The 57,671-nt window shown below is 63.2% G+C and carries 49 protein-coding genes and 1 riboswitch (1 of these 50 running past the window's edge); of the genes, 21 read left to right on the forward strand and 28 right to left on the reverse strand.

Translation table 11 applies throughout. From position 1 onward, the window contains the following. Both AC1ECK_RS28005 and AC1ECK_RS28010 read right to left on the reverse strand, forming a co-directional pair. Positions 1-2,370, reverse strand: a 2,370-nt coding sequence (locus tag AC1ECK_RS28005) for a calcium-binding protein (protein WP_480324993.1), incomplete at its 3' end; no start/stop codon positions are given. A 76-nt stretch (positions 2,371-2,446) separates the two neighbouring features. Further along, positions 2,447-3,355, reverse strand: coding sequence for a hypothetical protein (locus tag AC1ECK_RS28010; RefSeq protein ID WP_480324995.1), 909 nt, complete (start codon positions 3,353-3,355; stop codon positions 2,447-2,449). Between the two features lie 1,657 nt (positions 3,356-5,012). Between AC1ECK_RS28010 and AC1ECK_RS28015 the strand changes: the two genes are divergently transcribed. Continuing rightward, positions 5,013-5,816, forward strand: a complete 804-nt coding sequence (locus AC1ECK_RS28015; protein WP_480324997.1) for an IS630 family transposase — start codon at positions 5,013-5,015, stop codon at positions 5,814-5,816. Positions 5,817-6,082: 266 nt separating this feature from the next. Then, positions 6,083-6,628 (forward strand): phosphatase PAP2 family protein, encoded by a 546-nt coding sequence (locus tag AC1ECK_RS28020; protein WP_480324999.1) that lies wholly within the window; start codon positions 6,083-6,085, stop codon positions 6,626-6,628. Positions 6,629-6,922: 294 nt separating this feature from the next. Here the strand turns inward: AC1ECK_RS28020 and AC1ECK_RS28025 are convergent, their stop codons facing one another. Further along, positions 6,923-7,756, reverse strand: coding sequence for a class II glutamine amidotransferase (locus AC1ECK_RS28025; protein ID WP_480325001.1), 834 nt, complete (start codon positions 7,754-7,756; stop codon positions 6,923-6,925). A 138-nt stretch (positions 7,757-7,894) separates the two neighbouring features. Beyond that, positions 7,895-8,563: a MarC family protein gene (locus AC1ECK_RS28030; RefSeq protein WP_480325002.1), complete on the reverse strand. Its 669-nt coding sequence runs from the start codon at positions 8,561-8,563 to the stop codon at positions 7,895-7,897. Between the two features lie 274 nt (positions 8,564-8,837). Here AC1ECK_RS28030 and AC1ECK_RS28035 point away from each other — a divergent pair, with 274 nt between their 5' ends. After that, positions 8,838-9,053 (forward strand): DUF3311 domain-containing protein, encoded by a 216-nt coding sequence (locus AC1ECK_RS28035; RefSeq protein ID WP_480325004.1) that lies wholly within the window; start codon positions 8,838-8,840, stop codon positions 9,051-9,053. Beyond that, on the forward strand, positions 9,050-10,531 hold the full coding sequence (locus tag AC1ECK_RS28040; RefSeq protein ID WP_480325006.1) for a sodium:solute symporter family protein: 1,482 nt from the start codon (positions 9,050-9,052) through the stop codon (positions 10,529-10,531). Before AC1ECK_RS28035 ends, AC1ECK_RS28040 begins: the two co-directional genes overlap by 4 nt. A 62-nt stretch (positions 10,532-10,593) precedes the next feature. On the opposite strand, the gene cobM is transcribed toward AC1ECK_RS28040, so the two are convergent. The 4 genes from cobM to AC1ECK_RS28060 all read right to left on the reverse strand — a co-directional run bounded on the left by cobM (position 10,594) and on the right by AC1ECK_RS28060 (position 13,568). Next, positions 10,594-11,322: a precorrin-4 C(11)-methyltransferase gene (gene cobM / locus AC1ECK_RS28045; protein WP_480325008.1), complete on the reverse strand. Its 729-nt coding sequence runs from the start codon at positions 11,320-11,322 to the stop codon at positions 10,594-10,596. A 64-nt stretch (positions 11,323-11,386) separates the two neighbouring features. After that, the gene (locus AC1ECK_RS28050) at positions 11,387-12,112 is read right to left on the reverse strand and encodes a cobalt-precorrin-6A reductase (protein WP_480325010.1); all 726 of its coding nucleotides are present in this window, start codon (positions 12,110-12,112) and stop codon (positions 11,387-11,389) included. Further along, positions 12,109-13,332 carry a precorrin-6y C5,15-methyltransferase (decarboxylating) subunit CbiE gene (gene cbiE, locus AC1ECK_RS28055; RefSeq protein WP_480325201.1) on the reverse strand — a complete coding sequence of 408 codons (1,224 nt, stop codon included), beginning with the start codon at positions 13,330-13,332 and terminating at the stop codon, positions 12,109-12,111. Before cbiE ends, AC1ECK_RS28050 begins: the two co-directional genes overlap by 4 nt. Before the next feature lie 23 nt (positions 13,333-13,355). Then, positions 13,356-13,568 (reverse strand): hypothetical protein, encoded by a 213-nt coding sequence (locus AC1ECK_RS28060; RefSeq protein ID WP_480325012.1) that lies wholly within the window; start codon positions 13,566-13,568, stop codon positions 13,356-13,358. On the opposite strand from AC1ECK_RS28060, the gene cobG reads away from it, so the two are divergent. From cobG to AC1ECK_RS28085, 5 genes are all read left to right on the forward strand, one after another. Further along, the gene (gene cobG / locus AC1ECK_RS28065; RefSeq protein ID WP_480325014.1) at positions 13,560-14,975 is read left to right on the forward strand and encodes a precorrin-3B synthase; all 1,416 of its coding nucleotides are present in this window, start codon (positions 13,560-13,562) and stop codon (positions 14,973-14,975) included. The genes AC1ECK_RS28060 and cobG overlap by 9 nt on opposite strands. Then, positions 14,968-15,594 carry a precorrin-8X methylmutase gene (locus AC1ECK_RS28070; RefSeq protein WP_480325016.1) on the forward strand — a complete coding sequence of 209 codons (627 nt, stop codon included), beginning with the start codon at positions 14,968-14,970 and terminating at the stop codon, positions 15,592-15,594. Before cobG ends, AC1ECK_RS28070 begins: the two co-directional genes overlap by 8 nt. Next, positions 15,595-16,326, forward strand: a complete 732-nt coding sequence (locus tag AC1ECK_RS28075; protein ID WP_480325018.1) for a precorrin-2 C(20)-methyltransferase — start codon at positions 15,595-15,597, stop codon at positions 16,324-16,326. It abuts the gene before it with no gap. Continuing rightward, on the forward strand, positions 16,323-18,038 hold the full coding sequence (gene cobJ / locus AC1ECK_RS28080; RefSeq protein WP_480325020.1) for a precorrin-3B C(17)-methyltransferase: 1,716 nt from the start codon (positions 16,323-16,325) through the stop codon (positions 18,036-18,038). Before AC1ECK_RS28075 ends, cobJ begins: the two co-directional genes overlap by 4 nt. A 188-nt stretch (positions 18,039-18,226) precedes the next feature. Continuing rightward, on the forward strand, positions 18,227-19,156 hold the full coding sequence (locus tag AC1ECK_RS28085; RefSeq protein WP_480325022.1) for a flagellar brake protein: 930 nt from the start codon (positions 18,227-18,229) through the stop codon (positions 19,154-19,156). A gap of 28 nt (positions 19,157-19,184) precedes the next feature. Here AC1ECK_RS28085 and AC1ECK_RS28090 read toward each other — a convergent pair whose 3' ends face one another. From AC1ECK_RS28090 to cobW, 4 genes are read right to left on the reverse strand one after another with little or no spacing between them, the layout of a single operon-like run. Then, on the reverse strand, positions 19,185-19,820 hold the full coding sequence (locus AC1ECK_RS28090) for a vWA domain-containing protein (protein WP_480325203.1): 636 nt from the start codon (positions 19,818-19,820) through the stop codon (positions 19,185-19,187). Positions 19,821-19,846: 26 nt separating this feature from the next. Then, positions 19,847-20,920 carry a magnesium chelatase ATPase subunit I gene (locus tag AC1ECK_RS28095; protein ID WP_480325024.1) on the reverse strand — a complete coding sequence of 358 codons (1,074 nt, stop codon included), beginning with the start codon at positions 20,918-20,920 and terminating at the stop codon, positions 19,847-19,849. Continuing rightward, positions 20,917-24,723 (reverse strand): cobaltochelatase subunit CobN, encoded by a 3,807-nt coding sequence (gene cobN / locus AC1ECK_RS28100; RefSeq protein ID WP_480325026.1) that lies wholly within the window; start codon positions 24,721-24,723, stop codon positions 20,917-20,919. The genes AC1ECK_RS28095 and cobN overlap by 4 nt, the downstream gene beginning before the upstream one ends. Before the next feature lie 6 nt (positions 24,724-24,729). Then, the gene (gene cobW, locus AC1ECK_RS28105) at positions 24,730-25,812 is read right to left on the reverse strand and encodes a cobalamin biosynthesis protein CobW (RefSeq protein ID WP_480325028.1); all 1,083 of its coding nucleotides are present in this window, start codon (positions 25,810-25,812) and stop codon (positions 24,730-24,732) included. A gap of 199 nt (positions 25,813-26,011) precedes the next feature. Continuing rightward, positions 26,012-26,280: riboswitch (cobalamin riboswitch) on the reverse strand. A gap of 134 nt (positions 26,281-26,414) precedes the next feature. On the opposite strand from cobW, the gene AC1ECK_RS28110 reads away from it, so the two are divergent. Genes AC1ECK_RS28110 through bluB form a run of 4 tightly spaced genes read left to right on the forward strand, consistent with a single transcriptional unit; the run spans position 26,415 to position 29,398 of the window. Next, a complete protein-coding gene (locus tag AC1ECK_RS28110) occupies positions 26,415-26,843 on the forward strand; it encodes a cobalamin biosynthesis protein (protein WP_480325030.1) in 429 nt (142 codons plus the stop codon). An 11-nt stretch (positions 26,844-26,854) separates the two neighbouring features. Beyond that, positions 26,855-27,457, forward strand: coding sequence for a cob(I)yrinic acid a,c-diamide adenosyltransferase (gene cobO, locus AC1ECK_RS28115; RefSeq protein ID WP_480325032.1), 603 nt, complete (start codon positions 26,855-26,857; stop codon positions 27,455-27,457). 2 nt (positions 27,458-27,459) lie between these two features. Then, on the forward strand, positions 27,460-28,758 hold the full coding sequence (locus AC1ECK_RS28120) for a cobyrinic acid a,c-diamide synthase CobB (RefSeq protein WP_480325034.1): 1,299 nt from the start codon (positions 27,460-27,462) through the stop codon (positions 28,756-28,758). Then, complete coding sequence (bluB, locus tag AC1ECK_RS28125) at positions 28,742-29,398, forward strand: 5,6-dimethylbenzimidazole synthase (protein WP_480325036.1); 657 nt, start codon at positions 28,742-28,744, stop codon at positions 29,396-29,398. The genes AC1ECK_RS28120 and bluB overlap by 17 nt, the downstream gene beginning before the upstream one ends. 43 nt (positions 29,399-29,441) lie before the next feature. On the opposite strand, the gene AC1ECK_RS28130 is transcribed toward bluB, so the two are convergent. From AC1ECK_RS28130 to AC1ECK_RS28150, 5 genes are all read right to left on the reverse strand, one after another. Next, the gene (locus AC1ECK_RS28130) at positions 29,442-30,275 is read right to left on the reverse strand and encodes a quaternary amine ABC transporter ATP-binding protein (RefSeq protein WP_480325038.1); all 834 of its coding nucleotides are present in this window, start codon (positions 30,273-30,275) and stop codon (positions 29,442-29,444) included. Positions 30,276-30,413: 138 nt separating this feature from the next. Further along, positions 30,414-31,379: an ABC transporter permease gene (locus tag AC1ECK_RS28135; protein ID WP_480325040.1), complete on the reverse strand. Its 966-nt coding sequence runs from the start codon at positions 31,377-31,379 to the stop codon at positions 30,414-30,416. 189 nt (positions 31,380-31,568) lie between these two features. Continuing rightward, complete coding sequence (locus AC1ECK_RS28140; RefSeq protein ID WP_480325042.1) at positions 31,569-32,615, reverse strand: ABC transporter substrate-binding protein; 1,047 nt, start codon at positions 32,613-32,615, stop codon at positions 31,569-31,571. Between the two features lie 68 nt (positions 32,616-32,683). After that, positions 32,684-33,910 (reverse strand): M24 family metallopeptidase, encoded by a 1,227-nt coding sequence (locus AC1ECK_RS28145; RefSeq protein ID WP_480325044.1) that lies wholly within the window; start codon positions 33,908-33,910, stop codon positions 32,684-32,686. An 81-nt stretch (positions 33,911-33,991) separates the two neighbouring features. After that, entirely contained in the window at positions 33,992-34,879 is an 888-nt protein-coding gene (locus AC1ECK_RS28150; protein ID WP_480325046.1) for a HalD/BesD family halogenase, read from the reverse strand. A 136-nt stretch (positions 34,880-35,015) separates the two neighbouring features. On the opposite strand from AC1ECK_RS28150, the gene AC1ECK_RS28155 reads away from it, so the two are divergent. After that, the gene (locus tag AC1ECK_RS28155; RefSeq protein WP_480325048.1) at positions 35,016-35,933 is read left to right on the forward strand and encodes a LysR substrate-binding domain-containing protein; all 918 of its coding nucleotides are present in this window, start codon (positions 35,016-35,018) and stop codon (positions 35,931-35,933) included. A gap of 50 nt (positions 35,934-35,983) precedes the next feature. On the opposite strand, the gene AC1ECK_RS28160 is transcribed toward AC1ECK_RS28155, so the two are convergent. The 5 genes from AC1ECK_RS28160 to AC1ECK_RS28180 all read right to left on the reverse strand — a co-directional run bounded on the left by AC1ECK_RS28160 (position 35,984) and on the right by AC1ECK_RS28180 (position 42,050). Then, positions 35,984-36,589 (reverse strand): DUF4136 domain-containing protein, encoded by a 606-nt coding sequence (locus AC1ECK_RS28160; RefSeq protein ID WP_480325050.1) that lies wholly within the window; start codon positions 36,587-36,589, stop codon positions 35,984-35,986. A 34-nt stretch (positions 36,590-36,623) separates the two neighbouring features. Further along, positions 36,624-39,062: a CHASE2 domain-containing protein gene (locus tag AC1ECK_RS28165; RefSeq protein ID WP_480325052.1), complete on the reverse strand. Its 2,439-nt coding sequence runs from the start codon at positions 39,060-39,062 to the stop codon at positions 36,624-36,626. Positions 39,063-39,080: 18 nt separating this feature from the next. Further along, positions 39,081-40,508, reverse strand: coding sequence for a FecR family protein (locus AC1ECK_RS28170; protein ID WP_480325054.1), 1,428 nt, complete (start codon positions 40,506-40,508; stop codon positions 39,081-39,083). Further along, positions 40,505-41,203, reverse strand: a complete 699-nt coding sequence (locus AC1ECK_RS28175; RefSeq protein ID WP_480325056.1) for a response regulator transcription factor — start codon at positions 41,201-41,203, stop codon at positions 40,505-40,507. The genes AC1ECK_RS28170 and AC1ECK_RS28175 overlap by 4 nt, the downstream gene beginning before the upstream one ends. 436 nt (positions 41,204-41,639) lie before the next feature. Then, the gene (locus AC1ECK_RS28180) at positions 41,640-42,050 is read right to left on the reverse strand and encodes a hypothetical protein (protein ID WP_480325058.1); all 411 of its coding nucleotides are present in this window, start codon (positions 42,048-42,050) and stop codon (positions 41,640-41,642) included. Between the two features lie 397 nt (positions 42,051-42,447). Between AC1ECK_RS28180 and AC1ECK_RS28185 the strand changes: the two genes are divergently transcribed. Continuing rightward, positions 42,448-43,059 carry an NIPSNAP family protein gene (locus tag AC1ECK_RS28185; protein WP_480325060.1) on the forward strand — a complete coding sequence of 204 codons (612 nt, stop codon included), beginning with the start codon at positions 42,448-42,450 and terminating at the stop codon, positions 43,057-43,059. 35 nt (positions 43,060-43,094) lie between these two features. Here AC1ECK_RS28185 and AC1ECK_RS28190 read toward each other — a convergent pair whose 3' ends face one another. Then, positions 43,095-46,415: a DEAD/DEAH box helicase gene (locus AC1ECK_RS28190; protein ID WP_480325062.1), complete on the reverse strand. Its 3,321-nt coding sequence runs from the start codon at positions 46,413-46,415 to the stop codon at positions 43,095-43,097. A 303-nt stretch (positions 46,416-46,718) separates the two neighbouring features. Next, positions 46,719-47,486 (reverse strand): DeoR/GlpR family DNA-binding transcription regulator, encoded by a 768-nt coding sequence (locus tag AC1ECK_RS28195; protein WP_480325064.1) that lies wholly within the window; start codon positions 47,484-47,486, stop codon positions 46,719-46,721. A gap of 273 nt (positions 47,487-47,759) precedes the next feature. Between AC1ECK_RS28195 and AC1ECK_RS28200 the strand changes: the two genes are divergently transcribed. After that, entirely contained in the window at positions 47,760-50,240 is a 2,481-nt protein-coding gene (locus AC1ECK_RS28200) for a GcvT family protein (protein WP_480325066.1), read from the forward strand. Here AC1ECK_RS28200 and AC1ECK_RS28205 read toward each other — a convergent pair whose 3' ends face one another. Next, positions 50,241-50,786, reverse strand: coding sequence for a cytochrome b (locus tag AC1ECK_RS28205; RefSeq protein ID WP_480325068.1), 546 nt, complete (start codon positions 50,784-50,786; stop codon positions 50,241-50,243). Further along, positions 50,783-51,871: a catalase family peroxidase gene (locus AC1ECK_RS28210; protein ID WP_480325070.1), complete on the reverse strand. Its 1,089-nt coding sequence runs from the start codon at positions 51,869-51,871 to the stop codon at positions 50,783-50,785. The genes AC1ECK_RS28205 and AC1ECK_RS28210 overlap by 4 nt, the downstream gene beginning before the upstream one ends. 149 nt (positions 51,872-52,020) lie before the next feature. On the opposite strand from AC1ECK_RS28210, the gene AC1ECK_RS28215 reads away from it, so the two are divergent. The 3 genes from AC1ECK_RS28215 (at position 52,021) to AC1ECK_RS28225 (ending at position 54,458) form a co-directional block, all read left to right on the forward strand. Further along, positions 52,021-52,824 (forward strand): anti-sigma factor family protein, encoded by an 804-nt coding sequence (locus tag AC1ECK_RS28215; protein ID WP_480325072.1) that lies wholly within the window; start codon positions 52,021-52,023, stop codon positions 52,822-52,824. Positions 52,825-53,103: 279 nt separating this feature from the next. Beyond that, positions 53,104-53,622 carry an RNA polymerase sigma factor gene (locus AC1ECK_RS28220; RefSeq protein ID WP_480325074.1) on the forward strand — a complete coding sequence of 173 codons (519 nt, stop codon included), beginning with the start codon at positions 53,104-53,106 and terminating at the stop codon, positions 53,620-53,622. After that, the gene (locus AC1ECK_RS28225) at positions 53,619-54,458 is read left to right on the forward strand and encodes an anti-sigma factor family protein (RefSeq protein WP_480325076.1); all 840 of its coding nucleotides are present in this window, start codon (positions 53,619-53,621) and stop codon (positions 54,456-54,458) included. The genes AC1ECK_RS28220 and AC1ECK_RS28225 overlap by 4 nt, the downstream gene beginning before the upstream one ends. A gap of 68 nt (positions 54,459-54,526) precedes the next feature. Here the strand turns inward: AC1ECK_RS28225 and AC1ECK_RS28230 are convergent, their stop codons facing one another. Beyond that, positions 54,527-55,423, reverse strand: a complete 897-nt coding sequence (locus AC1ECK_RS28230) for a helix-turn-helix domain-containing protein (protein ID WP_480325078.1) — start codon at positions 55,421-55,423, stop codon at positions 54,527-54,529. A gap of 242 nt (positions 55,424-55,665) precedes the next feature. Here AC1ECK_RS28230 and AC1ECK_RS28235 point away from each other — a divergent pair, with 242 nt between their 5' ends. Both AC1ECK_RS28235 and AC1ECK_RS28240 read left to right on the forward strand, forming a co-directional pair. Continuing rightward, the gene (locus AC1ECK_RS28235) at positions 55,666-56,565 is read left to right on the forward strand and encodes an NAD(P)H-binding protein (RefSeq protein ID WP_480325080.1); all 900 of its coding nucleotides are present in this window, start codon (positions 55,666-55,668) and stop codon (positions 56,563-56,565) included. Between the two features lie 255 nt (positions 56,566-56,820). Next, on the forward strand, positions 56,821-57,444 hold the full coding sequence (locus tag AC1ECK_RS28240) for a flavin reductase family protein (RefSeq protein WP_480325082.1): 624 nt from the start codon (positions 56,821-56,823) through the stop codon (positions 57,442-57,444). A 139-nt stretch (positions 57,445-57,583) separates the two neighbouring features. Here AC1ECK_RS28240 and nudC read toward each other — a convergent pair whose 3' ends face one another. Then, on the reverse strand, positions 57,584-57,671 hold the 3' end of the coding sequence (nudC, locus tag AC1ECK_RS28245) for an NAD(+) diphosphatase (protein ID WP_480325084.1). 872 nt of this gene lie beyond the right edge of the window; 88 of the gene's 960 nt are visible here — the last part of the coding sequence; the start codon falls outside the window, past its right edge; the stop codon is at positions 57,584-57,586.

Genomic DNA, 57,671 nt, shown 5'->3' on the forward strand with positions numbered 1-57,671 from the left:
ATCGCCCCCGCCGCCACCGACCTCAAGGTCGTTGCCACCCTTGCCGTCAAACAGGTTCGCACCCGGGGTGCCATACAGGGTGTCGTTGCCGCTGGTCCCCGTCGTCTCCATCTGAACCAGCTGCTGCTCCGTCCACACCGTGCCGTCGGCAAACTGCACCTGCTGCACGCCGTAGTAGCTGCTATCCAGTTCATCATCCAGCGTGACCTGGTCGCCGCTCACGCCGTCGGTGAGCACCAGCGCGCCGCTGCCTGCCCCCTTCACCGTCACCGACGACTCGCTGATCCCCGTACCCAGTTCCAGTACGTTGTCCGGGTTGCTCCCAAAATCGACCTCGTTGATCTCCAGATGCCCATAACCCGCGTTGAAGATCAATACGTCGCCTCCGCCATCGCTCTGTTCATACCTAACGCTGGCCCCGCCATCGAAATAATGCGGCCCCGAACTAGACGAAACAAGTTGGCTCGTGCTTCCGTCCCCCAAGAGGACATTACCCTGTGCCGCTTCGTTGGCGCTAAACGGAAGATTGAGGTTATTGAATACGGTCTGAAGTGCACCCTCGTATGAGCTCGATGTAAGCCCCAAACTACTGCTTAACAAACCCAAGATCGGAGCGACATTTCCCCAATAATGTTCGACACCGGTCGTCGTCGACGGAGCTGCGTTCGCCAGCTGATTCACGAGTGCCGATAGGTCCCCGCTGCCAACTAAGGTGTCCGTGTCGTAATCAAACGCGACTCCTGGGAGGAAAGACGCCAGCGGACCCTGCGCTAGCAATCGGACTTCGACTGCCGCCAACAATTGATTAAACGCAGTTTGCAGAACTCCGCCTTGATGGGAATTTGATGGATTTGAATTATCGCCGAACGTCGATACGAAGCTTTCACCCGCGAATTTTTCAAGTACGCCTAACTCCTGCGCGTCGATATATTGACCACGGCTATCCGGCGCAACTCCTTCCACCCCAGCCCATTGATACAGGATCTCTCTTGTCTCCGACGTGAAACTTGAAGCATCAGCCAAACCTTCATCTGAAAGCGTCTGCACCATTTGCAGAAGCGTAGGATCGAGGCTCATCGCAATATACAGATCTGGAACTGTCCCGTACCCCCGAAGATTCGGAAGAGTCAATACCGCAGGGTTAAGCTGATAGCTCCCTTCAAACTGCGAATCGACCGGGCTGTTGTCAAAATAGGCTTCGGCAATTTCGCCCGTGGTCCCATCGGAGCGCGTATATGTGGCGACCTCTTCGATTACATTTCCACCGCTGTTTTGACTTACGTTTGTAGTTGTCAGGTTGATGGAGATGATGCCAAGTTGGGTCAAGGTATGTAATTCACCTGGATCGACAACGCCATTGCCGTTCGTATCAGTCCAGACCTCAAGGTTGGCGAATTCTGGATCCTGTGCATTAATGACGCCGTCGTGATTTACGTCAAGTGCTTCAAGTGCCGTAAATCCATCCGTGCTTGAGCTTCCGAACAGGTCCGTAATATTGTCAATAGGTCCGTTACCGTTGTTTTCGATCAAAATGCCGGTTTCTGGTCCGACCCATCCTGTATGTACGGCAAAACCGGTATCATAAAGATCAAAATAGGCGTTTGACTGCGCCAATGGAATCAGCTGCACGCCTGTTCCAGATAGATCCAGGACCAAAGGATCTGCCATGCTTTTGTTAAATTCGCCTGTAATGCCGGGCATGTATGGGCCACCGGTTAACGGGCCACCTGTGGGAAAAGGAACTCCGTTGAAACCCATATTCGAAAACATGCCATTAGGTCCGAACAGCGCCGGCAAAAAATCGGAGGGAGTCGGTAGACCAAGAGCTCGTTTTAGCCCGGCTAGAGCAGCATCCGTAGCACCAATGAAATTGTCATAAGACTGCATCGGATCCCCCGCGGGATCTGTAATTGAGGCGTAGGTGTGGCCGAACACAAGGAGGTCACCAAGTGCCCCAGGCCAGGCCGACTCCGGCATACCAGTATCTGAAACAAACGTCGATACGTCGGCAGAGACGTACGAGCTGACATCACTGATGTATCCCTGGTTGGCAATATTGCTCAATACCTGCTGTGCCAAATCGTTCGAAACTGACTGGAACGTCGCATCGTCGAAGTTGTATCCTGCATTGCTGGCGGCCTCTTCGGCTGCACCTCTTACAAAAGCCCCCCAAAAGCCAGTGTTTCCATTTACTTCCTGTGCAATCCCGAACCAATTCGATGCAGCCTGCATCGTGCTATCGCCATCTAGATTTGCACCATCCAGAATGCTCTGTACAAAGCCATATCCATCTGAATAGTCTCCACTGTCAATATATCCCTGCAATGTTGAGACTTGACCTGGGGTTAAAGCGATTAGCGGCGTAGACATAGATTCACCTGTTTTCTAAGGTCTAAGTTGCTTTTTCTCAGTCGCTCGAGGTGATCAAGGTTGGATCAACGGAGCGTTACTTGACAATCATGGTCGATAAAAGCATGAATACCGAATCATCAATATTTCTAAATGATGCACCAATATTTTTATTAAAATGACAATTAAATTGATAAAGATTCGAAACCCCTCTTGTCATCGCGTAGCGAACACTCCATGAACCAGGATCCAATACGATTACATTATCAACTCCATTCTTGTAACCATATATTTTTGTCTGATTAATTTTCCCACCCGGCTTAGTGAATACACGATAACCATCACTCGGAGCAATCTCGCTCGCACCAAAACCCCCGGATAATATTTTATCTGCATTGGTTCCGTATTTTGGGTATGCTTGCACCAAGATCTCTAAAGTATTATCATTCAGCTTGAACTTCCTTGGCCCTGACGTCGGCTTCATCGACGGATAATCGACAAAAATTCTGAAAAATGTCTCGTGAATCTCTGGTTGATAGGCATCACTTATCCTAAAATGCACAACATTCTGATAGGCGGGATAACCCAACAATATTTCATGCACGCCGCCCTCTTTTTTTCCCTGGGTATCGGCGAACGATGCATTGGCGCATCCAAATATAAAAACGAGCATGAAGAGAACATTCATTCCAACATTCTGAATGCGAATGATTTTCGATCGCCCGTTGATTCCAGCACACCTTTTATTTTCAACGAAGATAGCGGCGATTGGCAGTATAATTCCAAGCGCAGCCGCAACGGCGCCGGCGCCGGCCACAAGCCTTGAAGACCTTAAAATTCGGCATATTAAAATCATTTTTCGATTCCCAAATCGCACAAAGGCCCAAAAGATGACGTGCCTGTCTTCACCGTATATAGATGCCTGATCAAACTTCCGACAAGAATGAGGATCGCGAAATCCATAGGAAATCTCGATACACTGCTTTATGATTACCTCTCGCGCCAATCAATTCCTGACAGATCATGCCAACATGCGACGCATCATAAATGCCACTGCATCAGACGACATTTTCAAAATGATCTTTAGGATATTCGGCAAATAGATATAAATTGCCTATCTCGCGAGAACGGCGGATGTATTACCACATCGTGCTCGTGAAAAATGGGCAACAACAAAACTATACTCGAAACAATAAACGACTAGTTGCTGTTGCCATAGCCCACGCCCTCTCGCAGTCATCCAGAGTTGTGCACAAGATTCTTTCGCATATCAAACGTCCGAATACGCCACTAAAAGCGCAAAATTATTGCGCCAAATTTATGTAATGACGGATCGGCTTACAAGATATTTACGAAGACTGGCAGCAATCTGCCACACCAGAATACGCAAGGTCAATGCGTTCGACCCTTTCTGTATAGAAGAGGCTTAATACCCAAATTTTTGAAATTCTCATTATTTTCCCTCGATTCTCTCTGAGTTCCCCGACGACGCACGCAGGGATTTGTGTTTTTTGTAAAAATAATTTGATCGAACCGAGTTGTCAAGCGTTTTATTTTCGCCGAACCGGCTGCGTTGCTGCCCCCTTACCTGTCCCGACAGACAAATCGGTGTCCAATCTCGGGTCGTAGGAAGTTCACGACGGCATATGCAATGGCGAGAGCTCCTGAGCTTCCCTAAAAATGCAAAAAACTCTAACTGTGCTCAGGTGGGTGCAACAGTTTAAAGCGGACCGCCGGGTACGGATAGGCGGGCGACAACGTGGAAACAGGCGCTTCTGCAAGCTGCAGATCGGCGGCACTCTCCTCTGGTCCAGCTGTTACAGATAATCCCCTTTTTTGTTGGTTTATCAGGCTACAGTTGCATCGCCGGATCCTGTTGCTACTGCTGTATATCTTAACAACCACATGATCGTTGCGCATAAGGTTGTCAATGTTGGACACGATCGTTCCCAATTGGCCACGATGGTGACACTGGCGCGAGATGCAATCGGTGGCCTCTCGCCCCAAACCCCGGACGCTGCGAACTTCGTCCCAATTATTCAGAATCCCGACTGAACCGCTTACAGAGCCGGGGGGACATGTTTCGCACCGTGGTAGCACGATGCAAGGCTGTTGAACTCAAACCGTGAGCGTTCGCTGTCAGAATGATCACCGGGAACCCCGGGTCGCGTGCACCTGATCGCAGCCTGGCGAGGTTTGAAGCTGTGCATGCCCATTGCACAAGGCAGCACTCTTCGGCCACATGTAGCCGTTCGCGACTCGTGAACAATCGTCCGTTTCTTCATGAGGTTCGGTCATTCGAAAGCCAGCTTAACATTTGCCACCAGCCGTCCAGTGTTCCGTCCCAGAAATAACTTTGCATAAATTTTTCTTGTTCTATGATCGAATCCTGACGAGCAGGAACAGGAGGCGATCGTGGGGCGCAAGGGAATCGAGGTTGTGGTGCCGGAACTCGAGCGTGAACAATTAGCCGCTCGCATTCGTTGCCTCATTCTCTGGTCCGTCGGTCAAAGATTGCCCTGATGGCCGTTTATGGGCATACAAGCCAGAAAATTGCGATGCAATGCGAAGTAACGCCACCGGCGATTACACCCCGGAAGAAGCGGTTTGTCGCGCAGGGACTTGCCGGTTCTGCATGATGAAGCTCGTCCGGGTGGCCGCGCATGCATGACGATGAGACCGTGGCGGAGCTGCTGGCCAAGGTACTGCATGAGAAGTCGGACGGGGCAACGCACTGGAGCGTGCGTTCTGCTGCGAAACAAACGGGAATTTCGAAGAGTTCGGTGGCCCGGTATCTGTCGCTGTTCGGTGTACAGCCCCATCGTTCCAAGAACTTCAAGCTGTCTACCGATCCGTACTTCGTGGAGAAGGTCCGCGATATTGTCGGGCTGTACCTAAAGCCCGCCGACCAATGCGCTGGCCAGTGCCAGGCACTGCAGCGCATGCAGCCGGTATTGCCGATGGGGCTGGGCTATCTCGAAGGGGTGACGCATGACTACGTCCGGCATGGCACGGCGACCCTGTTCGCCGCGCTCGATGCGGCAATGAATGAAATCATTACCCAATGCCGGCCACTCCATCGGCACCACGAGTTTCTGGCCTTTCTCAATCACATCGCCCAGGCTGTGCCGGCAGACCTCGATGTGTATCTTATCGTCGACAACTATGCCGCGCACAAGCATCTGAAGGTCAAGGCGTGGCTGGCGAAGCATCCGCGGTATCATATGCATTTCACGCCGACCTATTCGAACTGGCTTAATCAGGTGGAGCATTGGTTTGGCCTGATTACGCAGCAGGCTATCCGGCGCGGATCAATCAGGAACGTGCGCCAACTGATTACCTGCATCGAACGCTCTGTCGAGCAGTACAACCAGCACAAGCGGCCGTTCGTATGGACCGCCACAGCAGATTCCATCCTTAAGAACGTGGCTCGACTATGCAAAGTTATTTCTGGGACGGAACACTAGAATATTTCTTTACCTGCCTGCTGATTTTCGTTCGCCCTTGCGGGGACAGCATATAAAATTTATGGTGGTTTATGCCGAAAGAGATACGAAAGATTTATTTGGCCGCGTGGTTAGTAACGATCCTGATGATGCTCATTGACCTGATTTTTAGCAAATTACATCGGATTTCGAGTTGAAAACGACAGTGTAGCGCAAAGCACACGAAGATTTTTTGTATCGCCACTATCACCGGAGTGTTTTGTTTAATATCACGCAGGATGCATAGAATGTCTGCCAGGAAATTATTTTATGAAAGTCTGGCGCATTTATTTATGTGGATCACAATTCTGACCATCTTCACTCACGTTGGCGTCGTATTTCAATATCTCCGCATAACGACCGATTTCCCGCTCGTAAGCAATGCATTCGTATCTGTTGATTCCGCGCTTGGATTTCATTGGCCGGAGACCTATCAATGGGTGAAGGCGCATCATTGGATGCATTCTGCGCTCGAGTTCGCCTATGCGTCTGGTGGAATTCAACTCTTCGTTATCCCGGTTATTCTTGCGCTAACTTCGAACTCACAGGACTACGCCGAATTCGTCGTGCAGTTTATCGTCTCGACCACTCTGGTGATATTGATCGCCACACTTCTTCCGGCAGAGAGTGCATTCGTTCACTTCGGCGTCCATGACCCCAATACCGCCTCGACCGTCTCCGATTTTGCGCTTTTGCGTAGCGGCACCAAACCAGAATTGGTAATCGATTCCGCTCAGGGAATCATTTCTTTTCCATCGCTTCATTGGCATATTGGTAATTTATTTCGTCCGTAGGTTTTTTATTGGGTCAGCGTACTCTGAGTCGTGCGGGATCGAACGCGGGAACATGGCGATGGTCGCAAAGGATTGACGAATTTCCGGAGCTCGCATCTAACGATGCTGAAGATCGCCAGCACGAGGCCAACCTGCACGGCATATCGAAGCGCGGAGATACGTATTTGCGCACGCTACTGGACTCACTGCGCACGCAGCGTGTTGACGCACTCAAAGCATTCACCGGGCGCAGCGGCTTATCAGCAGCACTGAACGATCCCAGGCGAGGCTGCGCGCCGCGCAAACACCTCGCCCTCAGCCTAAACGAGGACTGAACGCGTACTGTTCGATTTCGCCATGACGCGCAACCACCGCCGTACTCTCCGGAATCTCCTCCCACCAGCCAGGCAAATCCACAAGCGGCTCGGACAACACAAGAAACGCATCGTCACCAGCCGCGACGATCCGAGGATCATGCGGATACAACTCATGCAGATGATGAAACGAGGTGCTATGAAACAGCGAACGCGAATCCCGCTCACTGGAATACCGCACGGCAATGATCTGCTCGCCGTCGGTCGCGCAGACCGTCATGTTCAGTGGATGTTCGACGCCATTCTTGCGCCCGGTGGCCTCAACAAAAGCGACCATCCGCTCCAGCGCGGTAACCGGCGTGAGTTCCAGGCCAAAGGTCAACGCGAGAAAGAACAGCACCTCGGAATCGGTCGACCCCTCAATGGACGGGAACAGTTCCGGCTTGATCGCCAGCATCAGTTCGCGCCGCACCGACGGGTAATTGCGTACGAGCCCGTTGTGGACGAACAGCCACCGGCCATAGCGAAACGGGTGACAGTTGGTCTCCTGAGCAGGGGTATTGGTGGCTGCGCGAATGTGGGCGACGAACATCGGCGAGTGGATCGCGCGGGCCGCTTCGCGCAGGTTGCGGTCGCTCCAGGCGGGCTGCATGCAGCGGTAGCGAAACGGGATGTCGGTGGGATGTCCGTACCAGCCGATGCCGAAGCCATCGCCATTGGTGGTGGTTTGGCCAAGGCGCGAGTGCAGGCTTTGATCGATCAGCGAGTGTTTGGCGCGAAACAGCACCGTCTCGAGTTGAACGGGGTTTCCGGTGTAAGCAAGCCAGCGGCACATGAGGGGTCTCCTTCCTGTCGACGCAAGCAAGGGAAGCGAAAAATGTCGGCAGCTTCCTGAAGGTGCGATTTCTCGCATCCTAGCACCAGCAGGCAAACGCGATATGTCAGCTCGCCAAACCCGCGCCGGCCGGCGCCGTTATTTAGGCGGCAACTGCGCAATAGGAATCAGGAACTCGGAAAAGCCGGTCAAGATAATCTGCACACCGATGCACAGCAGCAGAAAGGACGACACCCGCATAGCCACCTTGGTGCCTTCGACGCCAAGATAGCGAGCAAAAACAACGGCACGGCTGTAGGTGATATACACGACGATGGCCACGATGATCGAGATCACGACTGAAGCGATGCTCGACAGCACGAACTCAGACAGCTTATGGGTCCGGTTCGCATTGAGGGCAATGGCCGTGGCGACCGAGCCCGGGCCCGTGGTCAACGGAACCGTAAGCGGGAAAAACGCCCTGGAGGTCGCGCTGTCCGCATCGACGCGCTTGACTCCGGAATCGGCGGGCGGCGTATCCGGTGCGTTGAGCATGTTCCAGCCGGCCACCGCCACGGCGAGTCCGCCGCCAATGCGCAGCGCCTCCATCGAGATGCCGAAGAAGTGCAGCACGGGGGTGCCGAGGAAGAACGCGACAAGCAGCACGCACAGCACGTTGATGGCGATCTTGCGTGCGAGTGTGGTGCGCTCTTCGGTGGTGAGCGATGCAGTCCGGTCGAGGAAGACGAAGGCGATACCGAATGGATTGATGATGCTGATCAATCCGGTAAACCCAAACAGAATGTCCGAGATCAGACTTTCCACCATGTTTGCGATCCGTGTCGAACGACGGCTGATGGATTCCGGCGGGAACCCGATGCCGCATCATAGCGCGATGCGGCATGGCTATGACACTAGCCACGAAGCGAAGCCGTGGCGCAATGCAACATGGCGCGATCGCACGCCCTCGTCTCCCCTTCACAGCTTTCAAGCCACCTACATTTTTTTTGGCGGCCTTTACGTAACAGACCTATCAGGCATAAAGTCCGGACGAAAGACAGGCTTCAGCAGACGCATCCACCCGTTCGAGGAGTCGCCCCCCATGTACCTTCGTTTCCTCGCCGCGCTGCCGTTCATCGGCATCCTGCTCGGCGTGCCGTTTGTCAATCGCGTCGAGCCGCTCGTGCTGGGCATGCCGTTCGTGCTTGCCTGGATCGTCCTGTGGGTGATCCTCATCTCGATCATCATGGGGATCATCTACCGGCTCGACCCGAGCAACCGTCAAACCGCTGCCGATACCGAAGAGGCCAGCTCATGAGCAGCGCCCTGATCATCATCGCCGCGGTGACGGTATTCGCGCTGTTTCTCGGCCTACGTGCGCGGCGCGGCCACGACATGAGTCTCGAACAATGGACGGTGGGCGGGCGCAGCTTCGGCACCGCCTTCGTGTTCCTGCTGATGGCCGGCGAGATCTACACCACCTTCACCTTTCTCGGCGGCAGCGGTTTCGCTTATGGCAAAGGCGCGCCGGTTTACTACATCCTCGCTTATGGGTCGCTCGCCTACATCCTCTCGTACTGGATGCTGCCGCCCATCTGGCGCTATGCGAAAAGCCAGCGGCTGGTTTCGCAGCCGCACTTCTTCTCGCGCAAGTACGATAGCCCGGCCCTGGGCGTGCTGGTCGCGCTGGTCGGCGTAGCCGCACTGATTCCGTATCTGGTGCTGCAACTGAAGGGGCTTGGCATCATCGTGGCGACCGCGTCGTATGGCGCGATTCCGTCCACCTCGGCGATCTGGATCGGCGCCGCGGTGGTGACGTGCTACGTGATCGTGTCGGGCGTGCGCGGCTCGGCATGGAACTCGGTCGTCAAGGACACGCTGATTCTGGCGGTGGTGCTGTTTCTCGGCATCTATCTGCCGATCCACTACTACGGCGGCCTCGGCGAGATGTTCCATGCAATCGAAACAGCCAAGCCCGGCTTTCTCACCTTCCCCGCCAAAGGCTCGAGCGTGACCTGGTTCCAGTCGACCGTGCTGCTCACCGCGCTGGGCTTTTTCATGTGGCCGCATACGTTCGGCTCGGTGTTCACCGCGAAGGACGAACGGATTTTCCGCCGCAACGCGATGGTGCTGCCGCTCTATCAGTTGATCCTGCTGTTCGTGTTCTTCGTCGGTTTTGCGGCCGTGCTGAAAGTGCCGGGCCTGAAAGGCGGCGATATCGATCTGTCGCTGTTCCGCCTGTCGCTGCAGACCTTCGATCCGTGGTTTGTCGGGATCATCGGCGGAGCCGGTGTGCTGACCGCGCTCGTGCCGGGTTCGATGATCCTCAACACGGCCTCGACGCTGCTCGCCAACGACGTCTACCGCGGTTTGCTCAAACGCGACGCCAGCGATGCGAGCGTCACGAGGCTGGCCCGCGTGCTGGTGCCGGTCGTAGCGCTGGTGGCGGTAGCCTTCACGCTGCATGGCGGCGAGACCATCGTCGCGCTGCTGCTGATGGGCTACAGCTTCGTCACGCAGCTTTTTCCGGCCATGATATGCAGCCTCGCGCCGCATAACCGGGCGACCAAACAGGGCGCATTCTGCGGAATTCTGGCCGGTGTGGCGGTGGTGGCGGTCACTACGCTGATGCATCTGAGCATGGGCCAGTTGTTCCCATTCCTGGCCGATGCCGCCAAGGACGTGAACATCGGTTTCGTCGCACTCGCCTTGAACATCATCGTGTTCGTGGTGGTGAGCGCAGTCACGCAACCGCGCGCGAGCAGCGAGTCGCACGCGCATACGCAAGTGCATTGAAGTCGCCGCATCCCGCACTTGCGGTTGTCCGCAAGTGCGGGATGCCTCTCTCACAAGCTTGCTTAAACGCCCTTCGCGTACAGCGTCGAATCCGCAAATCCCTCGGCTGCCAGCACACGCCCCACCAGAATCAGCGCGGTACGCTCGATCTGCGTGGTCTGCACCTTGCCGACAATGTCGGCCAGCGTCCCCGTGACCTTTTCCTCATCCGGCCAGCTCGCCCGGTAGATCACCGCAATCGGACAGGCGTCGCCGTAGTGCGGACGCAGTTCGTCGACGATGCGCGCCAGATGCCGCACGCCCAGATGAATCGCCATGGTCGCGCGATGCCGCGCCAGCTCGCTCAACTGCTCGCCTTCCGGCATGCTTGTCTTGCTGGCGAAGCGCGTGAGGATCAGCGTCTGCGAAACGTCCGGCAGCGTCAGCTCGCAGCCGAGCGTCGCCGCGCATGCGGCCGTCGCGGTGACGCCTGGGACGATCTCGTAAGGAATCCGCAATTCACGCAATCTGCGAATCTGCTCGCCGATGGCGCCGTACAAGGACGGATCGCCGGAATGCACGCGCGCCACGTCTTTGCCTTTGGCGTGCGCATCCTCGAGCAAGGCGACGATCTGGTCGAGATCGAGGTCGGCGGTATTCACCACCTGTTCGGCGGCGTGGCCTTCCAGCACCGCCGCGGGAACCAGCGAGCCGGCGTACAGGATCACTGGGCAACTGCGCACGAGACGCTGCCCTTTTACCGTGATGAGCTCAGGGTCGCCTGGACCTGCGCCGATAAAAAACACTGTCATGCAAACTCCGTGATTCGATAGTGCGAGCCGCGCGGTCATCGGTCGCGCGGCATCGTCTGTACAGTCAGGACAACAAGGTTTGCAGCGCGTCGAGCAGGTCTGCCGGACGGCTGAACTCGCGCTCGACAGCGGGCAAGGCCGGACGCCGCAGCATGATCACCGGCAAGCCGCGCTCGCGGGCGACTTCAAGTTTCGCTTCGGTCGCGGTGCCGCCGCTGTTCTTGCTTATCACGACGTCGATCCGGCCGGCGGTGAAAAGGTTTCGCTCGCCATCCAGGGTGAACGGTCCGCGGACGTCGAGGATGCGTGACCGGGCGGTGCCTGGATGAGCATCGAGACAACGGATTGTCCAGTACTGGTCCGCGGGGATTTCATCGAGATGCGCGAGCGCCTCGCGGCCGAGCGTGAAAAGCGGCCGGGCGAATGGCGCCATTGCGCCGATCAGGCCGCTCCAGCCGTCGACAATGCGCCAGTCGTCGCCGCTCTGCGGCTGCCAAGCGGGACGGCGCAGCGCCCAGCACGGCACGTTGGCGGCGCGGCTTGCGGCGTGGGCGTTGGCGCTGATCTGCGCGGCGTAGGGATGGGTGGCGTCGACCAGCAAGCCGATGCTTTCGTCCTGGAGATAGCGGGCAAGGCCCTGTGCGCCGCCGAAACCGCCGACTCGCACCGCACAGGCGAGATCGGACGGCACCTTGCCGAGTCCGGCGAGACTGTAGACGTGTTCGGGGCCGAGCTGCCGCGCGATGTGCAACGCATCGCCGGTGCCGCCGAGCAGAAGGACGCGGGTCATGCCGGCACCGCCGCAGCAAGCGGTTTGCCGACCTCCAGCAACGTAATCGGCAACGTCTGCCGCCACGTATCGAAGCCGCCCAACGGCTGCGCCTCGGCGAGCGCGATGCGCGTGAGCGTGCCGCCATGCTGCTCGCGCCACGCCATCAGCGCCGTCTCGCCCTGCAGCGTGACGGCATTGGCAATCAACCGGCCGCCCGGGCGCAACTGCGCCCAGCAGGCATCGAGCACGCCCGGCACCGTGACGCCGCCGCCGATAAAAACCGCATCGGGTGTCGCCAGTCCGTGAAGCGCCTCCGGCGCCCTGCCCGCGACCAGTTGCAAACCCGGCACGCCGAGCGCGTCGCGATTGTGTTCGATAAAGCGCTGCCGTTCAGGATGCGCCTCGATTGCGATGGCCCGGCAGGATGGATGCGCACGCATCCATTCGATCCCGATCGAGCCGCTGCCCGCGCCCACGTCCCACAGCAGTTCACCGGGCGCCGGCGCGAGACGCGCCAGCGTGATGGCGCGGACATCGCGCTTGGTCAACTGTCCGTCGTGGCGAAACGCATCGTCGGGCAGGCCAGGCGTCAGCGGCAGACGCGGCGCGCCATCGGCCGCGCGGCACTCCAGCGCGACGAGGTTCAAGGCGGCGACCGCTTCGCCGGACCATGCGTCGGCGCGGCCATCGAGGCGGCGTTCGCGCTCGCCGCCAAGGTGTTCGAGCACGCTCATGCGGGTCGCGCCGAAGCCGCGTGAGGTCAGCAGCGCCGCCAGCGCCGCCGGCGTGGTCCCGTCGGCGCTCAAGACAAAGAGCCGCGTGCCCGCATGCAGATGTGCGCTCACCGTGGCAAGCGAGCGGCCCACCACGGACACCACCGCCACCTCCTGTAAGGGCCAGCCAAGACGCGCCGCCGCGAGCGACAGCGACGACGGCGCAGGCAACACGCGCAGTTCGCCCGCCGGCAACTGACGCGCGAGCGTCGCCCCGACTCCGAACAGCATCGGATCGCCGCTCGCCAGCACGCACACCGGCGTGTCGCGCCGGGCCAGTACCGGCGCGATATCAAACGGGCGCGGCCATGCTTCGCGCCGCGCGGCGAGGCGCGCCGGCAGCATCGCGAGATGCCGCTCGCCGCCGAATATCACGGCCGCATCGAGCAGCGCGCGGCGTGCCGGGCGCCCCAGACCGGCAAAACCGTCATCGCCGATGCCTACCACGGTCAGCCATGCCGGCATGAATCCATCCTCATACTTGATCTTCAATTGAGCCGCTGCGGCACGCCAAGCAAGGCCGCCGCATCGTTGTGCTGTTCGAAAAAAGGCATAATACCGTGTCTGTCGCCGGCGCCCTTCGGGGTCGAACTGTTCGTGCCAGCCATCATCGGGCGGGGCGTAGCGATGCCGCAGCATTTCCCTTCCTGAGCGATGCTCGGGCCGTCGCGCGACGCTAACCCGGTGCCCTCTTGAATCACGCGTCATCTTCCTCCGTCACATCCGTTACCGCCAGGCCCTCGGCTTGCCCAGGCTTGCTGCGCATCGTCGCGGCGCTCGATGGCGGGATCTGCCGCATCAAGCTGCCTGGCGGCGTATTGCGCGCCAACGCGGCAAGCGCGATCGCAGAGGCCGCGGAGCGGCATGCGGCCGGGGTGATCGAACTGACCAATCGGGCCAATCTGCAACTGCGCGGCGTGCGGGCCGGACATGAGCCCGCGTTGATCGAGGCGCTGTTGAGTGCGGGGCTGGGACCGGATGCGGGTTTGCTGCAGGCGTCGCACGCAGCCGCTGCTGACGATGTGCGCAACCTGATGGTCAGCCCGAGCGCCGGGCGCGATCCTCATGCGTTGTTCGACACCACGACGCTCGCCGCGCAGATTCTGACGCTATTGCAAAGCGAGCCGCGTTTCGCTGCGCTTTCGCCGAAATTTGCGCTGTTGCTGGACGGCGGCGAGCGGCTGGCGATGCTCGAGCATCCGCACGATGTCTGGCTGGCGGCGCTGGATCATGCAGACGGTGTGCGCTTCGTGTTCGGACTGGCCGGCTGCCCGCCGCTATCGTCCACGCCTGCGAACCACAGCGACGCGACCGGCACGCCCGCGCTGGGGACAGTGACGCCCTCGCAAGTCCCCGCGCTAGTGAAAGCCCTGCTGCACACGTTCCTCGATCTGGCCGCGCCGGAGCATACCCGGATGCGCCACCTGCTTGCCGCACAGTCTGTTGAAACCGTGTTGCAACGCGTCCAGACGTACCTCGACTTCCCACTCTCGCGCGAACCCGCACTCACCGGCTGGCGGCGCGCCCCTGCCGATGCGTCGCTGCGCTTCGGGGTGCAACCTCAGCGCAAAGCCGGGACGTGCCAGGTGGGCGGCCAACCGCCGCTCGGCCGTCTGGACGGCGCGACCCTGCGCGCGCTCGCCGCGCTTGCCGAAGACTCGGGCAACGCCGCGCTGCACATCACGCCGTGGCAAAGCGTGCTGCTGCCCGACGTCGCTCCAGAGGCCGCGCCGTCCGTGCTCGCCTGCCTCACCGCTCTCGGCCTCGCTTGCGAGCCGGGACACCCGATGGCCCGCCTGATCGCCTGCGCCGGCTCGACTGGCTGCGCGAAAAGCCACGCCGACACCAAGGCCGACGCGTTACACCTCGCCGCCCAGTTGCCCGCAGACGTCGAACAGGTTCACCTGAGCGGCTGCCCGCGCTCGTGCGCGGCCGCCCACTGCGCGCCGTTTACGCTGCTGGCGGTGGAGCCCGGCCGCTACGACCTCTATCGACGCGACGCCCCGCCCGGCTTCGGTCAGTGCGTCGCGCACCATCTGACGATCGAACAGGCCGCCGGCGCACTCGCCCGGCTGGCCCGCAGCCCCCGGAGTTCTTTTGATGCTTGATTACATCCGCGACGGTCAGGAGATCTATCGCCAATCCTTCGCGACGATTCGCGCGGAGGCCGACCTGTCGCACATCCCCGCCGACCTCGAAAAGCTTGCCGTGCGCGTGATTCACGCCTGCGGCATGGTCGACGTGAGCGACGCACTACGCTTTTCCCCCGGCGCAGGCGCGGCGGGCCGCGCGGCGCTCGCCAACGGCGCGCCGATTCTGTGCGACGCCCGCATGGTGGCCGAGGGCATCACGCGAGCGCGTTTGCCTGCGGATAACGAGGTGATCTGCACGCTCGGCGATCCGTCCGTGCCGGCGCTCGCGCGTGAGCTCGGCAATACCCGCTCGGCTGCGGCACTCGAACTGTGGCGCCCGCAACTGGCCGGCAGCGTGGTGGTGATCGGCAACGCGCCCACCGCCCTCTTCTATCTGCTCGATATGCTCGATAACGGTGCGCCGCGTCCTGCGCTGATTCTCGGTTTTCCGGTGGGTTTTGTCGGCGCGGCGGAATCGAAAGCACTGCTCGCCGCAGACAGCCGCGGCGTGCCCTACGTGGCCGTCGAGGGACGGCGCGGCGGCAGCGCGATGGCCGCCGCCGCAGTCAACGCGCTTGCTTCGGAGGCCGAATAAATGACCGCACAGGGACGTCTGTTCGGAATTGGCGTCGGCCCCGGCGATCCGGAGTTGATCACGCTGAAGGCGCTGCGTTTGCTGAAAGCGGCCCCCGTAGTGGCGTATTTTGTCGCCAAGGGCAAGAAAGGCAATGCGTTCGGCATCGTCGAGGCCCACTTGGGCGAGACGCAGCAGCATTTGCCGCTGGTCTATCCGGTGACCACCGAAGCGCTCGAACCGCCGCTTTGCTATGAAGCGATCATCGCCGACTTCTACGACACGGCGGCCGAGGTCGTCGCCGCGCATCTGGATGCGGGACGCGACGTCGCGGTGATCTGCGAAGGCGATCCGTTTTTCTACGGCTCGTATATGTACCTGCACGACCGGCTCGCGGAGCGCTTCGAAGCGCAAGTCGTGCCGGGCGTGTGTTCGATGCTCGGCGGCGCGGCGGTGCTCGGCGCGCCGTTGGTGTATCGCAACCAGAGTCTCTCCGTGCTGTCGGGCGTGTTGCCGGAAGACGAGTTGCGGCGGCGTCTGGCCGACGCGGATGCCGCGGTCGTGATGAAGCTCGGCCGCAATTTCGACAAGGTGCGACGAGTGCTGTGCGACCTCGGGCTCGCGGAGCGCGCGCTCTACGTCGAACGCGCGACGATGGCGAACCAGCGTATCGTGCCGCTCGCCGAAGTCGATCCGATGGCTTCGCCGTACTTCTCACTACTCGTCGTGCCGGGGGAAAAATGGCAAGGATGACGCCGCCCGCGATCGTGATCCTGGGCACGGGGGCGCTCGCCACGGCGAAACGCGTCCAGGCGTGTTATCCCGGTGCACAGGTGCATGGCTTGCGGGGGCGCGTCGAAGCCGACGTCGCTTATACGGAACTCGCCGCACATCTGTGTGAGTTGTATGCACGAGGCACGCCGATCGTCGCGCTGTGCGCGGCAGGCATCGTGATTCGTTGCGTGGCGCCCTTGTTGACCAACAAGGGCGTCGAGCCGCCGGTGCTGGCCGTTGCGGAAGACGGCAGCGCGGTGGTGCCGCTGCTCGGCGGCCTCGCCGGCGTGAACGTGATGGCACGCGAGATTGCGGCGGCGCTGGAGGTCGCACCGGCGATCACGACGAGCGGCGAGTTGCGCTTCGGCGCCTGCGTGTTGAATCCGCCCGAGGGTTATGCGCTCGCGAGTCTCACGCAAGGCAAGCGTTTCGTGTCCGACATGCTCGCGGGCGAAAGCACGCGGATCGAAGGCGATGCGCCGTGGCTCGACGACGTGCAGTTGCCACGCGCGAGTTCCGCGCGGCTGGCGATTCGCGTCACGCCCAAGGCCTGGGACGGCGGTGCGGATGAACTGGTGATTCATCCGCGCAGCGTGGTGGCGGCCGTGTGCGCTTCGGGCGCTCAGATCGCCGAACAGGTCCGTGCTGCACTCGATGCGCACGAACTCGCCCCGCTTTCGCTGGCGGCGCTGCTTGCGCCTGTGGAACGCATCGGCGATGAAGGCTTGAGCGAAGCTGCCGCCGCCTTGGGTGTGCCGCTACGCTTCGCCGTTCTGCCTGAGGCAAGCGCCGGGCAGCCGTCCGCGTCTGCCGCCCAGCGCCTGCTGGAAAGCGCGCTACGCGTGCCCTGCCAGACCCTGCTCCATGATGCCAATGCGGACCTCGCGCTGGCGCTGAGCCGCACACCGATCGCCCCGGAAACGATCGGCCGCGCCCGTGGCCGCCTCACCGTGATCGGCCTCGGCCCCGGCAGCGCGGAGTTGATGGTGCCGGCGGCACGCACAGCGCTGATCGAAGCCACCGATATCCTCGGCTACGAGACTTACGTCAAAATGGCCGGCCCATTTCGCACCGATCAGCAGGTGCACTGCACCGACAACCGCGAAGAAATGCAACGCGCCCGCCACGCGTTCGAACTGGCGAGCATCGGCCGCGCGGTGGTGGTGGTCTCGTCTGGCGATCCCGGGGTGTTTGCGATGGCCGCCGCGGTGCTCGAAGCCCTGGACACTTCCAACGACCCCAGTTGGGGGGCGGTCGAACTCGATATCGTGCCGGGTGTCTCGGCCGCCATGGCCACGGCCGCGCAAGCCGGTGCGCCGCTCGGACACGATTTCTGCATGCTGTCGCTGTCCGATAACCTCAAGCCGTGGTCGATCATCGAAACGCGTCTGCGCCACACCGCCCAGGCCGATCTGGTGATGGCGTTCTATAACCCCATCTCGCGGGCGCGGCCCTGGCAACTCGATAAAGCGCTCGACATCGTGCGCGAGTATCGCGCCGCCGGGACGAAGGTGGTGCTGGGGCGCGATATCGGCCGGCCCGGAGCATCGCTCAGGAGCACCACGCTCGGCGAGTTGCGTTCGGCGGATGTGGATATGCGCACAATGGTCATCATCGGCTCGTCCACGACGCGTGGCTTTACACGCGGTGCGCAGGGGGAATGGGTTTATACGCCGCGCTGGTATCCCTGAGCGGTTGCAGGCCGGGGCACGGTCACGGCGCGGCGCGGCGCCTGCTGGTATGCGATGCGCATCGAATCACGCGCACTGATAAAAATAATCACTCGCCGTTTCAGCGCAACTAAATAGAGAATTAAACTTTTCGGTAACGTTGACGTTAATATCGGCAATATGCCACTTGCTTCGCTACTAAAAAGTCAATGAACGAAGATACCGTGGAATCACCCGTCAAGGGCGTGCCGGCCGCACTGACCCTCGACACCGTACCGGTCGGCACGCCGCTCGACTGGCCCATCGTCGATCGCGACGGAACCCTGCTATTCGATGCCGGCGCCATTCTGGTCGGCGTCGAGGAACGCAAGTTCCTGTTCGACAACTTCATCCCGCATCGCGGCGACCTGTCCGAAGACGCGGCAGTCTCCGGCGAAGCTGCGCCCGGCGCGCCGGACACATCAGATCCGTTGACGGTCAAAGACATGCACCTGACCATCGGTGCGCTGCTCGGCCTGCGCCAGCAGATCGGCAGCGCCGCGCCGATGCATCCGTGCCGCATCATCGGTGTCGCGCCGAACGAAGCGATCTTCGCCACGCCGCCGCTTTTCGAAGGCAAGATCCTGCCGCTCAACGTCGGCGAAAACGTCGAGATTGTCGCGATCGCCAGTCAGGCGGTGTTTCGCTTCGTCTGCACGGTCATGGCGGTATGCCACTTGCCGTTCGACTATATCGTCCTGTCGCAACCCGGCGTGATACGGCGGCTGCGCGAACGCAAATCGATCCGGGTCCGCGCGCATTTCGCCGTACGTTACGGCATTGGCGAAACGGGCGAATCGTACGAAGGGCTCGGCCTCGCGAAGGGTATCAGCGCACTCGGCATGTCGCTCGCGGCGTCGTGGCCGCTCGGTCAGATCGGCGACCGGCTGCGCGTCGCGTTTGCCCTCAAGTCCAAAGAGCTCGATACGCTGATCGAAACCACCGCGGTGATCCGCAACCTGCAAAAGGGCGCGATTGGTGAACCCGCGGTGCATGGTCTCGAGTTCGACCGGCTCGACAAGGCGCAACAAATGGCCATGAAGGTGTTCGTCTTCGACCGCCAGGACGACGTGCTGTATTGGACCAACGGGACCAGGTAGCGGCTACGGCTGGCGTCGCCACGCGCCGCTAGCCGATCAGTTCCTCCGGCGTGACGCATATCGCGCCCCACGCTTCGGCAAGCTGCCGGCAACGCCCCACCCGGATCGCACCGCGCTCGAAATCCACCAGCATAATCTGGTCGGCCCCAGCGGGACGCATCGGGAGGTCGGCGCTGCGTCCGTCGGTCAGCATCCAAAGCCAGCGTTGCTGCAAAGGCTTGCGGCGCGCGGCCCGTTCCAGCAGGTGCGCGGCGCGGCGCATACCGGCGGCGAGAGGCGTGCCGCCACCGCCGCCCACCGGTTGCAGCCAGCGCTCGTTCCACCAGCGCGGCACCGCCGGTCCAAAACGAAGCTCGACGCCCGTACCGCCGAAACAGAGCAGCGCCGCCTCGGCGCGTGCCGAACTGGCGCGGTCGAACAACGCGACGAGCAGCCCTTTGGCGAGCGCGAGCCGCTGCCCCGCCAGCATCGAACCGGAGCAGTCGAGCAGGAAGCAATGCAGGACGCCGCCTTGCGGCGCTGCCGGCATGAAGCGTAGATGTCCGGCGTGCAGACGCTGCCGGCGTTTTGCGGCGAGGGTCGAAGGCCAGGCGATACGCGTGCTTCGCCCGCTGCCGCGCGCCGCTGCACCCGCGCCTTTGCGCCATCGAAAACCGCTGTACAGATCAGCGGCAGCGCCCTCCCGATGGCTCAGCGTTTTTTTGCGTTGAGGGGGATGACGCCTTTTACCTGGGTTGTGCCGGTTGGCTCGGGTGGCAGGTAACCCCACTCGCCGTCGCCGTTCGGTGGCCCGCTGGTGCGCGATGGCTCAGGACTCGGCGCAGTGGAACCCTGCGCTGGCGCCGGCGGCTCGCTCGTTGCGTCCGAACGCGGCGGCGTTTCGCGATCATGCCGACGGTGTTTCAACACTGTTTCCGCAACGCGATCGACATGCTCCATCGTTACCGCATCTGCCTGTTCAAGCGCAGCCAATGCACGCGCCGCGCGCAGCATCACCAGATCGGCGCGCAGGCCATCGACTGCGGCCGCAATGCATAGCGCGCTGACATGCGCATGCACGGTGTCGTCGAAAGCGAGGGCCGGCAATGCAGCACGCGCAGCGTGAATCCGCTGCATCTGCGCTTCCTGCCGTTTCGTGTAGACAGCTCGGAACCCCTGCGGATCGAGATCGAACGCGAGCCGCGCCTTGACGATCTGCTGACGCACCTGCGGATCAAAGCAGTTTTCCAGTTCCACCATCAACCCGAAACGGTCGATCAGTTGCGGCCGCAACTCGCCTTCTTCGGGATTCATCGTGCCGATCAGCACGAAACTCGCTTCATGGCTGTGCGAGATGCCATCGCGCTCGACGGTATTCACGCCGCTCGCGGCAGCGTCGAGCAACGCATCGACGAGCGCATCCGGCAACAGATTGACTTCGTCGACATACAGCACGCCGCGATGTGCCTTCGCCAGCAACCCCGGCGAAAACCTGAGCGCGCTGTCGCGCAACGCGCCTTCGATATCGAGCGTGCCGATCAGCCGGTCCTCGCTGGCGCCGAGCGGCAAGGTCACCAGTTGCCCCTCCGGCAGCAGTTCGGCAAGCGCTCGCGCAGCCGTCGATTTGGCGGTGCCGCGCGGGCCGCTCACCAACACGCCGCCGAGGCCCGGATCGATTGCCGCCAACAGCAGCGCCTGCTGCAACGGCGCTTGCCCGACCAGCGCGGTGAACGGAAAAACGGGCCGCGCCGCGGGCGCGTTGCGAAGCTCGGTCGCTGCGTTCATTGCCGGGTTCCTTCAATGGTCTGCTCGCTCGCGAGCAGATGCTGTTCCACTTGCGCGCGATAGTCGCCTGGCGTCTGCCATAAGCCGCGCTGCATTGCTTCGAGCAACCGCTCGCAGATCGAATGCAAGGCATGCGGATTGTGCTGCTGCAGAAACTCGCACGTAGCAGCGTCGTTCAGATAGGCGTCAGTCACCAACGCATATTGGTGGTCGGCAATCACGCGGGCCGTGGCATCGTAGCCGTACAGATAGTCGACCGTCGCGGCAAGCTCCGCGGCGCCCTTATAGCCATGCCGCTTCACGCCATCGAGCCACTTCGGATTGACCACCCGCGAGCGGATCACGCGGGCGACTTCCTCGTGCAGCGTACGCACGCGCGGCGTCTCCGGATTGCTATGGTCGGCGTGGTAGACGACCGGCTGATTGCCTGCCAGGTGCCGCACGGCTGCGACCATCCCACCCTGGAACTGGTAGTAGTCGTTCGAATCGAGCAAGTCGTGCTCGCGGTTGTCCTGGTTCTGCAGCACCACGTCCAGCGCGGCGAGCCGGGTGCCGAACGCCTGGCGCGCTTCTTCGCCGGCGCTTTTCTGGGTGTAGGCATAGCCGCCCCATGCCTGATATGCGTTTGAGAGATCGGCGTCAGTCTGCCATTGCCGGGTGTCGACGATCTCCTGCAGGCCCGCGCCGTAAGCGCCGGGCCGGGCGCTGAAGACGCGCCAGCCGGCGCGTTTGCGGGCTTCGGCTGCGTCCATGCCGCGTGCGATCAAGGCGTCGCGTTCGCGCAGCACGCGCGCACGGATCGGGTTCAGCGCCTCGGGTTCGTCGAGTTCGGCCACCGCCTGCACCGCGGCGTCGAACAGATGCATCACGTTGGCGAACGCGTCGCGGAAGAAGCCGGATACGCGCAGCGTGACGTCGATGCGCGGCCGGTCGAATACTTCCATCGGCATGATCTCGAAGTCGGTCACCCGGTGGCTGCCGGGCGCCCACTTCGGCCGCACGCCAAGCAGCGCCATCGCCTGGGCGATATCGTCGCCGCCCGTGCGCATGGTCGCGGTGCCCCAGACCGACAGGCCGATCGCCCGCGGATAATCGCCATGCTCCTGCAGATGCCGTTCGAGCAGATGCTGCGCGGACTTCAGTCCCAGCGACCAGGCGGCTTGCGTCGGAATCGCGCGCGTGTCGACCGAGTAAAAGTTGCGTCCGGTCGGCAGCACATCGGGCCGGCCGCGCGAGGGCGAGCCGCTCGGCCCTGCCGGCACGAAGCGGCCTTCGAGCCCGCGCTTCAGGTGCCGCAACTCTTCTGAGCCGCAAGCGTCGAGTCTCGGCAGCACGTCGCCGCGCAGGCGTTCGAGCACGAGTTCGGTTTGCGGCAACGTCCCTGCCGCGGGCAAGGTCACGCCGGAATCGTGGCGGTCGCCGCACATTTCAGCCAGCAACGCGCCGGCGAACAATTCGAGCCGCTCACGCGTATCGCCGTTGTGGCGCCACGGCGCATTGCTGACTTGCTGCAGGACCTCGGGACGCGGACCGTCCCATACCGCGGCCCAATCCGCCGAGAGCGGATCGAACAGATGCGCCATCTGCAGATCGCGCGCCAGCGCGTCGACGAGGCCCGCTTTCGCGCCGCGCCCGTCGCCCACCGGAAAGCGCCCGAGCGCCAGCAGCGTATCGCGCCGCTGCACGCCCTCGGGCGAGCGGCCGAAGATATGCAGGCCGTCGCGAATCTGCGCTTCCTTCAGTTCGCACAACCACGCATCGACGCGCGTCAACAGCGCATCTTCGGCGTCCTGTCCGTCTGGCTCGCTCAGGCTCAGTTCCTCATGCAGACGATGCTCGACGATGGTGGCAAGAATCGTGCGCCGCAAGAGCTTCGAGCGGCGCGGATCGACCATCAGCGCTTCATAGTATTCGTCGACCTGGCGTTCGAGATTCTGCAACGGGCCATAGCTTTCGGCACGGGTGAGCGGTGGCATCAGATGATCGACGATCACCGCCTGGGCGCGGCGCTTCGCCTGGCTGCCCTCGCCCGGGTCGTTGACAATAAACGGATACAGATGCGGCAGCGGCCCCAGGATCAGATCGGGCCAGCACGCGTCGCTCAATGCGACGCTCTTGCCCGGCAGCCATTCGAGGTTGCCGTGCTTGCCGACATGGACGAGCGCGTCGACGCCGAAGCGGTGGCGCAACCAGAAATAGAACGCCAGATACGCATGTGGCGGCACGAGGTCGGCGTCGTGATAGCTGGCGTAATCGCCCTGTTCCCGCGAGCGCGACGGTTGAATCCCCACGAACACGTGGCCGCAGCGCCAACCGGCAATCATGAAGCGGCCGTGCCGCAGCGTCGGATCTTGCTGCGGCGGACCCCAGCGCGCGTTCAAGGCGTCTCTCGCCTGCGCCGGCAATTGCGCGAAGTGCGCCAGATAGTCGTCCAGCGCAAAACTCTGCAAGGCGGGGCGCAGATCGCGCACCACCGGGTCGTTGGTCACACCCTCGGTCAACTGGCGCAGCAGTGCGTCGCCATCCGCGGGCAGTCCGGCCACGCGATAGCCTTCGGTCGCCAGCATCTGGAGAATGCCGACCACCGAGGCCGGCGTATCGAGGCCCACGCCGTTGCCGATCCGTCCTTCGCTCATCGGATAGTTCGCGAGGATCAGCGCGAGCTTCTTGTCCGCGTTATCCAGCGTACGCAAGCGGCACCAGCGACGGCTCAACTCGGCCAGAAAACCGATCCGCTCGTGATCGGGCTGATAGCGCACCACGTCCACCTCGGTATGCGCACAGCGATACGCGAGCCCCTTGAAACTGATGGCACGCGTAATGATGCGGCCATCCACCTCGGGCAGCGCGATATGCATGGCGATATCGCGCGAGTTCAGCCCCTGGTTGTCCTTGACCCAGTCCTCGCGATTGCCGCCGCTCAGGATCACCTGCAACACCGGCGCGTCACCGGCGAGCGCCAGCGGTTCGGGGTCGTCGATCGCCGTGGCGGCAAACGCGGTGGTGTTCAGCACCAGCGCGACGTCATGCTGCGTGCACAACTGCTGCAGCACCTCGCGGCTCATGACATCCTTGAGCGAGGTCAGCGCAAGCGGCAACGCATTCAGCCCTTGCGCTTCGAGTGCCTCGATCAGCGCATCGAATACCGCCGTATTGGCGGCCTGCAGATGCGCCTTATAGAACAGGATCGCCACGACCGGAGCGTCGGCGCGCCAGCGTGCCTGCCAGTCCTCGATTGTCGGCGTGTCGTGTTCGGGGTGATAAAGCGTGGCCGCCGGCAGCACGCGCGGCGCGGCCGGCTCACGCCCCCAGCCGAACGCGCGATGCGCGATACAGCGCAAAAACGCCTCGGCATTCTGCACACCGCCCTCGCGCAAATAGCGCCAAAGCTGATGACAGAGTGCGGCATCCGCCGTGCTGCGAGCAAGCAGGTTCGGATCTTCCTGCAAATCGCCGGAAAACATCGCCAGCGTTTGCTGCTTGCGCGCCGCGAGCGCGACCACCTGCTCGATCCCGTACGGCCAGTACGCCTCGCCGCCGAGGTGATCGACCACCACGACGCGCGCATGCTGCAGGACATCTTCGACGTAGAAATCGACCGAAGCCGGTTGCCGCAAGTACGTCACGTTCGCGAGCCGCACGCTCGGAAAACCGGCGCCGAGGCGCGGCACCACGCTGGCGAGCAACGACAGCGTCGTATCGGCCGAGCTGAGCACCACGATCTCGGCGGGTTGCTGATCGATCCGGATGACACCCTGGGTGTCGTCGACGAAGCCACCCGGCGTGGTGCGCAGCAGATGCATGATCGATTACGCCTGCGGCTGGGCTTCAGTACGCAGCGCGGCGTCGAAAGCCGCTTGCAGCGCAGCCTGATCGAGGTCTTCGCCAATCAGCACGAAACGGCTTTGCGGCGTTTCGCCGGCTTGCCAGCGGCGGTCGAAATAGCTGTCGAAACGCCGGCCCACACCCTGAATGACGAGCCGCATCGGCGCGCCCGGCAAGGCAGCGAAGCCTTTCACGCGGTAAATCGTGTTGCTCTCGACGAGGCTTTCCAACGCGGCAATCACGCCCTCGCGCGACGGCGTTGGTGCCTGCACCACCACCGAATCGAATTCGTCGTGATGATGGTCCGCGTCCTCGGCCGAGCCGTGATGATCGTGGCGCAGATGAATCGTCGCCTCCGAAGCGGCCTCCAGACCGAGCAGCGTGTGCAGATCCAGTTGCCCCCTATGCGCGCGCACCACCTTGACCTGCGCCGGAATCTCTTCGCGGATCAACGCTTCGACCGCGCCTTGCTGCGCCTCGCCGAGCAGATCCGTCTTGTTCAGGATCACGAGGTCCGCAGCCGACAACTGGTCTTCGAACAGTTCATGCAGCGGCGATTCGTGGTCGAGGTTCGGATCGGCCTTGCGTTGTGCGTCCACCGCCACCGGGTTGTCGGCAAACTGGCCGCTGGCCGCCGCCGGGCCGTCCACGACCGTCACTACCGCATCCACCGTGAAGCTGTTCTTGATCGCAGGCCAGTTGAAGGCCTGCACCAGCGGCTTCGGCAAGGCGAGACCGGAAGTTTCGATCAGCACATGATCGATCTGCGCGCGGCGTTCCACCAGTTGTTCCATGACCGGGAAGAATTCTTCCTGCACGGTGCAGCAGAGGCAGCCGTTGGCCAGTTCATACAATTGGCCTTCGGTCTCGTTGCCGTTTTCGTCGCAACCGATGCCGCAGCCCTTGAGGATCTCGCCGTCGATGCCGAGTTCGCCGAACTCGTTGACGATCACCGCAATGCGCTTGCCGCCTGCGTGCTGAAGAATATGCCGCAGCAGCGTGGTCTTGCCGCTGCCGAGAAAGCCTGTCACGACGGTGACGGGGATTTTGCGCATGGAGTTCTGCATGGTCAATCCGTCCAAAGGTGTTTCACATTGGGCATGCCGGCGAAGTCGCGCAACGGGGCTGACAGCGCGAATGCATCGCCGGCGGGTGCGAGAGAGTTTCAGATGAAACGCGGGGACGAATCACGGCGCGCCAGCAGCGCCAGGCAAGCATCGTGAAGTGGTGAACCGAAATGGTGGACAAGACGCCGCATCCCCGCAGCGCCAACCCTCTTCTCTGGCCGGTATCCGGGCTGGCGAAAACGCCGCTTCCCCTTCCCAGGCGAGGGATTTCTCGCCCAGTGGTTGCATGCGTGCGCGACCTTGCGCGCAGGCACTGAAGCCGGCTTTGCACCGCTTGCGCGATGCCTTCGCTTACCGTTGCGGGGGCAGCACAGGTTGGTCCGGTCTGTTGCAGGCGGACACCCTGTTTCCCGTTTAACTGCGCACGCTCAGAACGCGCGCGCGAGCACCAAAGTGCGTGGGAGTTTAGGCCTGCGAGCCCCGCGCGTCAAGGCAGCCGGCCGTGCGACTTCGGCAGTCGCTTGTGATATCGTATGCGCGCGTTTGGTGCCAGCACGTGCGTTCGCACGTCGCGCGCCGTCGCGCATGACATGTGGCACCGCATGACCCAACACTCCGAACACGACGCCAGGACCCTCAGCGTCGGCATAGGCTGCAGACAGCACACCTCCGTGGAGCAGATCGGCGCAGCCGTGCACGCCGCGCTCGGCGCCTATCCGTTCGCGGCGATTCGAACCGTTGCCACCATCGACTCCAAAGCCCTGGAACCCGGCCTGCTCGAATTCTGCGCGCGTCATGCGCTGCCTTTGCGGACCTTCAGCCGCGCTGAGATCGCCACCGTGTCCGGCCTACCGACACCGTCGGCCGCCGCCCGCGCGCATCTCGGCGTCGACGGCGTCTGCGAGCCGTGCGCGCTGCTCGCCGCGCCCGCCGGCCGCCTGCTCGTCGCGAAGACGGTGCTCGACGGCGTGACCGTGGCGATCGCGGTGCAGGCGGCCGCCTCGGCTCCACACTCAACCGAATCCACCTAACCTCATCTTCCATGAAAACCGATCCCGAAGCGCATCTGCGCATGACCCAGCGGCGCCGCGAAGGCCACGAGAAAAAGCAGGCCGAAGCGACCATCGAAAAGGGCCTGCTGATCGTCAACACCGGCACCGGCAAAGGCAAGACCACGGCCGCGTTCGGCATGGCCGTGCGCGTGCTCGGCCACGGCATGCGGCTCGGCGTGGTGCAGTTCATCAAGGGCGCGCTGCACACTTCGGAGCGCGATTTTCTCGGCAAGATCGCCAGCTGCGATTTCGTCACGATGGGCGACGGCTACACGTGGAATACCCAGAACCGCGATGCCGACATCGCCACGGCCCGCAAGGGCTGGGACGAAGCGCGCCGGATGATCGAAAGCGGCGAGTATCAGATGGTGATTCTCGACGAGCTGAACACGGTGCTGAAATACGAATACCTGCCGCTCGACGAAGTGCTGACGGTCGTCAACGCGCGCCCTGCGATGCTGCATGTGGTGATCACCGGACGCCACGCGCCGGATGCGCTGATCGAAGCGGCCGATCTCGTCACCGAGATGCGCATCGTCAAGCATCCGTATCGCGAGCAGCACGTGAAAGCGCAACGCGGCGTGGAATTCTGAGCATGCCGTCCTGTCCCGCCCTGTTCATCAGCGCACCGGCTTCCGGTCAGGGCAAAACCACGATCACAGCCGGTCTTGCCCGCTACCACCAGCGGCAAGGGCGGCGTGTGCGCGTCTTCAAGACCGGTCCGGATTTTCTGGACCCGATGATCCTCGCCCGCGCCAGCGGCGCGCCGGTGCTGTCGCTCGACCTGTGGATGGTCGGCGAGCACGCCTGCCGCGAACTGCTCGCGCAGGCGGCGGCCGAGGCCGACCTGATCCTGATCGAAGGCGTGATGGGGCTTTACGACGGCACGCCCAGCAGCGCCGATCTTGCCACCGCCTTCGGCGTGCCGGTGGTAGCGGTGATTTCAGCCAAAGCGATGGCCCAGACCTTCGGCGCGGTTGCCTTCGGCCTCGCGCAATTCCGGCCTGAAGTGCCGTTTCATGGCGTGTTCGCCAACCGGGTCGGCTCGGCGCGCCATGCGCAGATGCTGCAAGAGGCGTTGCCGGCCGGCATGCGCTGGACCGGACATATCGGCAGCGCGGACGAGATCGAATTGCCCGAGCGGCATCTCGGCCTGCACCAGGCCGGCGAGGTCGACGATCTGGACGCAAGGCTCGATCGCGCTGCGGACGCGCTCGCCGCAACGCCGCTGGCCGAGCTGCCGCCCGCGGTGAAATTCGATGCGCCCGTCAGCGCGCCGTTACCGCGTCGGCTCGCCGGCAAGCACATCGCGATTGCCCGCGATGCGGCGTTCTCCTTCATCTACCCGGCCAACGTGACACTGCTCGAAGCATTGGGCGCGCGGGTCAGCTATTTCTCGCCGCTTGCCGACGAGCCGGTGCCGGACGCCGCCGACGCCCTCTACCTGCCCGGTGGTTATCCCGAACTGCACGCGCACGCGCTGTCACGGCATACTCATACGGCGGACGCGATCCGCGCCCACGCCGCAGCGGAAAAACCGATCGTCGCCGAATGTGGCGGCATGCTTTATCTGCTCGAGAAGCTCACCGACGTCCACGGCACAACCACGCCGATGCTCGGCCTGCTGCCGGGCGAAGCGACGATGCAGCCCCGCCTCGCCGCGCTGGGCATGCAACAGATCGACAGCGTCCACGGAACCATGACCGGCCATACGTTTCACTACTCGAAGCTGACGACACCGCTCGCGCCGCTGCGCACGGCCACCCGTGCGCAAGCCGATGCGCCCGGTGAGGCCGTGTTCCGTGCCGGCCCGATCGTCGCCACCTATATGCACGCCTACTGGCCTTCCAACCCGGCCTTCGCGGCCGCCCTGTTCCATGGCGAACTGTTTTAACGAATCCGATCGCGAGGCCGTCTACCGCGCCATCCATGAACGGCGCGACATGCGGCACTTCGTGCGCGACCCGGTCGATCCGGCCGTGCTGCAACGCCTGCTCGACGCGGCGCACCATGCGCCGAGCGTCGGCTTCATGCAACCGTGGCGGATAGCGCGCATCACCGACCCGGCGCTGCGTGTTGCGCTGCATGAAACCGTCGAGCGCGAACGGCTCGCGACCGCCGATGCGCTCGGCAAGCGGCGCGACGAGTTCATGAAGCTGAAGGTCGAAGGGATGCTCGAATGCGGCGAGCTGCTGGTGATGGCGTTAATGGATGGCCGCGAAAAGCATATCTTCGGACGCCGCACGCTGCCGGAGATGGATCTCGCCTCGGTGGCCTGCGCGATCCAGAACATGTGGCTCGCGGCGCGCGCCGAAGGGCTCGGGATGGGCTGGGTGTCGCTGTTCGACGTCGCTGCGGTGCGCGGCCTGCTGCATATGCCGGAGGGCGCGCGGCCCGTGGCGATTCTGTGCCTCGGCCACGTCGACCGGTTTTATGCGGAACCGATGCTCGAGACCGAACGATGGGCGACCCGCATGCCGCTCGCCGATTGCGTGTTCGAGAATCGCTGGCCCGACGATAGCGCGCCGGAGTGACGCGCCGCTTCCACGCCACCGCTGCTTCACGTCTGCACGCGCTCTAAGCCGCCAACTCCGTCCGCTCGCTGCGCCGCTCCACAAAGCGGCGCACGTAGTCGTTCGCCGGGTTGCGCAGAATCTCCTGCGGACTGCCCTGTTGCACCAGTTCGCCGTCGCGCAGAATCGCGATCTGCGTGCCGAGCCGCAGCGCCTCGTCGAGATCGTGGGTGATGAATACCACCGTCTTGTTGAGCGTCGCCTGCAACTCCAGCAACTGATCCTGCATTTCCGTGCGAATCAAAGGATCCAGCGCAGAGAACGCTTCGTCCATCAGCACCACATCCGTATCCGCGGCGAGCGCGCGCGCCAGGCCCACGCGTTGCCGCATGCCGCCCGAGAGTTCGTCCGGAAACTTCTCCGCGTAACCTTCAAGGCCCACTTTCTTCAACCAGTCACGCGCGGCGGAGAAGGCCGCCTCGCGCGCTTCGCCACGCGTGCGCAAGGCATACGCCGCGTTTTCCAATACCGTCGAATGCGGCAGCAGCCCGAAGTTCTGAAACACCATGCTGATGCGGTAGCGGCGCAATTCGCGCAGGCCGCTCGCGTTGAGCTTCAGGATATCCTTGCCGTCCACCAGAATCTCGCCCGCGCTCGGATCGATCAGACGATTGAGGTGCCGCACCAGCGTCGACTTGCCGGACCCGGACAACCCCATGATGACGAAGATCTGCCCCGGCTCGATGGTCAGGTTCACGTTGTTGAGGCCTACGTTGCAGCCGGTTTTCGCCAGTACGTCGGCTTTCGATGCGCCTTGCCGTAGCAGTTCGAGTACACGTGCATGCGCGTTCGCCGGTCCAAAGATCTTGTAGACGTTCTTGACCTGGATTGCTTTCATTTTGCCGCTCCTTAACCAACGTCGTGCTGAATCAGTGAAGTGAGGCTGCTGTGTACCGGGAGCGGCGCGCCGAAGTGCTGCCTGTGCTGCCCGCGCCGCTTGTGCCACCAATGCCGTCTGTTCCGCTTCCTATTAGCATCAATGGCGCGCTTCGCTAGCAAGTTCAGCGCCGTCCGGGTGTGCAAGCTGCGCCGGCGCCTGCATACGCTTCTGGCGGCGAGCCTGCACCCGCGCGTCGCGCTGCGCCGCCGCGATACGCCGGGCACGTCGCTCCTGACCATAGCCCTGGCTGACGCGGTCGATCACGATCGCCAGAATCACGATTGCGATACCTGCTTGCATGCCCTTGCCGACATCGAGCGTCTGGATGCCGGCGAGCACGTCTTCGCCGAGACCGCGCGAGCCGATCATCGAGGCGATCACCACCATCGACAGCGACATCATCGTGGTCTGGTTGATGCCCGCCATGATGCTCGGCCGGGCCAGCGGCAACTGCACGCCGAGCAGCAATTGCCAGCGGGTCGTGCCGAACGCGCGTGCCGCTTCAATCACATCGCCGTCCACGTGCCTGATGCCGAGATCGGTCAAACGGATCAGCGGCGGCAGCGCGTAGATCACCGTGGCGAAAATTGCCGGCACCTTGCCGAGGCCAAACAACATCAGCACCGGGATCAGGTACACGAAACTCGGCAGCGTCTGCATGATGTCGAGCACCGGCAAGAGGATGCGCCGCAGCATGCTGCTCTGCGAACAGACGATGCCGGCCGGCACGCCGATCGCAATCGACAGCACGGTGGCCACCAGCATCAGCGCGAGCGTCTCCATCAGCTTGTCCCACAGGCCGAAGCAGCCGATCGCATAGAGCAGCAGCACGAAGAAAGCGGCGACGCCCACGCGGCGCGTCGCATGCCAGGTCATCACGCCCGCCAGCACCAGCACGAGCCACGGGGGTAACACCCGCAGGCTGCTTTCGAGCGGCACCAGCAGATACTTCAGCACCAGCAGGCTAAAGGCGTGAAACGTATCGCCATAGGTCTCCACGAGTGCGCCGACCTTGTCGTTGACGACATCGACAATCGACAGATGCAGAAAAAAACCATTCATGACTGACTCCTGTCGATCAGAGTTAGCGCTTTAGCGCTTACTCTGATCCCACGCAAGGCGGTCGACCGGAGTTCGTGCTTCAGCACGGTACTCCGGTCCCATGCAAGGCGGTCGATCAGAGTTAGCGCTTTAGCTGTCGATCAGAGTTGGCGCTTTAGCGCTTACTCTGATCCCATGCAAAGCACTTACTCAGGTCCCAAGGTTCGCCTGCACCTTCGATGCGACCTCCGCCGGTACCCACTGCTTCCACATTTCAGGGTGATCGCGCAGGAACTGCGTGGCCATCGCGGAGCCGTCGAGCTTCTTCGTGCTCATCTCGAGAATCGTATTGTTCAGGAAATCCATAGGAAACCTGACCTTGGCGAGCATCGACATCAGGCCGGGGTCCGCGTCATAGAACGGCGTCGACACGCCCACCGTCACATGCGACACCATGTACGACGACGCGCACTGCTGCGTGCTGCTCTCGTCGCGCAAGGTCTGCCAGCAGGCGTCGTTGAACGGCGGCATCTTCAGTTCGGCGAACTTGTACTTCGCCATCAACGCGGCTGGCCCCCAGTAGTAGAAGACAATCGGTGCGCCGCGCTGGTACGCGGAAGCGATCGCAGCATCCAGCGCCGCGCCCGTGCCGGGGTGGAAGTTGGTATACGTCGCGTCGAGGTTCAGCACTTTCAGCAGACGCGTATTCACGCGCTCGCAATCCCAACCCGTCGGGCAGTTCAGAAAACGGCCCTTCTCAGGTTCCTCGTCGTCGGCGAACACGCTCTTGTACTTCGGCAAGTCCGTCACCGCGACGAGGCCAGGCGCCGCCGGCTTGATGCCGCGCGCCGGATCGCCCTTGATCACGTATTCGGGCACGAACCAGCCCTCTTTCGTGCCGCCCGGCAAGGTGTCGCCCACGAGCTTCACCGAACCGGCAGCAAGCGCCTTGGCCGTGATTTCGCTGCGGCCCGTCCATTGTTCGGCCCACACCTGCACGTCGTTATGGGCAAGCGCCGTTTCCGTCGCCGCCGTGCTGCCCGGCACCACATCGGTCTTGCAGCCGTAGCCCTTCTCCATGATCTGCCGCAGCACTTCAGTGGCGAAGGAGCCGCTCTCCCACGTGATACCCGCGAAATGCACGGTCTTGCCTTGTGCACACCAGTTGTCGGTTGCATTGGAAGCCGCATGAGCCGCCATACCGGTCAGGGTTAGCGCGACGGCGGCGAGCGCCGCCCGGAGTAGTCTAAATTGCATGATCGATCACCCTTATGCATGGAAATATGTTGAGTTCGTACGCAGGAAACCTTTCGCGTTGCGCTCTTTCAGACGAGCAGGCGCTTTTCGAACGGATAGTCGGACAACAGTTCCACCTGACCGTCGTCGCGGATATAGACCTGCTCTTCGAGCTTGACGCCCTCACCGCCGTCCTCATGGCCGATGTAGCTCTCGATGCACAGTGTCATGCCCGGTTCCATCACACCGTCGTAGCCCTTCGCTTCGTTGTCCTCGCGATGGACGATGTACGGGTATTCTCCCGTCATGCCGACGCCGTGCGCCAGTGCGAAATAGCGGCGCGCCTGGTACGGACCCGGGATCTTCCAGGCCTTGGCGATAAACTCCTGGAAGGTCGTGCCGGCGCGCACGTTTTCCATGTTCGAATGAACCTGCTCATAGGCGAGCTTGTAAAGGTTCTTTTGTGCGGGCGTCGCCGGGCCGTCGCCGCACAGGAAGGTGCGTGAGAAGTCAGCGTAGTAGCCAAAACGCCCCACCACGTCGGTGTCGAGCCCGACCAGTTCGCCCGCCTGGATCTTGCGCGGGCTGCTTTCCTGGAACCACGGGTTGGTGCGCGGGCCCGAACTGATCAGGCGCGTCTCCACATAGTCGCCATCGGTTTCGATGATGTGCTTGTGCAGATGCGACCACAGCTCGTTCTCGCTGATGCCGGGCACAAGCGCCGCTTCGAGCTTATGCACGCCCTGTTCCGCGGCGCGCAGCGACGAGCGGATCATCTTGATCTCATTGGGCACCTTGATCGAACGTGCGCGTTCGAGCGGCTCCTGCGCGTCGGAGATCTGGTAGCCGCGCGCCTGCAGCGCGAAGGCCGCCGCCGAGGTCGCGCTCTCGATAGCAATCCGCTTGCCGCCGCCGCACTGCTTGACCAGATCGTCGATCTCGGCGGCCCAACGTTCGGTCACGCGGCCGAGCATGTCGTCGCAGAAGTAATAGGAGATCGCGGTGGCGGGACGGATTTCGTCGACCGTATCGAGCCCTTCGGCCAGAAAATCGCAACCCGCGTATTCGAACAGCACGACCTTGCCTTCGGCCGGAATGAACGCGTAGCGCGCCGGGTTGCGCATCGAATAGACCTGCATGTTGCGCGAACCGGTTGCATAGCGCATGTGGGTCGGATCGAACAGGATCGCGGCGCTCAGGTCGCGCTTTTTCAGTTCGCGGCGCACGGCGGCAAGCCGGTCGCGCTGGATCTGCGCAATTTCCTGCTCAGTCGGTTCGCAGTCTTCCGGGCGATGAGTCGGGCGAAGAATCGTCATGGTTTCCAGTGTGGAACGTTATAAATATCGGGAGCGGCAGGGACTACGGTTTCAACACGGCATCGACTCGGGCGCGGCGCCTCAATCGACCAGATTGTCGGCACGCACGAGCCGTTGTTCGGCTTCCAGATGCATCTCGGAGACCCGGCCATAGAGCTGCCGTGTGCGCTCGAGCCGGCCGATCACGCCGGGCTTCTTCGAGTACGCGAAGATGGCCGTGTGACGGTCGATCGCTCCTAGCACGCGGGTCACACGGTGGAGCGAGAAGCGGCCTTTGAACAGTTGCAGATCGCCCGGCTGCAGCGTGATGACATTGATCGGCGCGCGCGTCTCGCCGCGCACCACCGCGCCGACGCCACCATAGTTCTCACCTTCAGGAGAACGGATGTTCGGGCAGTACTCAAAGTCGCCGCCCGAGTCGGGCTGCTGGGTCATCATCGAAACGATGAATTCGTTGGTGTCGTAGTGCCAGGGCTGTTCGGTGCCTGGCGGCATGACGTTTTGCACCAGCCCCGCGTACGGGTCGGCGTATTCCCAGATCTGCTCCTCGCCAAGACAAGTGGCGACAAAGCGCTTCATCGCGCGGGCCACATAGATGCGGTGGATGACCGCGTCGGCCGGAATCACGTCGCGCGTCACGAACCCGCTGGTGCGGTCCATGAAGACGCGGCGCGGGTCACCAACGGGCAACGAAGGATCGTCAGCCGTGAAATAGGCATTGACCTTACGGCTGGAAAAATAGGTCTTGGTGGCGAGCGCCAGGCCTTCGGCGCGTGCCTGCTCCAACGCAGCGGGACGCAGAAAACCGTGCAGCACGGCGCTGCCGTTGCCGGCAAGATGCGCGCGGCAGCTCGCGATCAGCTCGCGCATGCGGGGGTGGTCCGGATCGTGCAACGGATAACGTTCGGTATCGACGATATCGCCCAGATCGGTACATTCGGCGTCGGCAAGAGGCAGGCTGGCTGACACGGTGTGGCTCCAGTTTCGTGGTTCGCAGGTTGATTTGTGAGTTGAATTGTTTTCGACAACAATCTTCGACAACAATCAGCTCACCGACGTCCTCATGTTTTGATCGCCAAATTTCTTTGGAAAGCGAGTAATTCCGATGGCAGCCATCAGCGGACCCGATTGGTCCAAACTCAGCTCTCTGGACCCCGAACTGGTGCGTGCATTCGTCGCCGTGGTGGATAGCGGCGGCTTCACGGCCGCGGCGAAGCAGCTCCATCGCACGCAATCCACCATCAGCCTGCGTATCCGCACGCTGGAAGAGCGACTCGAAACGCATATGTTCCTGCGCAATAGCCGGCGCCTTGCCCTCTCGCGCGACGGCGAGAACTTCCTGATTCACGCGAGGCGCATTATTCAGGTGCAAAACGAGGCGATCGCTGCACTAAACCGGAGCAGCCGCGAGGGCGTGATCCGTTTTGGACTGCCGGAGGACTATGCCGAACTGTGGCTGCCCGATCTGCTAAAGAAGTTTTACGCGCTGCGCCCACGTGCGCGGCCGCACATCCATTGCCGGATGTCGCTCGAATTGCTCGAACGCTTGCAGGCGGGTGAACTGGATCTGGCGCTCGTGGTGCGGCACGGCTCGCAGACCGGCGGGCGGCATCTGGGGCGGGAGGAAGTGGTGTGGGCGGCCCACAAGGATTTCGTGCTGGACCGCGAGGCGTCGGTGCCGCTCGCCCTGTTTCCGGAGACCTGCTGTTACCGGCAGCGCGGACTCGAAGCGCTGGCGGCGCTCGACCGGCCTTATCACGTGATCTATACGAGCCAGAGCCCGACCGGCATCAAGGTCGCGGTGGACCAGGGCGCCGCGGTGACGATCATCGACCGCTGTACGCTGCCGGAAAACTGGCGCGTGCTCGGCGTAGCGGAAGGCTTGCCGCCGCTGCCGCTCGCCGATCTCGAACTGCACCGCTCATCGGGAATTCGCGATCCCGCCACGGACGATCTTGCTTCGTTGATCGAAACAATGGTGGAAGAACGGCGCCGCGCAACGGTCGAAATGGCGCTGGGCTAGACGACGCGAGTCACACATCGCGTCGAACCTTGCCGCGTGGCGCCGGGCATTCAGGGCTGCACCGGCTTGACCGAGGTCACCTGAGGCGCCCCGCCGGCGTCGTCGGCGCGCAGTTTCACGCGCCAGTCCGGATGATCGGCGAAGGGGAATTGCGCCAGCGCGCTCTTCACCAGATATGGAATCGCGTGCAGCGGATCGGCGTCACGGTCCTGGCTGCTCGCGCTCACCTTGTAGACCTCGTGGCCATTGGTCTGCTCGAAGAAACGCAGCGTCAGCGAATGCCGGTATGTGTGGCCAAACAGCGAGAACGAGGCGGCGCCAGGGCTGTTGCATCCTGCCTGCGCGCAATCCGCCGCGCCGACACCGACGCCCGCCAGACGCGTATCGTAGGCAATCGACAGCAGATAGTGAGCGCGCTGCTGCGGCACGTCGGCAAAGCCGTATTTGCCGAGTTCGCCGCGAATCCACGTTTCGTACTGCAGATGGTCCGGGCTCTCGTCCTGCAGCGGCGAGCGCGCCAGCGCGTAGCTGCGCTCGCCGGCGAGCGGCGTGGCCGACGGCGACGCGCGCACGTCGGTGCTGACGCCGGCACATCCTGTCAGGCCGGCGGTGAGACATGCTGCGACTAGCGCAGCGTGGATCAGCGTGATTTTCATGTTCTTCTCGCTTCAAGAGAATCCGGCACGCCCATCAGGCGTGCTCAAGCTGCATGTCGAGCTGCGCGTCGTCGAGCGCCGGCAGCAGCACGGTAAACGCGGTGCCCTTACCCGGCGCGCTGTCGACGCGCACGTCGCCCCCATGGCGCGTCACGACCGTTTTGACAAAAGCCATCCCGAGCCCTGCGCCGCCGGTCTCCGGCTGCTCGGTTTCGTGAAAGCGCCGGAACCGCTGAAACAGCCGGCTCTGCTGTTCAAGCGGAATGCCGTAGCCCTGGTCGCGAATCGTGCATTGCACGCGCCGCGGCAGGCCGTCGGCCGGCCCGGTCGTGCAGGTGATGCGCGAACCGGGCGGGCTGTATTTGACTGCGTTGTTCATGATATTGACGAGCGCGCGCGTTATCAACGAACGATCGGCGAAGATCCAGTAATCGTCGTCGCCCTCGTTCCCGGTTTCCATCTGAATCTGCTTGGCGTGAGCCTGCGGCCAGACTTCGTCGCTGGCATCGATGGTCAGCTCGCTCAGGCTCACCGGTTCGAGCACGTACGCCTGCGACTCGGCGCGCGCCAGTTGCACGAAATCGTCGGCAAGCGTCAACGCGCGGCGCGAATAACGGGCGATGCGTTCGAGCAACTCATGGACGTGGTCCGACTCGATGCGCGCGCGTTCGATCTCGACCAGCGCGAGAATCGAGGCCTGCGGCGAACGCATGTCGTGCGACAGGAGCCGCAACGCATCCTCGCGCTGACGCTCCGCTGCGTGCAGCGCCGAGACGTCGACCAGACCGGCGATCCAGCCGGTCACTTCGCCCTCTTCGTTGGTGCAGGTGGCGTAGCGCAACAGGTGGTCGCGCTCGGCCAGATCGCGCACCTCGATGCCGTGCGCCATCAGGTCGGCAAATTCTCGCCGGGCCGGATCGAGGATCGCCGGCCAGTGAGTGCGCGCCAGCGCATCGTTTTCGGCGTCGACGCCTTCGCTGCCGTCGTCGATGGTCTTCACGAACGCCAGACCGCCGAGCACCTCGCGCATCAGGCGGCCTTGAGGTTTCAGCGAACCCAGCCGCTCGAAGTGCGCCATCGCCGCGTGATTGGCGATCAGCACAATGCCGCGCACGTCGCTCACCAGAATAGGCTCGGGCACGCTGTCGAGGCTGTCCCAGACGAAGCGCTTCATGTCCTGCACCCGCTGGGCAGCCTGCGCCATCAGCGCCATGTGCTGCTCCAGCACGTCGCCGCCGAACTCGCGGCGGCGCGGCGGCGTCTCCGGCAGCAGGTGCGGTTCGTCGGCAAGACGTTGCAGCTCCTTGCGCAGGTACGTCATGGTCATTTCGAGGCGCCGCCAGTTCCAGATCGGATACACCACGATCAGTCCCAGCACCGCGGGCACCGGCGACATCCACAGCCGCGCGCCGTACAGCAAGGCGGCGCTGCCGCCGGTAATGACGATGCTCAAGCCCGCGGTCAGCAGCAACGAGCGCCGCGGCGACAGCACGAGAAAGCCCGCCAGCAGCGCAGCGAGCGGCACCAGCGCGACGAGCACGACCGGCAAGGCCGGGACCGGGTCGATCGCCCGCCCCGTCAACAGCGTATCGAGCACGTTCGCGTGAATGTAGACGCCAGGCAGCGGCCCGAGCTCGCCCGAGACCGGCGTCGCAAAGCGGTCGTATAAGCCCGAGGCCGTCACGCCGATCAGCACCAGCCGGCCGCGCAGTTGCTCCGGCGGCACCTCGCCGGCGACGACGCTGGCAAACGAGACATGCGCGTAGTTCGCAGCGTTCAAGCTGAAAGGAATCAGAAAACGTGCTTCGTCGACGCGCTCGAGGGTCCGGTCGCGGAAGCCGGCAAGGCGCCCGGCAGGTAGCGCGAGATGGATCGCAGCGCTTTTGATGGCCCGCCAGACCGGCACCATCAACTGCGGCCAGCGCGAATGCGCGTCGCCTTCGAACAGCGCGACGCTGCGCACGATGCCGTCGCCGTCCACTTCCAGGTTGATATGGCCAAGCCCGGCCGCCGCCTGGGCGAGGGGCTGCACCGGCTTTACGACGGCCCGCAGGCCGTCGCTGTCCTCGGGGCTGAGGAGCACCGGCAGATAGGTGGGGCTGAGGGAGATGGCATGGGCGAGCTGCGCGTCGTCGGCGGCAGGCTCGGTGAACAGGACGTCGTAGATCACCGCCGCCGGCCTGGCTCTCGCCAGTTGCGTGAGCAGGCTCGCGTGGACGCTGCGCGGCCAGGGCCAGTGACCGAACCGCTCCACGCTCGCGTTGTCGATCTCGACCACCACGATATCGGCCAGCGCCGGCTGCTTGTGCAGCACCAGGAAACGGTCGTAGACCAGGTGGTCGATGCCTGCCGCCCAGCCACCGAGCGCGCTCGCCAGGATCACCGCGATGCCCAGGCAGCCGATCGCCCCCCATTCGAACAGGAAACGTCGGCCAGCCGGCCGACCAAGTCGTGCACGCGGATCGAGGCTCATGCGCGGATTGTTGGAGTCCTAGCGGGCAAGCGTGAACGACCGGATCGAGCTGCCCTTCTCGTAGAACCGGCCGTTTTCGAATTGTTCGGCAATAACGGTCCAATAATAAACGCCGCGCGGCAGATCCGTCACCACGATCTCGCCGGCCGGCAGGTCGGTCCGGTCCACGAGCGGACTGCGCAGGTCGGGCGAGGCGCCCAGCACGAAGCGGAAACGCGTCTCCACGCCCGGACGGCTCGCGAACCAGCGGAACGTATAGTCGCGCGTGCCGTCGCGCGGACCGGCCGAAGCGTCCAGCCCCAACTGGCGCCGCTCGAATGCGTAGATCTGCGGCAGGCCTTCGAGGCCGTTGCGGTCGACCGAGGAGATGCGCACGAAGTACGTGCCATCCGGCAGATTGCCGAAGTCGGCATGCGGCGCCTTCACCGGCATGTCGCGGATCAGGTCGAGCAGGTCCGCGTCACGGGCGATCTGCACGCGGTAGCCGGCCGCCTGGCTGTCCGGCACGAGGTCGAAGGCGACCGTCTTGCCGTCCTGGATCTTGCCTGGATCCGTCAACGAAGGAGCGGCCAGCAGCGCGACCGGCGTACCGATCGAACCGTCTGCGCCCGAGACATTGCCGAAGTGCGCCGACACGAGCTGCACGGACGCCTGCAACGGCACGCCCGGCGCCGGCGCACGAACGCTGGCCGGATCCACGCCGACCGCGCCGTCGAGCACTTCAACCGAGGTTTGCTGCTGGCTTGTGTCGTAGTTCACCCGGAAACGCGTGCCGCGCACGCCCGCCACCACCGAGGGCGAGCGGATCTGGAAGCGATCGTCTTTTCTCGTGGCGTGCGTGACTTCGCTGTCCACCTCGCCGTGCTGCAGTTCGAGCACTCGATCGGAGGCGCCGGTCAAGGCGGTCTGGCGCAGCTTGCCGATCTCGACCGTGGCATCCTGCGAAACTGTCACGTGCGAGCCGTCCACCAGTTCCAGTGTCACGAAACCTTCATGGCCGGTACGCAGGCGGTCGCCCTCGCCGAGCATCATGCCGGCCGCGAGCGGCGTATAGGGGCCGGCGCCGAACGCGCGTTCGGCCGGACCGCTGGTGGCCACCACCCGTGCGGACTCCTGTTCCTGACGCAGCAGCGCCGCCGGCAGTCGCAACTGGATACCGGCCGGCAGATGGCGCGGGGCGGGAACGTTGTTCAGATGACTGAGCACAGCCCAGTCGCGCGAATCGCGCAGATAGCGCGCGGCGATCTCGTATAGCGTATCGCCCGCCCTGGTCGTGTAGGGTACCGTGACGATAGACCCGTTCTTGTTCTTCTGTGCCTCGGCGAGCGCAGGCGCAGACGCAAGCCCGAGCGCCGCGACAAGGCACGGCACCAGGACCGCCAGCGCCCGGCGCGCGCCGCCGTGAGCCGGCAAGTGTGCCGGCCGCGTGGAAACGGAAACCGTCACGCATCCCCCTTTTCAATGCGCTCGAGCCTGTATCCATAGCCGTAAATCGGCGTCAGGCGATAGCCGTTTTCCGGTCGCAATCCGAGTTTGCTGCGCAGCATCGAGACGTGCGTGTCCATGGTGCGCGATGGGATTTCAGTCGCCTGCTTCCAGATCACGTCAAGAATGTGCGCACGCGACAGCGGCCGGCTCAGGTGCTGGAACAGCAGCAAGGCGAGATCGAATTCCTTTTGCGTGACCGCGACAGCGGTGCCGCGCACCAGCACGTGCTTGGCGCTCAGATCGAACTCGTATTCGCCGAACACTTCCTTGAGGACCGTGGTGTTGAGCTTGTAGGCGCGCCGCAGCAACGAGCCGACGCGCGCCAGCAAGACGCCGGCCGACACCGGCTTGACGACGTAGTCGTCAGCGCCCGTGTTGAGGATCGACGTGATGTCGCTCTCGCGGCTGCGGCTCGTCATGAACAGCACGGGCAAACGCTCGGACAGGCTTTCGCGTACCCAGCGCAAAACCTCTTCACCCGACATGTCGGGCACGTTCCAGTCGAGCACCAGCAGATCGAAAGTCTGACGCCGCAGTTGCCGCACCAAAGCGCGACCTTCGGCATAGGCGTGACAGATATGGCCAGCGGCCGCAAGCGTTTGACATACCAGATCGGCCTGAGCCGGATCGTCATCCAGGACTGCAATTCTCATAACACCCCGCAAGGCAACACCGTTATTCGTATCTGGATGGCCGGTTCCCGACTGCAGAGGCACTGCCCCTCCTCTGCCGGGCGGCGCCGCCTCGTTGCCGCCTGAGTCTGCGCGCGTATTGCCGCGCGCAGACTCAGGGACCGCGATGTCCTGCATCGACAACTCTATTTATCGATTATTCGTCGCGCCTTGCAGGTACCCGTTGTAAACAAGTACCCGATATATCTCAAAAATGGCGCGCAATTTGCCTTGACACTCTGTACGTGCTGGGCAATTTCATCATAATCGAAAACTGCCATCCCCTTCCGAATGCCATTCTCCTGCCATCCGGCATCGGCTCAAACTTCTGAGCCTGTCTCTCAGATTCGTTATATCGGCCTCTCAGGATCACCTGAGCATCCCGCAGGTCTCGCTCGCACTTCGTGACTGGCCCCGTCTATTCCATCCTGATGGGCGCAAGACTCTCTGTCCCGTGCTCGCCATCTTCAATCTCTTCGTCTTCCTGCTCTTTCACCTGACGGTTCAACGCCGCCTCCAGATGAATCCGCACATGCTCCCAAGCGCTTCGTGCGTAGTCCGGTTGCAATGCCGCCCAATCCTGCGCCAACCCGAACACACGCCGTACAGTGGCGGCGCACAGGCTCAAATCTCCCGAGCCCGGCGCCGCCGACTCGCGCAGAACTTCGGCAAGCCATGGCATATCGGTCGAACACGAATCGGCGTAGGCTTCGATGGCTGCACGCGCATGACGGTCCTTCGACAGATCAAGCTCGATGCGTTGCCCGAGCTTGCGCTTGTGCTCATTGCGCTTGAACGGAATGCGCGTCGTGCGCGGTCTAAAAAGCATCCAATCCCTCGTTAATCGGCACAGAACCTGTTACTCCGGGCCGCCCAGCGCAATGCAGTTCGCATACACAACAGCGCCGATATGCGCCGGAATGTCCGCAATATTTACATTCTGCGAGACAGTATAAGAACTGTCTCAATTTAAATCGTTTAAAGATTGTTAGATCGGTTGCCCGCTGTGTACGGCTGTGCACATCGCTGCATTCGACGCGCGGGCCGCCCGTAGGCTCACATCGTTGAACATCTGTCGATTACTCGACAGCGTTTGTGCGGAAATCGGGAATTCTCAAGCGGCTCGCACGCGCTTAGTCTGGACTTTTATTTGCCTGATTTTGTGCGGGCGATCCGGATCCACTGCCACTTGTTCCCTTTCCTCGACTTTCTTTACGAGACTTTCCATGCTCTACGAACTGACCACCCTCTCGTCTCATCTCCTCAAGATCGCTCAGGTCATCGAAAACGCCGAAACCTATCTGCACCATCCCGACACGCGCGGTGAGTGGCTCGGCGCCTGGACTGCGGAGAACGGACGCCTGGGCACGCTGCGGATCCTGCGAGGCTTTGCCGATGCGCAGGAACTCGCGCAGGAGAGAACGCGAGCGCTCCATCATGCGAATCCATTTGGCGCAACCGGACTTGTCGAGACGATGGAGATGGAGAGTTATGCTGGGTTTCCCTTTCTTCCGCCGGTGCGGCCTGGGCAGCTCGGCAGGTATTACGAGTTTCGGACGTATTGGCTCCGGCCCGGCGGTCTTACGCCGACGATCGAGGCATGGGAAGCAGCCATGCCCGAGCGCTCGAAGCTCTCGCCGTTGCTGGTGAATATGTATGCGCTCGATGGAGCGCCGCGGATCACGCATATCTGGCCGTTCGATAGTCTCGACGAGCGTGTTGCGATTCGGGCCGAGTCGTATGCGATGGGTATCTGGCCGCCCAAGGGCGGGCCGCAGCAGTTTTATGAGGCCACTTCGACGATCTGGGTGCCGACTGAGAGGTCGCCTTTGCGATAAGCGTACGTGGTCCACATCCCGCCATCAACGCCCCCTCACCCCGCCCGCGCAATCTCCGGCATCGGTGCAAACAGCGCATCGAGATCGTCGTCCGAAAACTTCACGGTGCCCGCCGCGTCCTCGGACAGAATGCTATCGGCGAGCGCGGCCTTCTTCTCCTGCAGGCGCACGATCTTCTCCTCGATGCTGCCCGCCGCGATCAGCTTGTAGACGAACACCGGCTTGTCCTGCCCGATACGATGCGCGCGGTCGGTCGCCTGGTTCTCCGCTGCCGGATTCCACCACGGGTCATAGTGAATCACCGTATCGGCCGCCGTGAGGTTCAGCCCGACACCGCCCGCCTTCAGGCTAATCAGGAACAGCGGCACCTCCCCGTGCTGGAAACGCCGCACGGGCGTGGCGCGGTCGGTGGTGTCGCCGGTCAGCGTCACGTACGGGATCGCAGCCTTGTCGAGCGCCGCGGCGATCAGATCCAGCATGCCGGTGAACTGCGAAAACAGCAGCACGCGCCGGCCTTCCTCGATCAGCGCCGGCAGCATCGCCAGCAGCAGTTCGAGCTTGGCCGACTCCTTGACGCGCGTGGCCTTCTCCAGCTTTACGAGACGCGGGTCGCAACACACCTGACGCAGTTTGAGCAACGCATCGAGCACGATGATATGGCTGCGGGCAAGCCCTTGTGCCGTGACGGCCGCACGCACCTTCGACTGCATCGCAGTCCGCACGATTTCGTACAGATCGCGTTGCGCGCCCTCCAGATCCACGGTGCGCACGATAGTGGTTTTTTCGGGCAATTCCTTCGCGACTTCGTCCTTGCGGCGCCGAAGCATGAACGGCCGAATCCTCCGCGCCAGCAGTTCACGCCGCACGCCATCGCCATTGCGCTCGATCGGATTGCGCCAGCGTTTGGTGAAGTCCTTCTGCGTGCCGAGAAAACCCGGCAGCAGAAAATCGAACTGCGACCACAATTCGCCGAGGTGGTTTTCCAGCGGCGTCCCCGTCAGACACAGACGATGCCGCGCCCGCAGATCGCGAATCGCCGTCGCCGATTTGGTCGTGGCGTTCTTCACGTACTGCGCTTCATCGAGAATCAGCAGGTGGTAGTCGTGCTCGGCCAGCACCGCGTGATCGCGCCACAGCAACGCATAGGTCGTGAGAACGAGTTCGTGCCGGCCGATCAGTTCGAAACGCTCCTTGCGCTGCGGCCCGTTCAGATCCAGCACTTTCAGATCGGGGGCAAAGCGCCGCGCTTCTTCACGCCAGTTGTGGACCAGCGTGGTCGGCACAACGATCAGCGCCGGCCGGTCGAGGCGCCCTGCTTCCTTTTCCGCCAGCACGTGCGCGAGCGTCTGAACCGTTTTGCCGAGTCCCATGTCGTCGGCCAATACGCCGGCCAGGTTGTGCTCGCGCAGGAACTGCATCCAGCTCAAGCCCTGGTGCTGATAGGTGCGCAACCCGGCTCGCAAGCCGTGCGGCACCTCCGCTTCGCGTATGCCGGCACCGTCCTGCAGACGCTGTGCCAACTGGCGGATCGATGCATCCCCCTGAAACTGCCAGCGGCCCGTATCGGTCAACGCGGCAAGACGCCCTGCATCGAGCGCAGGAATCCTCAGGTTGTCGTCACCCTTCCAGCTACCGATTCCGTCGAACAGGTCGACCAGCACCCGCACCACCGGTTTGAGCCGCCCGGCCCGCAGGCGCAAGCGTTCGGCGCGATCGGTGGTGAGTTCGATCACTTCGTCGTCGTCGATCGTTTCCAGCGCGCCGCCCAGCCAGCGACGGTCGCGCCGGAACAGACCGGCCAGCAGCGGTTCGAGGCGCACCGTGCGATCGCCGAGCGTAATCCCCATTTCGAGGTCGAACCAGCCGTCGCCGGCCTGACGCGCGGTGCCTTCGATCGCGTCGATCTCGATCACGTGATGGCGGAAGGTGGGCGCGAGCGTCACGCGCCAGCCCTTGCTGTCGAGCGCTGGCAAGGTTTTGTCGACGAACGCGGGCCAGTCGTCGGTCTCGGGCAGCGCCAGCAGTGTCTCGGGAAGGGTTTGCCGCGAATACCCGCCGCTCGCCGGCACCACCTTCAAGCCCGCCTTGCGCAATTCGAGCAGGCGCTGCTTCTCGGTCTCGTAGCGCCGCCGGATATGCAACACGCTGCCGCCGGGCACCGGCACCAGCGTGGCGCTGCTCTCCGGCTTGATGCTGACGCCTTCGTAGTCGAAGCTGACCGTCGCGAAGTCGAGCATCTGATTACGCTGCGTGGGCTTGCCCAGGCCGAGCGCCGCCATCGTCAGACTGTTGAGCGCAAGGACCGGCACCGGCTCGACGTCGATCACGCGTACCTTGGCGGTATCGAGCGCCGGCGGCAGCGGCAAGCCAGGCGCCACCTCGCGCAGCACTGCGGCAACCAGCGGCGCCTCGGCGAGCGAGATGGGCGGCATCGACAGGTAATCGGGCAGTTGCGGAAACGGCAAGGAAAGCTCGACGATCCCTGCTTCGCCCGCGTCGGCATCGACGTACCAGACCGGTTCGGTGGCGAGCACCATCGCGGCCGCCGGCTCGGTGACGAGCACCGGCCGCAGACGGTCGTCGGCCTGCGCTTCCCACTCGATCCGGCCGGCACGTGCTGCGCCCATCGATAGCGGGCGGGGCGTCTGCCGCACATCGCCGTCGGCCGGCAAGGCGGGAAACAGGCGGCCCGTCGCGATCAGCCTGTGCAGCACGTCGCCGCCGTTGGCCCCGCGCAAAATGAAATGTCCGTGGTTCTCGCGCGAATGGCCGAGCCACAGGCTGCGCAGGATAACCAGATCGTCATCCGAAACGAATTTGGGCGCCTTGATCAAGGCCGCTTCGACATTGCTCCACGGCTCGTCGATCGAACGGATCTCGCCGTTCGAACCCACTCGCGCCTTGAAAAGCTGGATTTCGTGGCGCTGCTGATAGCGCGACCAGCCGAGCCGGTAAGCGAGCGCATGGGCCGGCGCCGCACCCGGGTTGCTGCGGCCGGGCTCATCGTGTTCCGCACGGGCGCGGAACGTTTCCATCCACCTGACCAGCTCGGGCCGCACGCCCGCCCCGGATCCGGCCGACGCTTCAAGCCCCGCGATCAGCAACGCCGCCATGTGCTTGCACTGGAAGCCGACCGGGCACGAGCAGTCGCCCTCGACCCATAGCTCGTCGCCGACGTCGTGAAACTGCACGTCCACGACGTACGGGTGGCGTTGCGTGCCCTGGACTTCACCGCTCAGGGTGTTGTTGTCCCAATGCAGGTTCGAAACGGCATCGACATAGTCGCGCGCCTTCGCGACCGTTCTGGCGCCCAACCACTTCGTAATGTGTTCTCGATCGTAGAAAACTGACGACATCCGGGTGACCATCCATGCGTGTTCGGGCGAGCGGCGGTGTGCGGGAGATACGTAGAGGCAAGCGCGCGCCTGCAGACGATCTGTTATCTGTTGTCTGCGCGAGCGGTTGCTGGATGTATTCGCCACTGCAAACCGACTATTTTACGCATGTGCCGGTCATCGCCGCTGAGGGCGCGTCAAGGAACCAGGCGCCTGTTTGAGGCATGGTCTGAGGCAAAAGCGCCGCCGGCCGGATCGCTCAGATCGCGCCGCCAGCCGGATCGTCTGTCTGCGCTGCGTTGGGCACCCGGAGGCTGGGCACCCCTAGTCGGGCGCCCCGAAACTAACTTCGAGCTCCGCTGCTGCAAACACCTGTGCTAGCGCCGGCGACGGCGCCTCGTCCGTGACAAGCAGGTCCACCGCCTCCGGGCCGAACGCATGCACGAGCGCGCTGTGGCCGAACTTGGCGTGATCCGCCGCCACCACGCGCCGTTCGGCCTGGGCAAAGGCCGCCAGCGAATAGGACACGTCGTCGGGCTGCGCATCCATGAAGCGGCCCTGCGCGTCGATTGCCGTCACCGAAACCAGCGCGTAGCGCACATGAAACTGGCGGATAAACGCGAGCGTGCTTGCGCCGAAGGCCGCCGAATCGTCGGCGCGCAACTCGCCGCCCGCGATGAACACGCGGTTGCCGTTGCGCGGCGCCAGCGTGCGGGCGATCTCCGTGGAATTGGTGACGACCGTGAGCCGGGAGCGCGCGCACAGTGCCTGAGCGATATGCACGCAGGTCGTGCCGCCGTCGAGAATCAGCGAATCGCCGTCGCGCACCAGATCGCACACCCGCGCCGCAATCACCCGCTTCGCTTCGAGGTTCTCCTGCAGGCGGCGCTGAAACGGCGGTTCGTCGAGCAGGTCCGGCAGCATCACGCCGCCGTGCACCTTGAGCAGCACGCCCTCGGCAATCAGCGGCTTGATGTCGCGGCGCACGGTTTCGTCGGACACGGCGAAGACTTCGGCCAGTTCGGCAATCGTGCAGGTCTGCTGGGCCCGCACGATGCGCAGGATTTCGGATTGGCGCTGGGTAGAGAACATACGGAAGGCGGGAGGACGCGGGTGGCGCCCAGTCTAGCAAAGGTCCACGCGTCGGGGAAGCATTTCCAACACAATTCCACTTAAATCAACAAAGAACGTCTTGATATGGGCTTAAGCCTTTTGTTGCCTAGCTTTTTGAAGGGTTTAAAGGGCGTTCCACATGCCCTCTTCGGGTGAATTTTATGTGACATTATTGCGTTTTAAGGCATTTTGTTGCAATCTACAACCACACATTTCCACGTACATCAACATCCATCAAGCAGGATCTAACAGATGTCTACACCTCTTCCCCAGCACGCCCGCGTCGTGATCGTCGGCGGCGGCATTGTCGGCTGTTCGGTGGCCTATCACCTGACGAAGATGGGTTGGACCGATGTGGTCCTGCTCGAACAGGGTCAGTTGTCGTGCGGCACCACCTGGCATGCGGCGGGCCTCGTGGGTCAATTGCGGGCTCAGGAAAGCATGACCAGGCTGATCCGCTATTCCACCGCGCTTTATGCCGAACTGGAAGCGGACACCGGGCTCGCCACCGGCTGGAAACAATGCGGCTCGCTGTCGGTCGCCCGCACCGCGGAGCGGATGACGCAGCTCAAGCGCACCGCCGCCGTCGCCCGTGCCTACGGCGTGGCTTGCGAGGTGATCAGCCCGCAGGAAGCCGGCGACCTGTGGCCCGTGATGCGCACCGACGACCTGCTCGGCGCAGTCTGGCTGCCCGGCGACGGCAAGGCGAACCCGACCGACCTCACCCAGGCTCTCGCCCGCGGCGCCCGCACGCGTGGCGCGCGGATCGTCGAGAACACCCGCGTCACCGCCATTCATACGCGGCAAACTCCGGGCGGCCGCGAAGTGAGCGGCCTCGCGTGGCGCAACAAGGACGGCGCGCAAGGCGCCATCAGCGCGGAGATCGTCGTCAACTGCGCCGGCCAGTGGGCCAAGGCCGTGGGCCGCCTGTGCGACGTGACCGTGCCGCTGCATTCGGCCGAGCACTACTACATCGTCACCGAGCGCATTGCCGGTGTGCATCCCGACCTGCCCGTGATGCGCGATCCCGACGGCTTTATCTACTTCAAGGAAGAAGTGGGCGGCCTCGTGATGGGCGGTTTCGAACCGAACGCGAAACCGTGGGGCATGAACGGCATCCCCGAGAATTTCGAATTCCAGTTGCTGCCCGACGACTGGGATCAATTCCAGATCCTGATGGAAAACGCGCTGGAGCGTGTACCGGCGCTCGAAACCGCCCAGGTCAGGCAGTTCTACAACGGGCCGGAGTCGTTCACGCCGGACAACAACTTCATCCTCGGCGAAGCGCCTGAGTTGCGCCGCTTTTTCGTCGGCGCGGGCTTCAATTCGATGGGTATCGCCTCAGCCGGCGGCGCCGGCATGGCGCTGGCCGAGTGGATCGTCGCCGGCACGCCGACCATGGATCTGTGGCCGGTCGATATCCGCCGCTTTGCGCGCTTCAACGGCAACGACACGTGGCTGCACGACCGCGTCAAGGAAACGCTGGGCCTGCATTACGCCATGCCCTGGCCGAACCGCGAGCTCGATACGGCACGCCCGTTCCGCCGTTCGCCGCTGTATCCGATGCTGCGCGACGCAGGCGCGAGCTTCGGCAGCAAGATGGGCTGGGAGCGGCCGAACTTCTTCGCGCCGAGCGCAGCCGAAGCGAAAATCGAGTACGCCTTCGGCCAGCAGAACTGGCTGCCGTGGAGCGGCGCCGAACATCGTGCCTGCCGCGAAGGCGTGGTGCTGTTCGACATGACCTCGTTTTCGAAATTCCTCGTCAAGGGACGCGACGCCGAGAGCGTGTTGCAAGGCATCGTGGCGAACGACGTGGCTGTGCCGCCCGGCACCACCGTCTATACCGGCATGCTCAACGAGCGCGGCACCTATGAATCGGATTTCACGCTGACGCGCCTCGCCGCCGACCAGTACCTGATCGTCACCGGCTCGGCCCAGACCACGCGCGACTTCGACTACCTCGAGAAGTCCATCCCGCACGACAGGCATTGCACGCTCGTCGACGTCACCGGTCAGTACGCCGTGCTGGCGGTGATGGGACCGCGTTCGCGCGAGCTGCTGCAAAGCATCTCGAAGGCTGACTGGAGCAACGCCGCGTTCCCGTTTGGCCAAAGCCGCGAAGTGGACATCGGCTATGCGACGGTGCGCGCCACGCGCCTCACCTATGTCGGCGAACTGGGCTGGGAGCTCTACGTGCCGGTCGAATTCGCTGCGGGCGTCTATGAGACGCTGGATGCCGCGGGCAAGCCGTTTGGTCTTGTCAACGCAGGCTATTACGCGATCGAATCGCTGCGTATCGAGAAAGGCTATCGCGCATGGGGCCGCGAACTCACGCCCGATTCGAACCCGTTCGAGGCCGGTCTCGCCTTCGCCTGCAAGCTCGACAAGGAGATTGCGTTCCGTGGCCGCGAGGCTCTGCTCAAGCTGCGTGACGAGCCGCTGCGCCGGCGCCTGGTGGTGCTGACGGCCGACGGCGCCGTCGAGCGCATGCTGTGGGGCGGCGAAGCGATTCTGCGCGACGGCCGAGCGGTGGGCTCCCTCAGCTCGGCGGCCTTCGGCCATACGTTCGGCTGCCCGGTGGCGCTGGGCTACGTCAACAATCCGGACGGCGCCGCCGACACGGCGTATCTGACGAGCGGGCGCTACGAGATCGACGTCGCGGGCGACCTGCTGCCCGCCACCGTTCATCTGAAGGCGCCCTACGACCCGGGTTCGGAACGCGTCAAAAGCTGATCACGCACGGCGAGCGCCGCGCGCCATGCTCGAAAACACCCCATCGCGGCGGATCAGTCCATGAAACAACGCGGCGGCCAGATGCCCCAGCACGGTGACAAACAACGCCAGCGCCAGGTACGTATGCAAGGCCCGCAGCAAGGCGAAAAGCCGCACGCTATGCGGCACGATCGCCGGCAAATGAAGCGCACCGAACAGCGTCACCGGATAACCCTCGGCCGACAGCATCGACCAGCCGATCAGCGGCATCGCCAGCATCAGCGCATACAGCACGAGATGCGAGAGCCTGGCGACCGCTCGTTGCAATACCGGCATGTCGTCCGGCAGCGGCGGGCTGCCGCGCCTCACCCGCACGCCAATGCGCAGCAGCACCAGCAACAGGATCGCTATGCCGAGCGGCCGGTGAATCGCGATCAGCGTATCGTGCGCGTGCGAAACCGTCGCGACCATGCCGATCCCGACGAACAGCATCGCGAGAATCAGCAGCGCCATGGTCCAGTGCAGCAGTCTTTGTAGCGCAGTGAAATGCGCATGTGTCGGCGTCATGACCGATCTCCGTTCGGCTGTGGCCGGTGCAGGTTGGGATTGAGCGCTTCTTCGCGGGTGCGCCGGTTATACGAAACCGAATAGGCCGCCGAGCGCGCGGCAAGCAGCGGATCGTCAGAAGTCCTGATGCCCGCAGGCAGCACGGTTGGATCGAAGTTGACGTCGCGGCATGGACCGTCGTCCTGCGAAGTCTCGTGCTCGATCACGAGCGTGCCGGCGTCGATCTGTTGCCGACCATCGGGCCACTGCAGCGTGGCGTCGTCGGTCGGGTCGCCAGGCGCTGCCACCGTCACTATCAGATGCCAGCGCAGCGGTCCGGCCTGCAGACGCTCGGCAAGATCGGCCTGGAGGAAATTCTGCTCGCTCTTTTGCGCGTCGGTGATCGGCGCAAACGGCGTGAACGGCACCATCGCCCAGCGCACCGCGTGCGTCTCGCCCTTGGCATCCACGAAGCGAAATGCATTCACGCTGTAGTACGAACCATTGGCGAAACTCGACGACGGCGGGTGCCCCTTGACCCATGCCTGAAACGGCTGGGTCTCCGGATTCGCCGCATAAAACGCCTTCAGCGCGGCCGGATCAGGCTTGCCGGTCGCCGGATCGGGCTTCGCGGCGACAAGCTGCCGATAGAACTGCTCGGGCGTATGGACCGGAAACACCGGGACCGAATTCATCCCGGTGCGCCACTGCTCGCCGTCGCGCTGCGTGAACATCAAGGCAAGGCTGCGGATCGGCACACTGGTGTCCGGCGCGGAAGGATTGCCGCCCGGGATCGCAAAACGCCCGATCACGGACGTCAGCCCCGGTGCAAACACACCCGCGCCCGATAGCGCGGCGGCACTGCCGTTACTGTCGAAATATCCCGACACGCAGACGCCCTTCGCATGGTTGCGGCGAAAGCCCGGATGGCTGCCGTTGTCCGCTTCGAAGGCGTTGACGATGCGATGGGTGGTCAGGCGCTGCGGCGTGAGCCAGCCGGCCACATAGGCGAAACCGCCGGCCACGGCTACCACGACGGCGCCGATCGCAGCGAGCCGGCACGGCACGCAAATGCGCTCCGGCGCAGGAAATGAGGGCTTGGTCACAGGGGCTCCTTTGACTGTTCAAGCGGGTCTACACGGCAGCGAACACCGCCCCTGGGCATTTATTCCGGAATCGAAGCAAACGGGCGCAGGGAATAAAAACGCCCCCGCTGTGTTAGCGCAGGAACAGGCAATCTTCAAGCACAGCCACCATGAAACCGAACGATTCGCGGCACGATCCGCCGCTCTCCGAAACCGACGTACAGGCTTACGCCGACGGCCTCCTAGCGCCCGAACGCGCCGCCCATTTGCGCCGCTATCTCGGTCAGCGCCCCGGCGAGGCACGCCGGGTGGCGTTCTACGGCAAGCTGAACCAGCAGATCCAGCATGCCTTCCAGCCTACCGACGAGCCGATGCTGGCTGCGGGAGCCGGCAAGGGTTCGAGCGGCGCCGGGCGACGCCGGTGGCTCGCCCGGCGGGTCCGGACGGCCATGCTGCGGCCGCTGCGAAACATGTTGATGCTGGTGGTCGCGCTGACCCTGGCCGTCGCGGCGGTCAGCGGATGGATGGTGGCGTCGCAGGTTTCCGCGCAGGCGCTGAACAACGCCGCCGTGATGGCGTTGGCGCAAGCGGCCGGCGAGCACTTCGCTCCGATAGCGGAACCGTCAGGCGATTCGAGTGCGCCCGCTCCGGTTACGCAGGCCACGGACAGGCTGACGGACCCGGCCGCGCCCAACCTCGCGCCGGTCGGCATGCGCCTCGTCAGAGATCGGACGCTGACGCTCGACCCGTTGGCGCGAGCGACCGAGTACGTCTACCTGAACGCCGAGGCTCAACCGATCGTCCTGCTGGTCGCGCGCGCCCAGCAGGACTCCGCCCAGCCGCAGTGGAGCGCGCGGCGGGTCGGCACACTGCGGCTCCTCACCTGGATCGACGGCCACCGGCGTTATGTGCTGGCCGGCGCGGCCGACGCGCACGGCCTGATGCGAGCCGCCGACTTCTTGACGATGCATTAGGCACCGTCGGAACCTGGAACCTGTTTCCGTTTGCGTGCCGTGGCGGGAATAAAATGCAAACCGGCGTGTTTGCACCTGAAACGCCGTCGATCTCTCTGGCGGGCGAACGACACGGCACATCTCTCGATAAGACGCCGGGCCGCCCCCAAGGTCTTCCGGTCCACAGGAAGTCCCCCGCCCCGCAGGATGTCTCGCTCGGGGATTGGGAGATCGGGGGATCTTTCCCCTCGGGCGCCTCGCACAAAGCGAGGGGCTTTGGGGCACTCACAGGTAAGGGCAATGGACATCCGTGACGAGTTAATGGAGCACGTCCCGCGGTTGCGCCGCTATGCAAGGGCGCTGATCAACAACCGGGACCTGGCCGACGATCTGGTGCAGGACACGCTGGAGCGCGCACTGGGGCGTACCGTCCTGTTTCAGGCCGGCACCGATCTGCGCGCGTGGCTGTTCACCATCATGCACAACGTGTTTGCCAACCAGGCGCGCAAAGCCTCGGTACGGGCCGTACATGTTTCGGTGGACGACGACAGCGTCGCCGAAAGCGAATTCGCGGTGACGGCGGACGCGACGCGTTCGCTGGAAATGCGCGATCTCGACTACGCGTTGCAGCGCTTGCCGACCGAGCAACGCGAGGTGGTGCTGCTGGTCGGTCTGGAAGAAATGAGCTACGCCGACGTGGCGCTCGCGCTGGATATTCCGATCGGCACGGTGATGTCGCGCCTGTCGCGCGGACGCGAACGACTCAGGGCTTTGATGGCGGGTTCCCAGCCCGGCGCGAAATTACAGGTGGTGCGATGAACGAACACACTCCGATCGGCGAAGAAGAACTGCACGCGTACGTGGACGGCACGCTGTCCGACGAACGTCGCGCCCAGGTAGAGCGCGCACTCGAGCAGAACCCCGAGCTGGCTGCGCGGGTCAGCGATTATTTCTCGCTGAACAACCTGTTCCATGAACGCTACGACCGCGTGCTGAGCGAGCCGGTGCCCAAACGCCTGCAGCCGCCGGCGCCGAAGCGTCGTTGGCTGAACGCGGCAAACTGGCCGCAGTTCGCGGGCATGGCGGCGGCCTTGGTGCTGGGGGTCGGGATTGGCGTGGGCACGCAGATGGGCAAGGAGGTGCCTGCGGCGTCGAGTTCGATGGAGATGGGCGGCAATCCGTCGGACACGCGCCCGGTCAGCGCGGATGCGTCAGACGGGCTCGCCCGCCAGGCGGCGCTAGCCCATGTGGTGTATATGCCCGCTGTACAGGTGCCCGATAGTACCGGCACCGAGCACGATCAGGATTTCGTGCAATGGCTGTCGAGCAAGCTCGGCACCGATGTCCATGCGCCGCTGCTCGACAAGAGCGGGTTCGAACTGAGCGGCGGGCGCATCTTGCCCGGCGCCGACGGTCCGGTCGCGCAGTTCATGTATCGCGGCCCCGGAGACGAGCGCGTGACGCTGTGCATCTCGCACCGCAAGGTGAACTCGAACACCACCGCGTTCAAGCTGTATCAGGACGGACCGGTGAACGTGTTCTACTGGGTGGATGGGGACTATGGATATGCGGTGTCGGGTGGGATCGATCGCAAGGTTCTGCTGCAGCTTTCGCACGATGTGTATGCGCAGTTGACGGCGGCAAAGGGCGGTTGATGGGGCCGCTCGAACGGTCCTCGTTCCTCGGCCTGCGGATACCCGTGTGACGTCGCCCACGGCGCGGCTCAGCCCTCAAACCGCTGACCGCGCACCCCGCTCCTGACCAGTTCGCGCGGCGTGACGCCGAGGAGCCGCTTCATCCAGTACGCCAGATGGCTCTGGTGCGTGAAGCCGGTCTCGAGCGCCACCTGGCTCGCACTGAGCGTGCCTTGCAGCAACAGCCCCTTCGCCCGTTCGACACGCCGCTGCACGACATACTGATGCGCCGGCGTCCCGAACGTCTCGCGGAACAGCACCTTGAAATGCGGCACGCTCAATCCGCTCAGCGCGGCCAGTTCGGTGAGCGTGAGACGCTGGTCGAGATGGCTCTCGACAAACTCGACCACCCGCGCCGCCGTGCGCGGCGCGAGCCGCCGACGGCGCTTGTCGTCGAGCGTCGGCGCCCCTTCGATCAAGCGCACGATCATCGCCGTGCCGAGGCTCTCCGCGTATAGCGGATCGGATGCCTCTGCGGCTTCGAGCTCCGCGCGCAAGGCCCACGCCAGGTGCTGAAAACGCGGATCGCGCATCTGAAACTGCGGATGGATCCGCGCCTCGTTGCCGCGCAATTCCATTTGCTCGAACGTCGTGCGGGCAAACGCGTCGGCGAACCAGACGCTGAAAATCGTGCAGTCGGACTCGTCGGCCCATTGACCATCGAGTCCTGCGGGAATCACGTCGGTGTCGCCCGGCGACTGCAAGCGCACGTGGCGCCGCGCGTCGCACAGGCAACGTGCCTTGACCGGCGTGCCGACATGAATGCCGGCGCGGTGATGCGCCAGCGCCGGAATCCGGTGCACGCCTGCCGCCACCTGGACCAGTTCCGCGCCGAAGCCTTGCCAGCCGAGACCAGCGCTCGAGCGCAGACTGACGCGGGAGCCTGAGTGCGGCTGCGGCGTCGGGATGGGAATCACAGCGTTCATGGCGGCCCCTCCAGGGTAGCGACGGAAGTCGTCTGCATTGTGCGGTGTTTTTGGGCGGAATGGCTAACGCGGCGTCCGGTCCTGCATGCCCGGCTGCGGATAAGCGTGGCGTGGCGGGCTGCGCTACGGTGCGGTGCAGAACGAAAACCATCATCCGGATCTGCTCAAGACCATCCTTCCCTGCGCGTTTTACCGGCGCCCCGCTCCTATGATGGCTCCACCCTACCCACAAGGAGTGCAACGTGTTCGTCATCTTCGGAGCATCAGGCAACGCAGGCAGCGTCACCGCAACCCGCCTGCGCCACGCGGGCCGCGCCGTGCGCGCGGTAGTGCGCCACGAGCAGCAAGGCGAGCGGCTGGCGAAGCTCGGCTGCGAGATCGCATTGGCCGACCTGACCGATCGCGCGTCGGTCGACCGGGCGATCGAAGGCGCCGAGGCCGTGCAAATACTCTGTCCGGTCCCGCAAGGCGACCCACAACCGGAGGCCACCATGCGGCGCATGATCGGGACCGCCGCCGACGCGCTGCGGGCCAATCCGCCGCCGCGGGTGCTGGCGCTGTCCGACTACGGCGCGGAACTGGATCGCGGCACCGGCATCACGCTGATGTTTCACTACCTCGAAACGCAGTTAAAACCATTGACCAGCCACCTGACCTTCCTGCGCGCGGCGGAGCATATGCAGAACTGGGGACGTGTGCTGCCCGGCGCGCTGAAGGCCGGCGTGCTGCCGAGCCTGCATCATCCGCTCGACAAGCGCTTTCCGAGCGTCGCGGCTCAGGATGTGGGCCGGCTCGCTGCCGATCTGCTGCTCGACGACGACCCAGCCGGCGAGATCACGCCGCGCATCGTCAGCATTGAAGGGCCAAGACGCATCAGCGTACTCGACGTCGCCCACACGCTCGGCGAACTCAGCGCACGCCGGATAGTTGCGCATGAACTGCCGCGCAACGCATGGACGCCGATGCTGCTGCGCGCCGGACTGAGCGCTGGGCACGCGCAATTGATCGTGGATCTCTACGATGTGCACAACGCTGGCCGCATCGATGTGGAAAGCGGCGCCGGCGAGCGCCGTTTTGGCGTCACCGAACTCGCGGAGGTGCTGGCGTCCATGCTGCCGCATGCCGAGGCGGCCGCCGGCTAGCCGGAGATCTGCAGCGTCCCTGCGGACAAGCTGCATGTCTGCGGTCCGACGTTGTTCGGACGTGAGTTCATGCTCCCGGCACTCGCCAGGTTTCTCGTTCAAGATACCAGGGTAACGCTCCACGTTATGCTGCCCGATCGGCCGGATCAGGGCGCGTCGGGCAAACGAAGCGCTACCATATGAATTGACAAACCGGCGGCCACTGATTGCATCAGTTGACCGGTCACTACTCACATCCCGAACCACAAGCCGCTCATGACTGACTCGCACTACCACTACTACGAACCATCACAAGGCCACGGATTGCCACATGATCCGTTGAATTCGATCGTCGGCCCGAGGCCGATCGGCTGGATTTCCACGCGCGGCAGCAACGGCACGCTCAATCTCGCTCCGTACAGCTTTTTCAACGCATTCAACTACCATCCGCCGATCATCGGCTTCTCGAGCACCAGCGCGAAAGACAGCCTGCGCAACGTACAGGAGACGGGCGAATTTGTCTGGAACCTTGCCACTCGCGATCTCGCCGAAAAAATGAATGCGACGTGCGCAACGGTGCCCTACGAAGTCGACGAGTTTGAACTGGCCGGGCTGACCCCTGCTCCGTCACGGCAAGTCGCCGTTCCGCGCGTAGCGGAGAGCGCCGTCAACTTCGAATGCAAGCTCGCCGACGTGATCCAGCTTCGTGATCACAAAGGCACGCCTGTCACTGCCTGGCTCGTGCTGGGAGAAGTCGTGGCCGTTCACATTCGCAAGGACCTGCTTAAAGACGGCATTTTCGATACCTTCGGCGCAGGCATCATCCTTCGGGCAGGCGGCCCTTCGGCCTATGCGCTCGTTGCACCCGAGAGTCGATTCGACATGGCTCGTCCGGGGTGATTCATCCCGCCGCATGATGAAGCAGGCTAAAGATGACCCACGAATGGCCGTTGGATTTCGGACGCTGCCGTTGACCTGGTGCAGAACGGGTTTCGAGTCACTGCGGCGGAACGTGTGCGGCGAGGCGCTCAGTCATGCCTCAGTCATGCAATACCGAGGTACCCTTGGCAACGTACGCCTGCAGCAAGTGATGCGCGATGGCGAACGGCTTGGGCGCCGACAGCCCG

Source organism: Paraburkholderia sp. SSBN10T (assembly GCF_056619545.1).

What these genes read in the sequence shown, in the direction of transcription:
- cobW (WP_480325028.1), bottom strand. Translation starts at nt 25,812, where the DNA reads ATGCAGAACTCCATGCGCAAAATCCCCGTCACCGTCGTGACAGGCTTT.
- AC1ECK_RS28215 (WP_480325072.1), top strand. Translation starts at nt 52,021, where the DNA reads ATGAAACCGAACGATTCGCGGCACGATCCGCCGCTCTCCGAAACCGAC.
- cobN (WP_480325026.1), bottom strand. Translation starts at nt 24,723, where the DNA reads ATGCATCTGCTGCGCACCACGCCGGGTGGCTTCGTCGACGACACCCAG.
- bluB (WP_480325036.1), top strand. Translation starts at nt 28,742, where the DNA reads ATGGCGAACTGTTTTAACGAATCCGATCGCGAGGCCGTCTACCGCGCC.
- cobM (WP_480325008.1), bottom strand. Translation starts at nt 11,322, where the DNA reads ATGACAGTGTTTTTTATCGGCGCAGGTCCAGGCGACCCTGAGCTCATC.
- AC1ECK_RS28050 (WP_480325010.1), bottom strand. Translation starts at nt 12,112, where the DNA reads ATGACCCGCGTCCTTCTGCTCGGCGGCACCGGCGATGCGTTGCACATC.
- AC1ECK_RS28095 (WP_480325024.1), bottom strand. Translation starts at nt 20,920, where the DNA reads ATGAACGCAGCGACCGAGCTTCGCAACGCGCCCGCGGCGCGGCCCGTT.
- AC1ECK_RS28075 (WP_480325018.1), top strand. Translation starts at nt 15,595, where the DNA reads ATGACCGCACAGGGACGTCTGTTCGGAATTGGCGTCGGCCCCGGCGAT.
- AC1ECK_RS28020 (WP_480324999.1), top strand. Translation starts at nt 6,083, where the DNA reads ATGTCTGCCAGGAAATTATTTTATGAAAGTCTGGCGCATTTATTTATG.
- AC1ECK_RS28085 (WP_480325022.1), top strand. Translation starts at nt 18,227, where the DNA reads ATGAACGAAGATACCGTGGAATCACCCGTCAAGGGCGTGCCGGCCGCA.
- cobO (WP_480325032.1), top strand. Translation starts at nt 26,855, where the DNA reads ATGAAAACCGATCCCGAAGCGCATCTGCGCATGACCCAGCGGCGCCGC.
- AC1ECK_RS28130 (WP_480325038.1), bottom strand. Translation starts at nt 30,275, where the DNA reads ATGAAAGCAATCCAGGTCAAGAACGTCTACAAGATCTTTGGACCGGCG.
- cobJ (WP_480325020.1), top strand. Translation starts at nt 16,323, where the DNA reads ATGACGCCGCCCGCGATCGTGATCCTGGGCACGGGGGCGCTCGCCACG.
- AC1ECK_RS28230 (WP_480325078.1), bottom strand. Translation starts at nt 55,423, where the DNA reads ATGAACGCTGTGATTCCCATCCCGACGCCGCAGCCGCACTCAGGCTCC.
- AC1ECK_RS28225 (WP_480325076.1), top strand. Translation starts at nt 53,619, where the DNA reads ATGAACGAACACACTCCGATCGGCGAAGAAGAACTGCACGCGTACGTG.
- AC1ECK_RS28110 (WP_480325030.1), top strand. Translation starts at nt 26,415, where the DNA reads ATGACCCAACACTCCGAACACGACGCCAGGACCCTCAGCGTCGGCATA.
- AC1ECK_RS28200 (WP_480325066.1), top strand. Translation starts at nt 47,760, where the DNA reads ATGTCTACACCTCTTCCCCAGCACGCCCGCGTCGTGATCGTCGGCGGC.
- AC1ECK_RS28135 (WP_480325040.1), bottom strand. Translation starts at nt 31,379, where the DNA reads ATGAATGGTTTTTTTCTGCATCTGTCGATTGTCGATGTCGTCAACGAC.
- AC1ECK_RS28040 (WP_480325006.1), top strand. Translation starts at nt 9,050, where the DNA reads ATGAGCAGCGCCCTGATCATCATCGCCGCGGTGACGGTATTCGCGCTG.
- AC1ECK_RS28165 (WP_480325052.1), bottom strand. Translation starts at nt 39,062, where the DNA reads ATGAGCCTCGATCCGCGTGCACGACTTGGTCGGCCGGCTGGCCGACGT.
- AC1ECK_RS28070 (WP_480325016.1), top strand. Translation starts at nt 14,968, where the DNA reads ATGCTTGATTACATCCGCGACGGTCAGGAGATCTATCGCCAATCCTTC.
- AC1ECK_RS28140 (WP_480325042.1), bottom strand. Translation starts at nt 32,615, where the DNA reads ATGCAATTTAGACTACTCCGGGCGGCGCTCGCCGCCGTCGCGCTAACC.
- AC1ECK_RS28155 (WP_480325048.1), top strand. Translation starts at nt 35,016, where the DNA reads ATGGCAGCCATCAGCGGACCCGATTGGTCCAAACTCAGCTCTCTGGAC.
- AC1ECK_RS28030 (WP_480325002.1), bottom strand. Translation starts at nt 8,563, where the DNA reads ATGGTGGAAAGTCTGATCTCGGACATTCTGTTTGGGTTTACCGGATTG.
- AC1ECK_RS28195 (WP_480325064.1), bottom strand. Translation starts at nt 47,486, where the DNA reads ATGTTCTCTACCCAGCGCCAATCCGAAATCCTGCGCATCGTGCGGGCC.
- cbiE (WP_480325201.1), bottom strand. Translation starts at nt 13,332, where the DNA reads ATGCCGGCATGGCTGACCGTGGTAGGCATCGGCGATGACGGTTTTGCC.
- AC1ECK_RS28015 (WP_480324997.1), top strand. Translation starts at nt 5,013, where the DNA reads ATGCATGACGATGAGACCGTGGCGGAGCTGCTGGCCAAGGTACTGCAT.
- AC1ECK_RS28205 (WP_480325068.1), bottom strand. Translation starts at nt 50,786, where the DNA reads ATGACGCCGACACATGCGCATTTCACTGCGCTACAAAGACTGCTGCAC.
- AC1ECK_RS28035 (WP_480325004.1), top strand. Translation starts at nt 8,838, where the DNA reads ATGTACCTTCGTTTCCTCGCCGCGCTGCCGTTCATCGGCATCCTGCTC.
- AC1ECK_RS28190 (WP_480325062.1), bottom strand. Translation starts at nt 46,415, where the DNA reads ATGTCGTCAGTTTTCTACGATCGAGAACACATTACGAAGTGGTTGGGC.
- AC1ECK_RS28175 (WP_480325056.1), bottom strand. Translation starts at nt 41,203, where the DNA reads ATGAGAATTGCAGTCCTGGATGACGATCCGGCTCAGGCCGATCTGGTA.
- AC1ECK_RS28145 (WP_480325044.1), bottom strand. Translation starts at nt 33,910, where the DNA reads ATGACGATTCTTCGCCCGACTCATCGCCCGGAAGACTGCGAACCGACT.
- AC1ECK_RS28025 (WP_480325001.1), bottom strand. Translation starts at nt 7,756, where the DNA reads ATGTGCCGCTGGCTTGCTTACACCGGAAACCCCGTTCAACTCGAGACG.
- AC1ECK_RS28240 (WP_480325082.1), top strand. Translation starts at nt 56,821, where the DNA reads ATGACTGACTCGCACTACCACTACTACGAACCATCACAAGGCCACGGA.
- AC1ECK_RS28160 (WP_480325050.1), bottom strand. Translation starts at nt 36,589, where the DNA reads ATGAAAATCACGCTGATCCACGCTGCGCTAGTCGCAGCATGTCTCACC.
- AC1ECK_RS28220 (WP_480325074.1), top strand. Translation starts at nt 53,104, where the DNA reads ATGGACATCCGTGACGAGTTAATGGAGCACGTCCCGCGGTTGCGCCGC.
- AC1ECK_RS28180 (WP_480325058.1), bottom strand. Translation starts at nt 42,050, where the DNA reads ATGCTTTTTAGACCGCGCACGACGCGCATTCCGTTCAAGCGCAATGAG.
- AC1ECK_RS28120 (WP_480325034.1), top strand. Translation starts at nt 27,460, where the DNA reads ATGCCGTCCTGTCCCGCCCTGTTCATCAGCGCACCGGCTTCCGGTCAG.
- AC1ECK_RS28185 (WP_480325060.1), top strand. Translation starts at nt 42,448, where the DNA reads ATGCTCTACGAACTGACCACCCTCTCGTCTCATCTCCTCAAGATCGCT.